At 67.0% G+C, this 54,900-nt stretch carries 58 protein-coding genes, 3 pseudogenes and 1 riboswitch (1 of these 62 only partly in view); of the genes and pseudogenes, 26 read left to right on the top strand and 35 right to left on the bottom strand.

Going from position 1 to position 54,900, the window contains the following annotated elements:
• Positions 1-705: the 3' end of a heavy metal sensor histidine kinase gene (locus HWX55_RS28120; protein WP_175978090.1), read on the top strand. It extends 705 nt beyond the left edge of the window; the window shows 705 of its 1,410 coding nt (coding positions 706-1,410); its start codon lies off the left edge, out of view; the stop codon is at positions 703-705.
• A 23-nt stretch (positions 706-728) separates the two neighbouring features.
• Here HWX55_RS28120 and HWX55_RS28115 read toward each other — a convergent pair whose 3' ends face one another.
• The 4 genes from HWX55_RS28115 to HWX55_RS28100 form a co-directional block, all read right to left on the bottom strand.
• Positions 729-1,937, bottom strand: a complete 1,209-nt coding sequence (locus HWX55_RS28115; protein WP_175978089.1) for an MFS transporter — start codon at positions 1,935-1,937, stop codon at positions 729-731.
• 97 nt (positions 1,938-2,034) lie between these two features.
• The gene (locus HWX55_RS28110) at positions 2,035-2,220 is read right to left on the bottom strand and encodes a DUF1289 domain-containing protein (RefSeq protein WP_175978088.1); all 186 of its coding nucleotides are present in this window, start codon (positions 2,218-2,220) and stop codon (positions 2,035-2,037) included.
• 2 nt (positions 2,221-2,222) lie between these two features.
• Positions 2,223-3,215: a CDF family Co(II)/Ni(II) efflux transporter DmeF gene (gene dmeF / locus HWX55_RS28105; RefSeq protein ID WP_175978087.1), complete on the bottom strand. Its 993-nt coding sequence runs from the start codon at positions 3,213-3,215 to the stop codon at positions 2,223-2,225.
• Between the two features lie 12 nt (positions 3,216-3,227).
• Positions 3,228-3,503, bottom strand: coding sequence for a metal/formaldehyde-sensitive transcriptional repressor (locus HWX55_RS28100; RefSeq protein WP_175978086.1), 276 nt, complete (start codon positions 3,501-3,503; stop codon positions 3,228-3,230).
• A gap of 115 nt (positions 3,504-3,618) precedes the next feature.
• A riboswitch (yybP-ykoY riboswitch) is annotated at positions 3,619-3,787 on the top strand.
• A gap of 69 nt (positions 3,788-3,856) precedes the next feature.
• On the opposite strand from HWX55_RS28100, the gene HWX55_RS28095 reads away from it, so the two are divergent.
• Positions 3,857-4,867 carry a sodium:calcium antiporter gene (locus tag HWX55_RS28095; RefSeq protein ID WP_175978085.1) on the top strand — a complete coding sequence of 337 codons (1,011 nt, stop codon included), beginning with the start codon at positions 3,857-3,859 and terminating at the stop codon, positions 4,865-4,867.
• 92 nt (positions 4,868-4,959) lie between these two features.
• Here HWX55_RS28095 and HWX55_RS28090 read toward each other — a convergent pair whose 3' ends face one another.
• The 6 genes from HWX55_RS28090 to gstA form a co-directional block, all read right to left on the bottom strand.
• The gene (locus HWX55_RS28090) at positions 4,960-5,328 is read right to left on the bottom strand and encodes a copper-binding protein (protein WP_175978084.1); all 369 of its coding nucleotides are present in this window, start codon (positions 5,326-5,328) and stop codon (positions 4,960-4,962) included.
• Entirely contained in the window at positions 5,325-8,531 is a 3,207-nt protein-coding gene (locus HWX55_RS28085; protein ID WP_175978083.1) for an efflux RND transporter permease subunit, read from the bottom strand. The genes HWX55_RS28090 and HWX55_RS28085 overlap by 4 nt, the downstream gene beginning before the upstream one ends.
• Positions 8,528-10,063 carry an efflux RND transporter periplasmic adaptor subunit gene (locus HWX55_RS28080; protein ID WP_175978082.1) on the bottom strand — a complete coding sequence of 512 codons (1,536 nt, stop codon included), beginning with the start codon at positions 10,061-10,063 and terminating at the stop codon, positions 8,528-8,530. The genes HWX55_RS28085 and HWX55_RS28080 overlap by 4 nt, the downstream gene beginning before the upstream one ends.
• A gap of 11 nt (positions 10,064-10,074) precedes the next feature.
• A complete protein-coding gene (locus tag HWX55_RS28075; protein ID WP_175978081.1) occupies positions 10,075-11,367 on the bottom strand; it encodes a TolC family protein in 1,293 nt (430 codons plus the stop codon).
• Positions 11,368-11,458: 91 nt separating this feature from the next.
• A complete protein-coding gene (locus HWX55_RS28070) occupies positions 11,459-11,845 on the bottom strand; it encodes a hypothetical protein (protein WP_175978080.1) in 387 nt (128 codons plus the stop codon).
• 96 nt (positions 11,846-11,941) lie between these two features.
• Positions 11,942-12,574 (bottom strand): glutathione transferase GstA, encoded by a 633-nt coding sequence (gene gstA / locus HWX55_RS28065; protein ID WP_175978079.1) that lies wholly within the window; start codon positions 12,572-12,574, stop codon positions 11,942-11,944.
• Positions 12,575-12,710: 136 nt separating this feature from the next.
• Between gstA and HWX55_RS28060 the strand changes: the two genes are divergently transcribed.
• From HWX55_RS28060 to HWX55_RS28035, 6 genes are all read left to right on the top strand, one after another.
• Complete coding sequence (locus tag HWX55_RS28060; protein WP_175978078.1) at positions 12,711-13,091, top strand: helix-turn-helix domain-containing protein; 381 nt, start codon at positions 12,711-12,713, stop codon at positions 13,089-13,091.
• 17 nt (positions 13,092-13,108) lie between these two features.
• Positions 13,109-13,483 (top strand): hypothetical protein, encoded by a 375-nt coding sequence (locus HWX55_RS28055; protein WP_175978077.1) that lies wholly within the window; start codon positions 13,109-13,111, stop codon positions 13,481-13,483.
• Between the two features lie 40 nt (positions 13,484-13,523).
• On the top strand, positions 13,524-14,387 hold the full coding sequence (locus HWX55_RS28050; RefSeq protein WP_175978076.1) for an SH3 domain-containing protein: 864 nt from the start codon (positions 13,524-13,526) through the stop codon (positions 14,385-14,387).
• Positions 14,388-14,570: 183 nt separating this feature from the next.
• Complete coding sequence (locus HWX55_RS28045; RefSeq protein WP_175978075.1) at positions 14,571-15,968, top strand: MFS transporter; 1,398 nt, start codon at positions 14,571-14,573, stop codon at positions 15,966-15,968.
• A 553-nt stretch (positions 15,969-16,521) separates the two neighbouring features.
• Positions 16,522-17,406, top strand: coding sequence for a helix-turn-helix transcriptional regulator (locus tag HWX55_RS28040; RefSeq protein WP_175978074.1), 885 nt, complete (start codon positions 16,522-16,524; stop codon positions 17,404-17,406).
• Between the two features lie 100 nt (positions 17,407-17,506).
• A complete protein-coding gene (locus tag HWX55_RS28035; protein ID WP_175978073.1) occupies positions 17,507-18,097 on the top strand; it encodes a GNAT family N-acetyltransferase in 591 nt (196 codons plus the stop codon).
• Between the two features lie 41 nt (positions 18,098-18,138).
• Here the strand turns inward: HWX55_RS28035 and tam are convergent, their stop codons facing one another.
• Positions 18,139-18,924 carry a trans-aconitate 2-methyltransferase gene (tam, locus tag HWX55_RS28030; protein WP_175978072.1) on the bottom strand — a complete coding sequence of 262 codons (786 nt, stop codon included), beginning with the start codon at positions 18,922-18,924 and terminating at the stop codon, positions 18,139-18,141.
• A 139-nt stretch (positions 18,925-19,063) separates the two neighbouring features.
• Between tam and HWX55_RS28025 the strand changes: the two genes are divergently transcribed.
• Complete coding sequence (locus HWX55_RS28025; RefSeq protein WP_175978071.1) at positions 19,064-19,960, top strand: LysR family transcriptional regulator; 897 nt, start codon at positions 19,064-19,066, stop codon at positions 19,958-19,960.
• A 71-nt stretch (positions 19,961-20,031) separates the two neighbouring features.
• On the opposite strand, the gene HWX55_RS28020 is transcribed toward HWX55_RS28025, so the two are convergent.
• The 4 genes from HWX55_RS28020 to HWX55_RS28005 all read right to left on the bottom strand — a co-directional run bounded on the left by HWX55_RS28020 (position 20,032) and on the right by HWX55_RS28005 (position 22,423).
• Complete coding sequence (locus HWX55_RS28020) at positions 20,032-20,466, bottom strand: GNAT family N-acetyltransferase (RefSeq protein WP_089435884.1); 435 nt, start codon at positions 20,464-20,466, stop codon at positions 20,032-20,034.
• A 238-nt stretch (positions 20,467-20,704) separates the two neighbouring features.
• A complete protein-coding gene (locus HWX55_RS28015) occupies positions 20,705-20,908 on the bottom strand; it encodes a hypothetical protein (protein WP_175978070.1) in 204 nt (67 codons plus the stop codon).
• 33 nt (positions 20,909-20,941) lie between these two features.
• A complete protein-coding gene (locus tag HWX55_RS28010) occupies positions 20,942-22,261 on the bottom strand; it encodes a DUF3422 domain-containing protein (protein WP_175978069.1) in 1,320 nt (439 codons plus the stop codon).
• Between the two features lie 21 nt (positions 22,262-22,282).
• Positions 22,283-22,423 (bottom strand): hypothetical protein, encoded by a 141-nt coding sequence (locus tag HWX55_RS28005; protein WP_175978068.1) that lies wholly within the window; start codon positions 22,421-22,423, stop codon positions 22,283-22,285.
• Here HWX55_RS28005 and HWX55_RS28000 point away from each other — a divergent pair.
• Complete coding sequence (locus HWX55_RS28000; RefSeq protein WP_027782171.1) at positions 22,422-23,297, top strand: LysR family transcriptional regulator; 876 nt, start codon at positions 22,422-22,424, stop codon at positions 23,295-23,297. The two genes, HWX55_RS28005 and HWX55_RS28000, sit on opposite strands and share 2 nt — an antisense overlap.
• 27 nt (positions 23,298-23,324) lie before the next feature.
• Here HWX55_RS28000 and HWX55_RS27995 read toward each other — a convergent pair whose 3' ends face one another.
• On the bottom strand, positions 23,325-23,891 hold the full coding sequence (locus HWX55_RS27995; protein ID WP_175978067.1) for a hypothetical protein: 567 nt from the start codon (positions 23,889-23,891) through the stop codon (positions 23,325-23,327).
• Between the two features lie 701 nt (positions 23,892-24,592).
• Here HWX55_RS27995 and blaOXA point away from each other — a divergent pair.
• Positions 24,593-25,399 (top strand): OXA-1043 family class D beta-lactamase, encoded by an 807-nt coding sequence (gene blaOXA / locus HWX55_RS27990; protein WP_175978066.1) that lies wholly within the window; start codon positions 24,593-24,595, stop codon positions 25,397-25,399.
• The gene (locus tag HWX55_RS27985) at positions 25,396-26,535 is read left to right on the top strand and encodes an acyltransferase (RefSeq protein WP_175978065.1); all 1,140 of its coding nucleotides are present in this window, start codon (positions 25,396-25,398) and stop codon (positions 26,533-26,535) included. The genes blaOXA and HWX55_RS27985 overlap by 4 nt, the downstream gene beginning before the upstream one ends.
• Positions 26,536-26,576: 41 nt before the next feature.
• On the opposite strand, the gene HWX55_RS27980 is transcribed toward HWX55_RS27985, so the two are convergent.
• Positions 26,577-27,164 carry a methyltransferase domain-containing protein gene (locus HWX55_RS27980; RefSeq protein ID WP_175978064.1) on the bottom strand — a complete coding sequence of 196 codons (588 nt, stop codon included), beginning with the start codon at positions 27,162-27,164 and terminating at the stop codon, positions 26,577-26,579.
• 477 nt (positions 27,165-27,641) lie between these two features.
• On the bottom strand, positions 27,642-29,363 hold the full coding sequence (poxB, locus tag HWX55_RS27975; protein WP_175978063.1) for a ubiquinone-dependent pyruvate dehydrogenase: 1,722 nt from the start codon (positions 29,361-29,363) through the stop codon (positions 27,642-27,644).
• Between the two features lie 358 nt (positions 29,364-29,721).
• Between poxB and HWX55_RS27970 the strand changes: the two are divergent.
• Positions 29,722-29,883 (top strand): annotated as a pseudogene (locus tag HWX55_RS27970) (aminocyclopropane-1-carboxylate deaminase/D-cysteine desulfhydrase family protein); the annotation flags it as partial.
• A gap of 37 nt (positions 29,884-29,920) precedes the next feature.
• Here the strand turns inward: HWX55_RS27970 and HWX55_RS27965 are convergent.
• The 4 genes and pseudogenes from HWX55_RS27965 to HWX55_RS27950 all read right to left on the bottom strand — a co-directional run.
• Positions 29,921-30,507: pseudogene (locus HWX55_RS27965) on the bottom strand (hybrid sensor histidine kinase/response regulator); the annotation flags it as partial.
• 186 nt (positions 30,508-30,693) lie between these two features.
• On the bottom strand, positions 30,694-31,707 hold the full coding sequence (locus HWX55_RS27960; protein WP_175978062.1) for a hypothetical protein: 1,014 nt from the start codon (positions 31,705-31,707) through the stop codon (positions 30,694-30,696).
• A 129-nt stretch (positions 31,708-31,836) separates the two neighbouring features.
• Positions 31,837-32,664, bottom strand: a complete 828-nt coding sequence (locus tag HWX55_RS27955; RefSeq protein WP_050016075.1) for a hypothetical protein — start codon at positions 32,662-32,664, stop codon at positions 31,837-31,839.
• A 121-nt stretch (positions 32,665-32,785) separates the two neighbouring features.
• Entirely contained in the window at positions 32,786-33,373 is a 588-nt protein-coding gene (locus tag HWX55_RS27950; protein WP_175978061.1) for an SEL1-like repeat protein, read from the bottom strand.
• A 357-nt stretch (positions 33,374-33,730) separates the two neighbouring features.
• On the opposite strand from HWX55_RS27950, the gene HWX55_RS27945 reads away from it, so the two are divergent.
• From HWX55_RS27945 to atsR, 3 genes are all read left to right on the top strand, one after another.
• Entirely contained in the window at positions 33,731-34,603 is an 873-nt protein-coding gene (locus HWX55_RS27945) for a helix-turn-helix domain-containing protein (protein WP_175978060.1), read from the top strand.
• Positions 34,604-34,672: 69 nt separating this feature from the next.
• The gene (locus HWX55_RS27940) at positions 34,673-35,176 is read left to right on the top strand and encodes a molybdopterin-dependent oxidoreductase (protein WP_175978059.1); all 504 of its coding nucleotides are present in this window, start codon (positions 34,673-34,675) and stop codon (positions 35,174-35,176) included.
• Between the two features lies 1 nt (position 35,177).
• A complete protein-coding gene (gene atsR / locus HWX55_RS27935; protein ID WP_175978058.1) occupies positions 35,178-36,998 on the top strand; it encodes a hybrid sensor histidine kinase/response regulator AtsR in 1,821 nt (606 codons plus the stop codon).
• A gap of 58 nt (positions 36,999-37,056) precedes the next feature.
• Here the strand turns inward: atsR and HWX55_RS27930 are convergent, their stop codons facing one another.
• Together HWX55_RS27930 and HWX55_RS27925 are read right to left on the bottom strand one after the other, a co-directional pair.
• Positions 37,057-37,476, bottom strand: coding sequence for a secondary thiamine-phosphate synthase enzyme YjbQ (locus HWX55_RS27930; RefSeq protein WP_175978057.1), 420 nt, complete (start codon positions 37,474-37,476; stop codon positions 37,057-37,059).
• Positions 37,477-37,486: 10 nt separating this feature from the next.
• Positions 37,487-37,813 (bottom strand): thioredoxin family protein, encoded by a 327-nt coding sequence (locus HWX55_RS27925; RefSeq protein ID WP_175978056.1) that lies wholly within the window; start codon positions 37,811-37,813, stop codon positions 37,487-37,489.
• Between the two features lie 235 nt (positions 37,814-38,048).
• Here HWX55_RS27925 and HWX55_RS27920 point away from each other — a divergent pair, with 235 nt between their 5' ends.
• From HWX55_RS27920 to HWX55_RS27905, 4 genes are all read left to right on the top strand, one after another.
• Complete coding sequence (locus HWX55_RS27920; protein ID WP_175978055.1) at positions 38,049-38,753, top strand: flavin reductase family protein; 705 nt, start codon at positions 38,049-38,051, stop codon at positions 38,751-38,753.
• 263 nt (positions 38,754-39,016) lie between these two features.
• Positions 39,017-39,349 carry a DUF2322 family protein gene (locus tag HWX55_RS27915; RefSeq protein ID WP_175978054.1) on the top strand — a complete coding sequence of 111 codons (333 nt, stop codon included), beginning with the start codon at positions 39,017-39,019 and terminating at the stop codon, positions 39,347-39,349.
• Between the two features lie 110 nt (positions 39,350-39,459).
• Positions 39,460-40,329 (top strand): PASTA domain-containing protein, encoded by an 870-nt coding sequence (locus HWX55_RS27910; RefSeq protein WP_175978053.1) that lies wholly within the window; start codon positions 39,460-39,462, stop codon positions 40,327-40,329.
• A gap of 142 nt (positions 40,330-40,471) precedes the next feature.
• Complete coding sequence (locus HWX55_RS27905) at positions 40,472-41,104, top strand: LysE family translocator (protein WP_175978052.1); 633 nt, start codon at positions 40,472-40,474, stop codon at positions 41,102-41,104.
• A gap of 33 nt (positions 41,105-41,137) precedes the next feature.
• On the opposite strand, the gene HWX55_RS27900 is transcribed toward HWX55_RS27905, so the two are convergent.
• The 3 genes from HWX55_RS27900 to HWX55_RS27890 form a co-directional block, all read right to left on the bottom strand.
• On the bottom strand, positions 41,138-41,812 hold the full coding sequence (locus HWX55_RS27900; protein WP_175978051.1) for a YebB family permuted papain-like enzyme: 675 nt from the start codon (positions 41,810-41,812) through the stop codon (positions 41,138-41,140).
• A 147-nt stretch (positions 41,813-41,959) separates the two neighbouring features.
• Positions 41,960-42,529 (bottom strand): hypothetical protein, encoded by a 570-nt coding sequence (locus HWX55_RS27895; protein WP_175978050.1) that lies wholly within the window; start codon positions 42,527-42,529, stop codon positions 41,960-41,962.
• A gap of 226 nt (positions 42,530-42,755) precedes the next feature.
• Positions 42,756-43,214: an Lrp/AsnC family transcriptional regulator gene (locus HWX55_RS27890; RefSeq protein WP_175978049.1), complete on the bottom strand. Its 459-nt coding sequence runs from the start codon at positions 43,212-43,214 to the stop codon at positions 42,756-42,758.
• A gap of 125 nt (positions 43,215-43,339) precedes the next feature.
• On the opposite strand from HWX55_RS27890, the gene HWX55_RS27885 reads away from it, so the two are divergent.
• From HWX55_RS27885 to surE, 3 genes are all read left to right on the top strand, one after another.
• Positions 43,340-44,074 carry an AzlC family ABC transporter permease gene (locus HWX55_RS27885; RefSeq protein ID WP_089468945.1) on the top strand — a complete coding sequence of 245 codons (735 nt, stop codon included), beginning with the start codon at positions 43,340-43,342 and terminating at the stop codon, positions 44,072-44,074.
• Positions 44,067-44,375, top strand: coding sequence for an AzlD family protein (locus tag HWX55_RS27880; RefSeq protein WP_050017889.1), 309 nt, complete (start codon positions 44,067-44,069; stop codon positions 44,373-44,375). The genes HWX55_RS27885 and HWX55_RS27880 overlap by 8 nt, the downstream gene beginning before the upstream one ends.
• Before the next feature lie 190 nt (positions 44,376-44,565).
• On the top strand, positions 44,566-45,345 hold the full coding sequence (gene surE, locus HWX55_RS27875) for a 5'/3'-nucleotidase SurE (RefSeq protein ID WP_175978048.1): 780 nt from the start codon (positions 44,566-44,568) through the stop codon (positions 45,343-45,345).
• A 69-nt stretch (positions 45,346-45,414) separates the two neighbouring features.
• Here surE and HWX55_RS27870 read toward each other — a convergent pair whose 3' ends face one another.
• The 6 genes from HWX55_RS27870 to HWX55_RS27845 form a co-directional block, all read right to left on the bottom strand.
• Positions 45,415-46,236: an SDR family oxidoreductase gene (locus tag HWX55_RS27870; protein ID WP_175978047.1), complete on the bottom strand. Its 822-nt coding sequence runs from the start codon at positions 46,234-46,236 to the stop codon at positions 45,415-45,417.
• 64 nt (positions 46,237-46,300) lie between these two features.
• Positions 46,301-46,798 (bottom strand): hypothetical protein, encoded by a 498-nt coding sequence (locus HWX55_RS27865; RefSeq protein WP_244140653.1) that lies wholly within the window; start codon positions 46,796-46,798, stop codon positions 46,301-46,303.
• Between the two features lie 112 nt (positions 46,799-46,910).
• Positions 46,911-47,378, bottom strand: a complete 468-nt coding sequence (locus tag HWX55_RS27860) for a cupin domain-containing protein (protein ID WP_175978046.1) — start codon at positions 47,376-47,378, stop codon at positions 46,911-46,913.
• A 190-nt stretch (positions 47,379-47,568) separates the two neighbouring features.
• Positions 47,569-48,921: a pyridoxal-dependent decarboxylase gene (locus HWX55_RS27855; protein WP_175978045.1), complete on the bottom strand. Its 1,353-nt coding sequence runs from the start codon at positions 48,919-48,921 to the stop codon at positions 47,569-47,571.
• Positions 48,922-48,940: 19 nt separating this feature from the next.
• The gene (locus HWX55_RS27850) at positions 48,941-49,240 is read right to left on the bottom strand and encodes a helix-turn-helix domain-containing protein (RefSeq protein ID WP_175978044.1); all 300 of its coding nucleotides are present in this window, start codon (positions 49,238-49,240) and stop codon (positions 48,941-48,943) included.
• Positions 49,241-49,417: 177 nt separating this feature from the next.
• Positions 49,418-50,299, bottom strand: a complete 882-nt coding sequence (locus tag HWX55_RS27845) for a LysR family transcriptional regulator (RefSeq protein ID WP_175978043.1) — start codon at positions 50,297-50,299, stop codon at positions 49,418-49,420.
• A 127-nt stretch (positions 50,300-50,426) separates the two neighbouring features.
• On the opposite strand from HWX55_RS27845, the gene HWX55_RS27840 reads away from it, so the two are divergent.
• Entirely contained in the window at positions 50,427-51,464 is a 1,038-nt protein-coding gene (locus tag HWX55_RS27840; protein ID WP_175978042.1) for an aldo/keto reductase, read from the top strand.
• Positions 51,465-51,482: 18 nt separating this feature from the next.
• On the opposite strand, the gene HWX55_RS27835 is transcribed toward HWX55_RS27840, so the two are convergent.
• Positions 51,483-52,481: an ATP-binding cassette domain-containing protein gene (locus HWX55_RS27835; RefSeq protein WP_244140652.1), complete on the bottom strand. Its 999-nt coding sequence runs from the start codon at positions 52,479-52,481 to the stop codon at positions 51,483-51,485.
• On the opposite strand from HWX55_RS27835, the gene istA reads away from it, so the two are divergent.
• Together istA and istB are read left to right on the top strand one after the other, a co-directional pair.
• Positions 52,428-53,954 (top strand): IS21 family transposase, encoded by a 1,527-nt coding sequence (gene istA / locus HWX55_RS27830; protein WP_175978041.1) that lies wholly within the window; start codon positions 52,428-52,430, stop codon positions 53,952-53,954. The two genes, HWX55_RS27835 and istA, sit on opposite strands and share 54 nt — an antisense overlap.
• A complete protein-coding gene (gene istB, locus HWX55_RS27825) occupies positions 53,944-54,720 on the top strand; it encodes an IS21-like element helper ATPase IstB (protein WP_121306549.1) in 777 nt (258 codons plus the stop codon). Before istA ends, istB begins: the two co-directional genes overlap by 11 nt.
• Positions 54,721-54,794: 74 nt before the next feature.
• Here istB and HWX55_RS27820 read toward each other — a convergent pair.
• Positions 54,795-54,900: pseudogene (locus HWX55_RS27820) on the bottom strand (IS481 family transposase); the annotation flags it as partial.

Genomic DNA, 54,900 nt, shown 5'->3' with positions numbered 1-54,900 from the left:
CGGATGCTCGACCGCCTCGAACGCGCGTTCGTGCGGCTGTCGCAGTTCTCGTCGGATCTCGCGCACGACATGCGCACGCCGCTCGCGAACGTGATCAGCTCGTCGCAGATCACGCTGTCGCGCGCACGCACGGCCGACGAATACGAAGCGCTGATCGAATCGAACATCGAGGAATGCGAACGGCTGCAACGGATGATCGAGAACATGCTGTTTCTCGCACGCACCGACAATGCGCGGCAGCACCTGAAGGCCGCCGAACTCGACGCGGGCAGCGAATTGCGCCGGCTCGCGTCGTATTTCCAGGCGCTGGCCGACGAAGCCGGCGTGCGCATCGACGTGCAGGGCGACGCGCCGGTCGTCGCGGACGCGACGCTGTTCCGGCGCGCGGTGAGCAATCTCGCGTCGAATGCGCTCGAACACGCTGAAGCCGCGTCGACGATCGAGCTGGCCGTGTCGACCCAACGCGGTTACGCGGTCGTCGAAGTCACGAATCGCGGCGTCGCGATTCCGCCTGAACAGGTCGAGCGGATCTTCGAGCGCTTCTACCGGATCGATTCGTCGCGGCACGGCGCGGCGCGCAACGCGGGGCTCGGGCTCGCGATCGTGAAGTCGATCATGGAGCTGCATCGCGGCAAGGTGGAAGTCGCGAGCCGCGACGGGCGCACGACGTTCGCGCTCTACTTTCCGCGCGACACCGATAGTTAGACGACGCGCCGCCGCGTTCGGCGCTAGCGATCCCGCGCGGCGGCGAACGACGTGCGAACGCACACGAGCAGCACGATGGTCGCCGCGCTGAAGATAGCCCCCGCGTAGAACGTGGCCGCGGCGCCCGCCCGATCCCACAGCACGCCTGCGACGACGCTCGAGACGAGCGTCACGATGCTGCTGATCAGATTGAACACGCCGAACGCCGTGCCTCGCAATTCGGCCGGCGCGGCCTGCGCGACCATCGTCGCGAGCAGCCCTTGCGTCATCCCCATATGGAGCCCCCACAGCGCGACGCCGACGAGCACGGCCGGCCAGTGCGCGCCGTGCGCCAGCACGATGTCGGCGGCGATCAGCAGCACGAGCCCGATCACCATCAGTTTCGTGTGGCTCGTCGTATCGGCGAGCTTGCCGAACGGGTAAGCGGACAATGCATACACGACGTTCATCGCGACCATCACGAGCGGCACGAGCGCGACGGGCACGCCGCTGCCCATCGCGCGCAGCACCAGGAACGCCTCGCTGAAACGCGCGAGCGCGAACACGCCGCCGACGGCGACGACCCACCAGTAGCGGACGCCGAGTTGCGCGACGACCGCGCGGCGGATCGGGTTCACGCGCTTCTCGCCCGGCGCACGCGCCGGCTCGTCGATGCCGAACGCGAGCAGCGCCACGGCCAGCACGCCGGGAATCACGGCCAGCCAGAACGCGAGGCGGAAATCGTCGCGCCACACCAGCATGATGACGACAGCCAGCAGCGGCCCGAGGAACGCGCCCACCGTGTCGAGCGACTGGCGCAACCCGTACGCGGCGCCGCGCAGGTGAACCGGCGTGACGTCGGCGACGAGCGCATCGCGCGGCGCGCCGCGAATCCCCTTGCCGATGCGGTCGACGATCCGCGCGGTCACCACGACGCCGATCGTCGGCGCGATCGCGAACAACGGCTTGCTGAGCGCGCCGAGCGCGTAGCCGGCGACCGCGAGCCATTTGCGATTGCGCAGGTAGTCGCTCAGCGTGCCGGAAAACACCTTGACGACCGGCGACGTCGCCTCCGCGATCCCTTCGATCACGCCGATCGTCGTCGCGCTCGCGCCAAGGCCCGCCATCAGGAACATCGGCAACAGGCTGTGGATGATTTCGGACGACACGTCCATCAGCAGGCTGACGCAGCCGAGCACCCACACGCTGCGCGGAATCTGCCGAAGAATGCCGGTCGGTGCGTCGGTCTGCATGGATCGCTCCCGGTTCAGGCATCGTGATGCCGAATGCCTGTGATGCTACCGCATGCTCGCAACCCTGATCGCAGACCGAGGCGCGCGTGCGCGCTTGCTATTGCGCCGCGTCGCGCCGCAGCTTCGCCTGCCGCCGCGTACGATCGTTCAGTATCTGGTGTCGGCGATGATCGGTCAGCTTCTTCCAGTCGCGCGCCTCGTCGCGCGTGCGCAGGCAGCCGACACAAAAGCCCGTGCGGCCGTCGAACGCGCACAGGTCGATACACGGCGATTTCGCGGCCACGATCAGGCTGCCTTCGCACGCGTCATCACTTCGACGGTCACGTGCGACATGCCGTCGAAGCGCGCGAGCAGCGCATGGTAGAAACGCGCGTCGCGCGCGGCGTCGCCCGATTCGACCGACACGATCGCGCTCATGTGCCCGGGGCCCACGCGCCATACATGGAGGTCGTTGACCTTGTCGCCGAGCGCCTCGATCGCGCGGCGCACGTTGTCCGTCAGCCTGCGGTCGACGTTGACGTCGAGCAGGATCCCGCCCGTATCGCGCATCAGCCCGTACGCCCAGTTGGCGATCACCAGCGCGCCGACGATGCCCGCGAGCGGATCCATCCAGACCCAGCCGAACGCGCGCGCGAGCAGCAGGCCGACGATCGCCAGCACCGACACGGCCGCATCGGCGATCACGTGAACGTAGGCCGACCGGATGTTGTGGTCGCGATGCGCGGCCGAGTGCGAACCGTGATCATCGTGTGTGTCGTCGTGGTCATGATCGTGGTCGTGCGGATGATGATGATCATGACCATGCCCGTGATGGTGATCGCCGCTCAGCAGCCACACGCTCGCGAGGTTCACGGCGAGTCCCAGCACGGCGATCGGAATCGCTTCGTCGAAGTGGATCGGCACCGGCGCCAGCAGGCGCGCGATCGCCTCATAGCCGACCAGCAATGCAATCATCGCCAGCACAATCGCGCTCGTGAAGCCGGCCAGGTCGCCGAGCTTCCCGGTGCCGAACACGAAGCGCGGATCGTCGGCGTGCCGGCGCGCATAGGTATAGGCCAGCGCCGCGATCAGCAGCGCGCCCGCGTGCGTCGACATGTGCAGCCCGTCGGCGACCAGCGCCAGCGAGCCGAACAGCGTGCCGCCGACGATCTCGGCGATCATCATCGCCGTGCACAGGCCGATGACCATCCACGTCTTACGCTCGTTGCGCGCATGTGCGGCGCCCAGAAACGCGTGGCTGTGCGCGCCGCCGGCCGACGTGCGGTTGAATTCGTTCATGTTGCGATCCGGTTACTTGAAATAGCTGTGCACGACGTCGATGAGCTGCTCGGTCGCGCTGCCTTCGTGTGCGTCGGACGTATCCGCATCGACGAGATGCGACCGGATGTGGTCTTCCAGCACGACGGCCAGCAAGCCGTTCATCGCGCCGCGGCAGCTCGTGATCCGTTGCAGCACGTCGTTGCAGCCGCGCTCTTCCTCCAGCGCGCGCTCGATCGCTTCGACCTGCCCCTTGATACGGCGCACGCGGTTCAGCAGCTTCTGTTTCTCGCGAACGGTATGACTCATCGGCGGCTCCTGGATAGGGTAGGGGAGTATATCTCCGAAAGATTTCCCCTATAGGGTAGAGGGGTATATTTTTCGAGACGAAGGCTTGTCGAACGAAAACCGCTCGGCTAGACTGCTTTCCGTCTTTGGGGAGTAGCCTGCTTTCCGTCCCCCGGAAAGCGAACGCGTCAACACACTCGGCCCGCGGCCGTGGCGCGTTCGGCCTGATCGGCTTGGCGAGACCATCGGCACATCGCGTCGTTCCTGGTCGGACGCCGGCGGATGTGTCATGGTTCGTCAGCGTCCGACCACGGAGTCCCCATGTTCCTTCCCGCTCGTCTACCTCACGCCACCGCTGCCCGCGGAGGTGCCGCATGACCTTCATGTTCGTCGAACTGGCGTTCATGCTGATCGTCATCCTCATCGCCGCCGAAGTCTTCACCAATGCGCTCGAACATCTCGGCGAACGCCTGAAGATTTCCGAAGGCGTGACCGGCTCGCTGTTCGCGGCCGTCGGCACCGCGCTGCCCGAAACGATGGTGCCGCTGCTCGCGCTGGCCGGCGGCACGTCGAACCAGGCCGTGAACGAGGAGATCGGTGTCGGCGCGATTCTCGGCGCGCCGCTGATGCTCGCGACGCTCACCACGCTCCTGATGGCGCTCGCCGTGATCCGCTCGCGCGGGCTGCGCGGCACGATCGCGCCCGAACGCACGGGCTTCGTGCGCGACATGAACACCTTCCTCGCCGCATTCTCGCTGGCGACCGTCGCGATGTTCGTCCCGCATCACAACTGGGCCGTGCGCGCGCTGCTCGCCGCGATGCTGGTCGGCCTCTACGTGGTGTACGTCGTGCTGACGTTCCGCGCGTCGACTGGGCTCGTCGACGCCGGTCACGGCACCGAGGCGCCGCACGCAATGTTCCTGTCGCACGTCGGCCTGCCGACCAACCTGTCGACGATCTTGCTGCAACTGCTGATCGGCGTCGCGCTGCTGGTCGGCGGCGCGAAGGGCTTCATTCATGGTGTGGAAGGCGTGTCGCACGCGCTCGGCGTGTCGGCGCTGCTGCTGTCGCTGATCATCGTGCCGATCGCGACGGAACTGCCGGAGAAGGTCAACAGCGTGCTGTGGATTCGCCGCGGGAAGGACACGCTCGCGTTCGGCAACATCACCGGCGCGATGGTGTTCCAGGGCACGCTGCTGCCGGCGATCGGCATCATGCTGACGCCGTGGGAGCCGCGCCCCGAAGTGCTGACCGGCGTGATCGTCACGCTCGCGGCGGCGGCCTGGCTGCGCGTCAATGCGCGCACGCGCGGGCTCGCGATCTGGGCGTTGCTCGCGAATGGCGCGGGTTATGCGGGGTATCTGGTGGTGACGCTGACGCGCTGAGCGCCGGTCGGGCGCGCCGGCCGACGAACACGTCGGCGCGGCGCGTTTCATGGCACCCGACGCGGGCGACGGCAACGCCCGCATCCGGACGATCAGGAATCCTTGACGAGTTTGACGATCGTCAACGTGCCGTCGACCTTCTCGATCCGCACCCTCACCTTATCGCCCGCATGCGCTTGCGCGAGCATCGCCGCATCCTTCGCCTTGAACGCCATCGTCATCGGCGGCATCCCGACGTTCTCCAGCGCGCCGTGCTTCAGCGTGATCTTGCCGCTCGCGGCATCGACCTTCTTCACCTCGGCGTCGGTCAGCGCGGCGTTCGATTCCGCCGCACCGTCCGACGACATCTTCATGCCGGACATGTCCATGCCCGACATCTCGCCGGCGGCGAACGCCGGTACCGCGAACGCACTCAGCGCGACGACAGCGGTGGCAGTAGCGATCAATTGATTCATCTTCATCGTGATTCTCCGGTTGGGATGGATGGCACGTTCGTGCCGGAAGAAACTGCATCGGAATGCCGCGCGCGGCCCGCGCTTCGCGCACGACGGCGCTGAAGCAGAAGCCACGCGGCGGGAATGACGAACATCGACAAGAGCGGCGCCGTGACCATGCCGCCGACCATCGGCGCGGCGATGCGCTGCATGACTTCGGAGCCGGCGCCATGGCCGATCATGATCGGCACGAGCCCGGCGAGCACGACGGCGACCGTCATCGCCTTCGGCCGCACGCGCAACACCGCGCCTTCGCGAATCGCGTCGAGCAGCAACGCATCGGTCAGCGGTTCGCCGGCATCGAGCCGGCGCTGCAGCGCGCCCTTCAGGTACAGCAGCATCACGACGCCGAATTCGGCGGCCACGCCGGCCAGTGCGATGAAACCGACCGACGTCGCGACGGACACCGCATGGCCGAGCGCCCACACGAGCCAGAACCCGCCGACCAGCGCGAACGGCACCGTCGACATCAGCAGCAACGCGTCGGCCGCCGAATCGAACGTGACGAACAACAGCACGAAGATCACGACGAGCGTGACGGGCACGACGGTGTGCAGCGTCGCCGCCGCGCGTTCGAGGTACTCGAACTGACCCGACCACGCGATCGAATAGCCGGGCGGCAACGCGACCTGTTGCGCGACGGTCTTCTGCATCGCACGGACGGCCGTGCTCAGGTCGGCACCGCGGAGATCGACGTACACGTAGCCGGACAGCCGTGCGTTCTCGCTGCGGATCATCGGCGGCCCGTCGGCGATCGCGACGTGCGCGACGTCGCCGAGGCGGATCTGCGCGCCGCGCGCGGTGACGATCGGCAGTTGCCGCAGGTTCTCGAGCGAATCGCGGATCTCGCGCGGATAGCGGATGTTGATCGGGAAGCGCTCGCGCCCGGCGATCACTTCGCCGACGTCCTCGCCGCCGATCGCCGACGACACGACCGACTGGATATCGGCCACCGACAGCCCGTAACGCGCGGCGGCGAGCCGGTCGATGTCGACGTCGATGTAGCGGCCGCCGTTCAGCCGTTCCGCGAGCGCGGACGTCACGCCCGGCACGCGCTTCACGGCTGCCTCGACCTGTGTCGCGATCCCATCGATCCCCGCCAGGTCCGGCCCGGAAATCTTCACGCCGACCGGCGTCTTGATCCCGGTGGACAGCATGTCGAGCCGGTTGCGGATCGGCGGCACCCATACGTTCGACAAGCCCGGCACCTTCACCGTCCGGTCGAGTTCGTCGACGAGCTTTTCCGGCGTCATGCCCGGCCGCCACGCGCTGCGCGGCTTGAAGCGGATCGTCGTCTCGAACATCTCGAGCGGCGCCGGGTCGGTCGCCGTATCGGCGCGGCCCGACTTGCCGAACACCGTGTCGACCTCGGGCACGGTCTTGATCAGCCGGTCGGTCTGCTGCAGCAGCTCGCTCGCCTTGTCCGCCGAGATGCCCGGCAGCGCGGTCGGCATGTACAGCAAATCGCCTTCGTCGAGCGGCGGCATGAATTCGCCGCCGAGCCGCGACAACGGCACGGCCGTCAGCACGAGCGCGACGACCGCGACGCCGATCGCGGCCCACGGGCGCCGCAGCGTCGCTTCGAGCAGCGGCCGGTACAGACCGATCAGCACGCGGTTGAGCGGGTTCGCGTGCTCGTGCGGAATGCGACCGCGCACCAGATAGCCCATCAGCACCGGCACCAGCGTCACCGACAGCCCGGCGGCGGCCGCGATCGTATAGGTCTTCGTGAACGCGAGCGGCGCGAACAGCTTGCCCTCCTGCCCTTCCAGCGAAAACACCGGAACGAACGACAGCGTGATGATCAGCAGCGAGAAGAACAGTGCCGGCCCGACCTCCGCGGCCGACGCCGCGACGAGTTCCCAACGGCGCGCAGTGGTGATCGGCTCGCCGGGATGCGCGCGGTCGTATGCTTCCAGATGCTTGTGCGCGTTCTCGATCATCACGATCGCCGCGTCGATCATCGCGCCGATCGCGATCGCGATCCCGCCGAGCGACATCAGGTTCGCATTCACGCCCTGGTAGCGCATCACGATGAACGCGGCCAGCACGCCGAGCGGCAGCGACAGGATCGCGACCAGCGCGCTGCGCAGATGAAACAGGAACACCGCGCAGACGATGCCGACGATGACGAATTCCTCGATCAGCTTGTCCGTCAGGTTGTCGACCGCGCGCGCGATCAGTTGCGAACGGTCGTAGGTCGTGACGATCTCGACGCCCGGCGGCAGCGAACGCTTCAGGTCGGCGAGCTTCGCCTTCACCGCGTCGATCGTCGTCAGCGCGTTCTTGCCCGAGCGCATCACGACGACGCCGCCCGTCACCTCGCCCTGCCCGTTCAGTTCCGCGATGCCGCGCCGCATCGCCGGGCCGACCTGGATGCGCGCGACGTCGCCGAGCAGGACGGGCGTGCCGGTGTCGTCGGTGCGCAGCACGACGCGACGGAAATCGTCGAGCGTGCGCAGGTAGCCGGACGACCGCACCATGTACTCCGACTCGGCCAGCTCGACGACCGAGCCGCCGGACGCCTGGTTGGCCTTGCCCAGCGCCTCCGCGACCGCCGCCTGCGTGATGCCGTACGCGCGCAGCTTGTCCGGATCGAGCACGACCTGGTACTGGCGCACCATGCCGCCGATGCTCGCCACTTCCGATACGTCCGGCACGGCCTTCAGCTCGAACTTCAGGAACCAGTCGTTGAGCACGCGCAGTTGGCCGAGGTCGTGCTGACCAGTGCGATCGACGAGCGCGTACTCGTACACCCAGCCGACACCGGTCGCATCCGGCCCGAGCGACACGGTCGCGCCCGCCGGCAGGCGGCTCTGCACCTGGCTCAGGTATTCGAGCACGCGCGAACGCGCCCAGTACGGATCGGTGCGGTCGTCGAACAGCACGTAGACGAACGCATCGCCGAACGACGAGTACGCGCGCACGGTTTTCGCGCCCGGCACGCCGAGCAGCGTCGTCGTCAGCGGATAGGTCACCTGATCCTCGACGACCTGCGGCGCCTTGCCCGGATACGACGCCTTCACGATCACCTGCGTGTCCGACAGGTCGGGTAATGCGTCGAGCGGCGTCTGTCGCAGCGAATGCACGCCCCATGCCGCGAGCAGCACGGTGGCCAGCAGCACCAGAAACCGGTGATGGACGGACCAGTGAATGATGCGCGCGATCATCGCTCGCCTCCCTGCGGCTCGACCTTCGTCAGCCGATAGCCGTCGTCGGTCTGCGTGAACGCGAAGCGCACGGTCTGGCCCGGCTTCACGTCCGGAAACGCGTGCGCCGACGGCTTGCCGAACGCCATCGTCATCGCGCCCCAGCCAAGCGCCGGCACCGGTTGATGCGAGAACGTGATGTCGTCGGCCGTGACCTTCTCCACCTTGCCGGTGGTTTCGTAGACCGGCGCGGTTGCCGTCGCGGATGAGGCGGCCGCGCTTGTGCCTGCCGCCCGCCCCAGCCGCGGCAGCACGCTTTTCAGGCTGGCTTCCGAATCGATCAGGAACTGCCCCGACGCGACGACCGTGTCGCCTTCGTTCAGCCCGCCGAGCACTTCCGTGTCGCCGCCGACGTCGTTGCCGACCGTCACCGACACCGGCTGCAGCCGGCCGTCGCCGTGCTTCGCGATGACGATCGTGCGCCGGCCGGTCGCGATCACCGCCTCGGACGGCACCAGCAGGCGCAACACCGTCTCCTTCTCGGCGATCCGCACGCGCATCAGCATGCCGGGCGTGAGCTTCAGCGACGCGTTGTCGATCTCCACACGCGCCTGCAACGTACGGCTGCCCGTGCTGATGCCGGGCAGCACCTCGCGGATGCGTCCGCTGAAATGCCGGGCCGGATCGCCCGCGAACGTCGCATCGACCGACATCCCCGGCTGCACGTTCAACGCGAGCGCTTCCGGCACCTCGACGATCAGCCACAGCGTCGACAGCCCGGCGATCTTCGCGAGTGTCTGACCGGGCGCGACCATCGCGCCGTCGCGCACGTTCAGCTCGCTGACGACGCCGGTTTCCGGCGCGCTCAGCACGACGTGCGTCTGCGCGCGGCCGGTGCGGTCGAGGGCCGCGATCATCGCGTCCGGGATCGACAGCGCGCGCATCCGTGCGCGCGCCGCATCGAGCAGGCTGCCGTCCATCCCGCCGCGCTTCAGCACGAGATACTCCTCCTGCGGCGCGAGCCAGTCGGGCACGAACAGCGATGCGACCGGCGCGCCCTTCGCGATACGCTGCATCGGCGCACGCGCATACAGACGATCGATGTAGCCCGTGACGCGCGACTGCACGACCGCCGCGCGCGCTTCGTCGAACTGCGTGGTGCCTACCGCGTCGAAGCCGGCCGCCGTCTGCTGCCGGCGCACGGTCGCATAGCGGATGCCGAGGTTCTGCTGCAGGCCCGGATCGATCCGGATGCCCGCCGCGGCACCGCCTTCATCCGCATAGACGGGCTGCAACTGCATGTCCATGAACGGCGATTTGCCCGGTTTGTCGAAGTGCTGGTTCGGCACCATCGGGTCGTGCCAGTACAGCACCTTGCGTGCGGCCTGCTGAGCAGGCACACCCGACGGTACGCCCGACGGCGCGGCGGCGGGCACGGCGACCGTCGCCGCGCCGCGCGTCGCATGGCGAACGCCCGCGAAATAGCCGGCGCCGGCGAGCGCCGCGCCGGCGAACGCGATCAGCGCCGCACGCATCAGTGATTGCCTTGTCATGAGCGTCTCCTTCACTGCGCGGCGGCCGTCGCCGACGGCACGACCTGATATTCGAGTTGCGCCCAGGTCTGCGAGACCTCGCGCCTGAGATCGAGCACCTGCAACTGCGCGTCGAGTTGTGCACGCCGCGCGGCGAACGTGTCGGCGAGCGAACCCGTGCCGGCCCGGTACGCGGCCGTCGCGAGCTGCACGCGCTGCTCGGCGGCCGGCAACAGCGCGGCGCCCAGGTTCGCGATACGTTCGCGGCCGCTCGCCAGCGTGTCGGATTGCGTGCGGATGTCGGCCTGTACCTGCCGCAGCGTGTCCTCGTACATCAGGCGCGCCTTCGTCGCGAGCGCGGCCTTTTCGGCGACGTCGCGGTTCTGGCGATTCTTGCGATCGAGCGGCAGCGGGATCGAGACGCCGACCGACACCATGTTCGAATACGCGCCGCCGCGCTGCTGGTACGCGATTTCCCACGTCCAGTTGGGGCTGCGCTCGCTGTTCGCGACCGCGGCGTCGGCTTCGGCCACCGCGATATCGTTCGCGGCGGCGACGAGCGCCGGCTGCGACAGGCGCAGCTCGTCCGGCGGCAATGACGAGACGAAGGATTCGGGCGCGGGCGGCGTACCCGCCACGTCCGTCACGGGCGCCGCCGTCCATCGGCCCAACGCGACAAGTGCGGTGCGATACGCCTGCTGCGCCTTGAGCACCTGGTCCTGCGCCTGCGCGAGCATCGCGCGGGCCTGCACGACGTCGCCCGCGCTCGCCTTCGCGCCGCGATACGACGCCTGCGTCGCGTCGAGTTCATGGTTCATGTGACCGAGCAGCGCCTGCTGAAGCGCGAGCGCCTGCTTCGCATAGACGGCATCGAGCCACGCCGTCGCGGTCTGCCGGCGCACGGCCGCCAGTTGCACGAGATAGCCGGCGCGCTCGCGGCCGACCTGTTCGTCGGCCAGCGCGGTACGCAGCCGCCGCTTGTCGCCGGACACCCATTCCTGCTCGATGCCGATGCGGCGCATCGTCATGAAGTCCTGGCCGACGGTGAAGCGCTGCCCGCCGTTGACCGGCAGGTTGTCGATGCCGGCCTTGAGCATCGGGTCCGGCAACTGGCCGGCCTTGATGGCCGCTTCGGAACGCGCGAGCACGGAAGCCTGCGCGGCCTGCATCGACGCGGAACGATCGGTGGCGGACTGCAGCGCGGCGTCCAGCGTCAGCGGCGCCTGCTGCGCGTGAACGGCGCCCGCCATCAGCAGCGCGGCCCACGGTACGGGCGCGCGCCGACGTGCACGCGGCATGCGCGGCATGCGGAAAGCGAATGACATGGTGTAACCCCAAATCGGAACCCAAAGGGATTCCACGTCCTGCGCACAGGACGAACCTCACCGCGTACGCGGCGAACCGGTCAAATCGGGATCAGCTGATGCGTGGCGGGCGCCACAACCCGTTCGGGTCGCGAGCCGGGACGGACTGCGTGTAGTGGAAGACGATCGTGCTGGCGAATGCAGCGGGACGGCTGACGTCGGCGCGGGCGGCCGGGTGGTAGAGACTGCCGAACTGGCATTGGGCCGTCACCTTGCAGGCCGTGCCCTTGACTTTGGCCTTCGCGTGATCGGCGGAGGACGGCTGCATCGAATCGCAGCCGCTCATGTCGGCGGACATGGCCATGTTCATGCCCGTGTCCACCTCCATCGACATCCCGTGCTGCATCGGACATTCACCGGTCAAGCCGCTGGCTGCCAGCCCAGTGATGGGCAGCACCGCGCACAGCAGCAGCAGGATGAAGGTCCGAAGCAGTTTCATGGCGGCGATTATAGCGCGGGCTGGTGCGGCATGGCGCTGCGTCGCGACGGCGAAACGACGCGCATGCCGCGCCGCGGCCGCCACGGCCGCCGCGCGTCATTGCAGCAGGTTGTCCGCCGCCAGCACGGCCTGCACCGCTGGCCGCGCGCGCACCCGCTCGTACCACGTACGCAGATGCGCATGCCGGCTCAGGTCGATTTCCGCGTTGTACACCGAGCGCATCCAGTCGGCCTTGCCCCAGCCGGTCAGCGCAAACAGGTACGCATCGGCGACGGTGAACGTGTCGCCGGTAACGAACGTCCTGCCGTCGAGCTGGCGGTCGATCCACGCGAAGCGGCCGTCGAGCTTCTGCCGCACGGGCTCGACGTACTTCCCCGCCTGCACCGCATACAACAGCGGGATGAAGCCCTTGTGGATCTCGGTGCCGAGAAAGTTCAGCCATTCCATCAGCCGGTAGCGCGCGAGCGTGCCGTAAGCGGCTGCAAGCGCGGCCTCCGGGCGCTGGTCCGCGAGATACTGCGCGATCACCGGCCCTTCGCGCAGCATCGTGCCGTCGTCGAGTTCGAGCAGCGGCACGTAGCCGAGTTCGGTCACGTCGTAGTAATCGCGGCCGCCGTCGACGACATGCTTGCGCGCGTCGACCTTGACGATCTCCGCGTCGATGTCGCCTTCGCGCAGTACGATGCAGATCGCCTGCGAACAGCTGCCGGGAGCGTGATAGAGCTTCATGCGTGTCCTTCGTGGGTTGTCCAGGTATCGATTCGCCGCGACGCGGGCGCTAATATCTCGCATCGGCGCGACGCTGAGAAGACGGCAGCCGTTTGTGCCGTAGTCACAAAAAATTTACCGACCAGGATTCGGGACGATGAAAACGAGTGCGACAGGATGTTCCGTTGAAGAAGCGATGCGCCTGCTCGGCGGCCGCTGGCGGCTGCTGCTGGTGTCGTATCTGCTCGACGGGCCGCGCCGCTTCAGCGACCTGCGGCGCGACATGCCGGGCATCTCGCAGCGCATGCTGACGCTCGACCTGCGCGCGCTGGAAGACGCGGGGCTCGTGCGGCGCACCGTCTATCCGGAAGTACCGGTGCGTGTCGAGTACGATCTCACCGCGGACGGCGACCGGCTGCGGCCGGTGGTCGACGTGATGCGCGAATTCGGGCTGTGGCTGAAGGCGCGCGATGGGCAGGCCGATGCGATGTCCGACGCCGCGTCTGAGACCGAAACGACGATGCACGCTCACAAATAACCCCTTCAGCAGGAACTATGCGCATGGAACTTCATGCTACCGTCGGCGCGGCCACGTCCGACCTCGACGACGACGAAAGCTTCGCCAACATCTACTGTCACGATGCGGAGCAGGACTATTGCTTCGTGCTGTCGCGCTTTCCGGACGACACGCTGATCGAAGTGATGGTGCGCGACCAGCTCAACGTACGCGTCAAGGATCTGTCGGTGCGGCTGACCGACGATACGATCGACGTCGAGATCGAGCCCGGCGTCGCCACGCGTCTAGACGGCCAGACGCGTTACGTGATCCATCTCGCGCCCGGTCAGTACGATCCGGTCACGCTGCGCGCCGCGCTGAAGGAGATCTTCGTCGGCAAGAACGGCTATCGCGACGACAGCACGCACGGCTGACCGGTCGCTTGCACACGCTCCTTCGCCACGACAATCGCTCATGACACGCTTCCCGCGATTCCACCCGCCTCCCTGTGTCGCCGCGCTGCTGGTCGTCACGTGTGCGTCGATCGCACCCGCCGCGCATGCCGCCCAGCCGCTGTTGGAGTTCAAGGTCGACGACACCGTCACGGCACGCGTCGAACGCGCCGATAGCGCGCACGTCACGGTCCGCTTCCTGCCGAGCGGAACAACCCAGACGCTGGACGTCACTGCTGCCGACGAGGAAGGCCATTATCACCTCGCGACCGGCGACTACAACTTCGACGGCCACCGCGATCTCGCGATGCGCGCACTGCTCGGCATGGTCAACGAGACCTATGGCATCTACCTGTACGACGCCGCGCGCCAGCGGTTCGAACCGCTGAAGATGCCGGCGGGCAACGGGCCGCACGGTAGTTGCGACGACCTGGTCAACGTCGAAGCGAAGCCGAAGGCGCGCACGCTGTACAGTTCGTGCCGCGGCGGCCCGATCTGGTACACCGATGCGTACCGCTTCGACGGCAACGGCAAGATGTATCTGTATCAAACCAGCGAAGCGATCCCCGACGACCTGCGCGAACTGCTCGACGGCGAATCGGGCCTGTCCTCGATGCTGCTCACCTACGACGAGCGCGGCAAGCGCGTGTCGCGCCGCCCGCAGGATCACGATGGCGGCACCGTCACGTTCAAGGTGCGGTCGGCCCGCCTGCCGCTGCACGACGCGATGACCGACGCACCGACGCGCCGCTACGTCGTCGCGGGCGACACGGTGGAGTTGATCGACGCGAGTGACGATTTCCGGTGGTTGAAGGTGCGATATCGCAACCCGCAAGCCGGCGCCGTGCAGGGCTGGGTCAGCGCGAAGGAGGCGATGGGAAACTGATGCACGATGCCGTGCCTTCACCGTCCCTTCCCATATATTGAGCGCCCGACGTCCCATTAATAGGGATGCCTGTCCAGATGTTGACGCACGCCGCGCCACGGCTCTAACGTTCGCCCCAACGCCATTCGATTCGGCCGCCTCGTTCGCGAGCGCCGGCCGGCGCATAGAACACAGGAGACGACCGTGGCCCAATCCACGTCACGCACCCATGCCACCCCGCCGGAGCGGCCCTCCGCGCACACCGGCGCCTCATCCGAATCCACTTCCCGCGCGACTGCAACCGCAGCCGCGGCCCCAGCCACGCCACCAAGCCGCAAGCGGCTGCTGATCCTTGCGCTGCTGTTCGTCACCGTCGTGATCAACTATCTCGACCGCAGCAACCTGTCGATCGCGGCGCCCGCGCTGTTCAAGGAACTGCACATCGATCCGGTCCGCGCGGGCCTCGTGTTCTCCGCGTTCGGCTGGACCTATGCGCTGATGCAGATTCCGGGCGGCTGGCTCGTCGACAAAGTGTCGCCGCGCGTGCTGTATGCGGGTGCGCTCGCGCTGTGGTCGGCCGCGACGCTGCTGCTCGGTTTCGCCGGCTCGTTCGTCGGGCTGATCGTGCTGCGCCTGGCAGTCGGCGCGCTGGAAGCCCCGGCCTACCCGATCAACAATCGCGTGGTGACGACATGGTTCCCGACCCGCGAACGCGCGAGCGCGATCGGCGGCTACACGTCGGGCCAGTTCGTCGGCCTCGCGTTCCTCACGCCGGTGCTCGCGTGGCTGCAGGCGCGTCTCGGCTGGCACATGGTGTTCGTCGCGACCGGCCTCGCCGGCATCGCATGGGCCGCGATCTGGTATGCGGTATATCGCGAGCCGCGCGCGTTGCGCGGCGTCAACGCGGCCGAAATCGCGCTGATCCGCGACGGCGGCGGGCTCGTCGATCTCGAGGACCGCATCGCGGCGCGCACCGAACGCGCACCGTCGACGTGGTGCGACCTCGGCGTCGTGCTCGGCCGGCGCAAGCTGTGGGGCATCTACCTCGGCCAGTTCGCGCTGAACTCGACGCTGTGGTTCTTCCTCACGTGGTTCCCGACCTACCTCGTCAAGTATCGCGGGATGGACTTCATCAAGTCGGGCTTCCTCGCGTCGCTGCCGTTCCTCGCCGCGTTCGTCGGCGTGCTCTGCTCGGGCGTGCTGTCGGACTGGCTGATGCGGCGCGGCGCCGCGCAAGGCTTCGCGCGCAAGCTGCCGATCATTTCGGGGCTGCTGATCTCGACCTGCATCATCGGCGCGAACTACGTGAGCTCCACCGGCTGGGTGATCGCGTTCATGACGATCGCGTTCTTCGGCAACGGCTTCGCGTCGATCACGTGGTCGCTCGTGTCGGGGCTCGCGCCCGCGCGACTCATCGGCCTCACGGGCGGCGTGTTCAACCTGGTCGGCAACCTGTCCGCGATCGCGACGCCGATCGTGATCGGGCTGCTCGTCGACGGCGCGGACTTCTCGCTCGCGATCACCTACATCGCCGCGATGGCGCTCGCGGGCAGCCTGTTGTACGGGCTGCTCGTCGGCAAGGTGGAGCGTATCGACGCGTAGGCACCCCAGGGCGGCACACTTGCGCCGCCCTGCTTGACCGCTGCCCCGTATGGCGTCACAACCGCCGACACCCGTCACGTGCAAGATCGTGAGGATGGCCGGCTGCGTAGTCGAGCGCACCTGTATCGGTATCGACGCCGACGGCGCCCTGGTCAGCGCCTCGCCGCCGGTGCGGTCGACTCCGGAAACGCTCGCGAGCCGCCCTTGCCTTCCCGACAGCCATCGATTCAGTTGCCGCGCTTGCCTTCGGTCGCGCGCCAATCGCTTCCGCCCCTCCGCAGTCGAGCGCCTTCGATTCGCCTCGACGTGCGCCCCGCGGCAGGATGCCCCTGATCAGATTGGTCATCGGAATCGCTTGTCGGTCGATTGAAAAAGGCGGTGACTCGTTTACACTGCCCCGGTATGCCCTCTTCGGGATGACACGCGACGTTTTACGGGGCGAACGGATCGGCAAGCCGCCTGCCCGTATTCCGTCCCGATCGCGAGCCGAACCCATGCTTTTTTCATATCGACGGAACGCGCGTCATGGGCGGAACAGGCCCTTGGGAACCGCATGCTGCTCAACGTGAACGCCATCCACCGCGACGACGATCGCGTCAACCTATCGTTCAAGGCATTGGGCGAGCTGATCGAGACGGTCGGCACGCCGCACTTCGTGCCGCGCCTCACGCAACTGCTGAACGACGTCGTGCCGCTCGACGTCGCACACGTCGAACGTTCTCGCGTCGATGGCACGATGCCCACCGGCTACCGTTGCGAATGGATCGGCAGCAGCGGCATCGGCGCCGCGTCCACCGACATCTCCGACGTGATGACGCTCTACTACGAGCGCTTTCTCGACAGCGACCCGCTGTTCGCGGGGCTGCGCGGCAAGACCGGCACGATGCTCGTCGTGCGCGACATCGCCGCGATCCCGCCAGGCGAATTCCGCCAGCGGCTGTTCGACGACGTGCATATCGGGCATGAATGCGTGCTCGCACGCGGCACCCGTTATTCGCAGCATTCGATCGCCCTGGAGCGCGGCCGCGACCGGCCGCCGTTCACGCTCGCCGAGATGAACCGCTTCCGCAGCATCAGCGACATGCTGTTTCCGCTGCTCGAACTGCATGCGTCGACCACCGCCGCGCGGCGCATCGCGCACGCAACGCCGGACCTCCATCCGCTCGCGCAATTCGATGCGCGTCTCGCGGCCGACGGCGTGAAGCTGTCGAAGCGCGAATACGAAACCTGCAAGCATCTGCTCTCCGGCAAGACCGTGCCGGAAACCGCCGACATCCTGGGCGTGCGCGTCGCGTCGGCCGAGTCGTACGTGAAGCGCGCATTCGCGAAGCTCGGCGTGCGCACGAAGCGCGAACTCGCCGCGTGGGGTTCGGCCACCACCGTGTTCCCCGCCGCCGGATCGCACGACGGCGGCGCGCCGCCGGCCGTCTCGCGCTGACCTGAGTCGCTGCATCTGCGTCCCGGTGCTGTGAACGAAGCAACGACGATCGCATCACGCACACCACCACGCCATCCCGCCGAAGACAGGACACCGACCTATGGACCGAGCCGAACACATCAGCATCGAACCCACGCTCGCGCTTGCCGCCGCCGAGCTGAACGAATGCGATTTCTCGTTCGACATCGCGTGGGAATTGAATGCGCCGTATCAGGACTTGCTCGATCTTCGCGCGCTGCCGACGCGGCGCAAGGACTACGGCTTCGATCCGGCCGGCTGGGCGAATGAAGCGTCGGGCCGAACGGCGCTGTTTCGCGCGACGGCCGGCGAGCGGCTCGCCGGGTTCGTCGCGATCGAGGAAAGCTGGAACGGCATGGCCGAGATCGCGGAGCTGGCCGTCGATCGCCACTGCCGGCGCCAGGGCATCGGGCAGCTCCTGCTGGCGGCCGCGGAAGCGTGGGCGCGCAACCACGGGTTCCGCTTCATGCGGCTCGAAACGCAGGCGAACAATGTCGCGGCCTGCTCGACGTACGCGCGAGCGGGCTTCACACTCGGGGGCCACGACCGCTTCCTGTATGCCAGTGGCGAGAACGCCGGGGAAGTCGCACTGTTCTGGTACAAGGACCTACGCGACGGTCAGACCGCGCAAAGCCGCACGATCGATCCAGCATCGGTGCAGCCGGTGCGCTGACGCACTGCGATCCGTCGCGTCAATGCCGTGTCGATGCCGCGTTACTTGCGCGTCGCCACGATGAACAGGCGCGGAAACGGCAGCAGCACCGTGCCGTCGTCCTGCACCGGATAACCGTTCGGCCCGGCCAGCGCGTCGCGATAGCGCGCGACGAACACGCGCTGTTCGGTGTCGTCGAGCGCCGCGAGGAACGGCCGCAGCGCGCTGCCCTTGAACCATTCGACGACTGCATCCGCGCCGCTGCGCAGCGGGTGGTAATAGGTCGTGCGCCACACGTCCACGCGCGAACACAGCGGTGCGAGCAGCGCATGGTAATAACGCGCATCGAACCGCTCGGTGCGCGCCGCGCCTTTCAGCTTGTCGGCCCACGGGCCGGCCGCGGCGACTTCGCGCATCAGCCGGTGCGCCGGTTCATCGAGATTGTCGGGCATCTGCACCGCGAGATGGCCGCCCGGCGCGAGGCGGCCGACGAGCCTGGGGAACAGCGTGTCGTGCGCAGGCACCCATTGCAGCACCGCATTCGACAGGATCAGGTCATAGCCGCCCGGGTCGTTCCAGGTCGTGACGTCGGCAAGGTCAAAACGCAGCGCCGGCAGGCGCTTGCGCGCGGCCGCGACCATGTCCGCCGACGCATCGATCCCGTGGATCGTCGCGTCCGGTGCGCGGGCGATCAACGCTTCCGTCGAATTGCCCGGCCCGCAGCCGATATCGATCGCGGTGCGGATTGGCGTGTTAGGCACGGCGGCCAACAGGTCGCGCACCGGGCGCGTGCGTTCATCCTCGAACTGCAGGTACTGGGTTGCATATTGATCGAGCGGGGTCGTCACGATAGATCTCCTTGTCGGCATGAGCGGCTGCCGCGCTTCCGCGCAAGGGAATGCCGCAGGCCGTCGATGCAGCGCATTCTGCGACTGCGCCCGACCTCCAGTAAAATGAATTTAATATCGTGATTGATTCAAATTTCTGATGAAGATCGATACGCTCGGCGTCCAGGCTTTCGTCGCGATCGCCGACGGCGGCAGCTTCAGGCAGGCAGCCGATACGCTGCACGTCACGCAAACGGCGATCACGCAGCGGCTGCGCAAGCTCGAAGCGTATCTCGGCGTCGCGCTGGTCGAACGCACGACGCGCCGCACCACGCTGACCGAGATCGGTCGGCGTTTCCTGCCGCAGGCGCGCCGGCTGCTGAACGAACTGTCCGATGCGCTGACCGAAATCCGCGAGACGGGCCTGAGCCAGCGCGGCGACGTCACGATCGCGTGCGTGCCGACGGTCGGCGTGCAGTATCTGCCGCGCATCCTGCGCGCGTTCTCCGGGCACCGGCCGCACGATCGCGTGAAGATTCTCGATCACGCGTCGGCGTCGGTGCTGCAGGCCGTGCTGCGGCGCGAAGCGGAATTCGGCATCAGCATCGCCGGCGACCAGCATCCGGAACTCGTCAGCGTGCCGCTCACGCACGATCCTTACGTGCTCGTATGCCGCGACGATCATCCGCTCGCGAAGCGGCGGCGCATCCGCTGGGCGGCGCTGCAGCCGCATCCGCTGATCTTCGCCGGCGAAGTGAGCGGCAATCGCGGGCTGCTCGAAGGCGCGCTGAAGACGAGCGGTGTGTCGCTGCATTCGTTCTACGAGGTGCAGCGCAGTTCGACGGCGCTCGGGCTCGTCGCCGAAGGGCTCGGCGCGGCCGTCGTGCCGAAGCTCGCGATCCAGAAGAACGCGTATCCGATGATCCGCACGATCGAGCTCGTCGAGCCGTCGGTGTCGCGCACGCTCGTGCTCGTCATGCGCCGGAACGCGCAACTGTCGCCCGCGGCGCGGGCGCTGTACGACATGATCGTCGAGCGGGCGACGCCCGGGCGGTGAGCGGTGAGCGATGCGGGGCTAACGGGGCCTCATGAGATAGCAGGAAGCGGCCCGTTGCCACACCTCCCCGCTCAAAGCACTTTCACCATGAACACGCGCGCCGCGCCTTCCGGCTCGCACGGCACTTCGCCGAACGTCTCGTAACCGTGCTTCCGGTAGAAATCGGGCGCCTGGAACGAGATCGTGTACAGCACCGCACGCGCGCAACCGCGCCGCTTCGCTTCCGCTTCGGCCTCGCGCAGCAACCGGCTGCCGAAGCCGCCGCCGCGCAGCGATTCGGGCAGATAGAACAGATCGATGAAGAACAGGCCGAGCGACGTGCGGCCGGTGAGGCCGCCCAATACCTCGCCGGTCGCGGGATCGGTCACGTAGACGTCGAGCGCGGCCGTGTCGGCGCGCCCCGTCATCGCATGATTGAATTCGCCGAGCTTGCGGCTGATGAAGTCTCGGGCGGCCGGCTGCTCGGTGTCGGTCAGTTGAAGGGTGACGTCGGGATGGGCTGTCATCAAGGCGAACGCGTACGTGAAAAGACCGCCGGGCGTGCGGCGCCCGCGGCGGGGGCTGCACGACTATAGCGCGTCAGGCCACAACGATCGCGGCGAACGGATCGCGCCACTTCGCGTTCGGTTCCTTCCCGTGTCGGTACACGTCGATCGCGCGTCCCGCGCGGGCGCCCGGCGTTTCAGTCGAACGAAACGCCGGCGTGACGTGGAAACGACGCGAATAATGCGAACGACACGCGCGTCAGTTGTACCCGAGAATCGCCACCGCCGCGACGTCCGGCCGATCGATCGTATTGCCGACGAGCGACGTCATCGGTTCCTGCAGCACGGCCTGATACGAGGTCACGCGCGCTTCTTCCGGCGCACTCGCGTCATCCGCGGCCGGTTCGTCGAACGCGGCATCGAAACCGCTATAAAAACCTGCTTGCTTCTGCGAAAAAGTCATCTCCACTCCTTTGCCTTATATGTCGTTGATGTTCTAGCCAGCCTGCTTCAACGCCGCCGCAGGCACCGGCGCGCCGTCATGCGCGGCCTCGGACCGCGCAAGCTGCGCACGCGTTCGCCGGGTGATGTGAATCACCGCGAACACGACCGGCGCGATCAGCAGCCCTTCCGCCAGTTCGGGATCGACCGGCAGGTTCATCACGTGCAGCGCCTTGAACGCCGCCGTCGCGAGCGACAGCACGTAGTACGAAATAGCGGCCACCGACAGCCCTTCGACCGCGTGCTGCAAATGAAGCTGGTTGCGTGCGGTGCGCTCCATGCCGGCCAAGAGCCGCGTGACGTCCTTTTCCTGCGCGAGATTCACACGGGTGCGCAGCAGGTCGACCGCACGCGCGATCCGCGCGGCGATCTGCTCGTGACGCGCCCACACGCTGCGGCAGGTTTCCATCGCTGGCGCGAAACGCCGCTCCATGAATTCGGCGATCGTCGGCATCCCTTCGATACGCTCCTCGCGCAACTCGTGGATACGCGCCAGCACGAGCTTTTCGTACGCGCGCGACGCGCTGAAGCGCGCGCCCGATCCCGACAACGATTCGACCCGCACCGCGAGATGCGTGAGTTTGACGAGCAACGCCGTGTCGTCGCCATCGGCGCCGCTCGCGTCCATCCGCTGCATCAATGCATGCAGCGCCGCGTGGATCTCGTCGAGCTCGCGGCTCATCCGGCGCGCGACGGGCAGCGCAAGCAGCGCCATCATCCGGTACGTTTCGATTTCGTACAGGCGCTGCAACAGCCGGCCGCCCTGCTCCTCGCGGAAATCGTCGTCGACGACGAGAAAACGCATGAAGCCGTCGTCGCGCACGTGCCAGTCGCAGAACACCTTGCCGCCGCCGAGCACGCGGCTGCCGACGAGCGCGGGCCCGTCGATCCAGCGCCGCAGGTCGCCGCATACGCGCCGCGCGGCGTCGCCCGACAGTAGCTCCATCCGCACCGCGACGAAGCGGATGCCGGCCAGCCGCGCGAACCACGCGGCCGGAATGCCGTCGATCGCGAGATCGTCGAAATAGCCGGTGTCGCGACGCGGCGCGACGAACGTGAAGGTCGAGAATTCGGTGTGGCGCTCCCACTTCAGGTGCCAGCCGCACGGCGACTGCACCGCGTAGTGCGTCGCGCCTTCGTGCGGCGCGTCGATGCCGGTATCGCGACACAGAGCATGCAGCAGCGTTTCGTGGATGTCGGGCTGGCCGTCCGCATAGATCGCGTAATGCGTGAGCGACACGGCTTCGGCGAGCCGCAGGAACGGCCGCGCATGCAACTCCGCGGCCAGTGCGGCGCGCAACGGATGGTCCATCACCGATTCACCACGCTTCCCTGTTCAGTCCCGCACGCCGGATCGACCGGCCAACCGCCGCGCCGCCCCCGGGCGAAACGCCAGCGTGATCGCACTATGGCAGACACACAGCAACAATAAAAACGCATAATGCTGATCGTTACGTTCAGTTTTGCTGATAGCCATGAAGATGCTCGATCACGACGTGCTGGCCACCGTCGTCGCCGTCGCGGAAACCGGCAACATGACCCGCGCGGCCGAGGCCGTGAACCGCTCGCAGTCGGCCGTGAGCATGCAGATCAAGAGCCTGGAAGACGCGATCGGTCGGCCCCTGTTCGTGCGCAAGCCGCGCAGCATCGTGCTGACACGCGAGGGCGAGGTGTTGCTGGGGTTCGCCAGGCGAATGCTGGCGCTGCGTGACGAGGCATGGGCGGCCGTGGTGCGGCCGGAAGTGACCGGCAAGGTCGTGATCGGCGTGCCGGACGACTATGCGTCGTCGCTGCTGCCGTCGGTGCTGAAGAAATTCTCGGCGACCTACCCGAAGGTCGAGATCCAGGTGATGGGGCTGCCGAGCAGCGCGCTCGCGCCGCTGATCAAGGAGGGCACCGTCGATCTCGTCTGCGGGACCCGCATCAAGGGGCTCACCGGCGATTTCATCCGCCACGAGCCGATGGCGTGGGCCGCGATGACGAACGGGCCGCGCGTGTGGGAGGAACGGCCGCTGCCGATCGCGGTGTTCATGCCGGGCAGCGTCGCGCGCGAAAACGCGATCCGCAGCCTCGAACGCGCGAAAGTGCCGTACCGCACGTCGTATGAAAGCCCGAGCCTGCTCGGGCTGCTCAGCATGGTCGAAGCCGGCCTCGCGGTCGCGCCGCTCGCCCGCTGCGCGATTCCCGCGCAACTGTCGATGCTCGGCCGCTCGCACGGGCTGCCCGACCTGCCGCCGCTCGAGCTGATCCTCGCGCGCAGCACGAAGTCGAAACGGCCGCCGTGCGACTTCCTCGCGGAACAGTTGATGGAAGACCTGCAGCGGCAAACCGGGCAGACCGGCGACGCGTGAGCCCGTCGGCGCACGCGCGCCGCCGCGTCACCGATGGCCGCTCGTGCCATGTCCTGCCGCGAGCAACGCCGCGTTGACGATGGCCGCCACCGTGTCGACGAGCGCTTCCAGCGTGTCGCCGTGCACGTGGCGCCCCGCGGGCGGAACGTGCTCGCTGCGCCGGCCGCCCCACTGCGAGCCGGCGGTGACCGACAGCGTCGCGCTGAACCGGTGGCCGTGCCGCCGGCCGAAGATGCCGATGCGCCGCTCGGCCACGTAGGCCTGTTCAGGTAGAAACAATCGGATCTCGACCACCGCTTGATGGGGGTCGGCCGCACGCGCGTCCGCATCGAACGCCGGTGCATAGGTCTTGACGATGCGGAACGTCACGTGGGAATCCCACGCGGCAAGCGGCCCGCCGGCGGCATCGACGCGTTCGGCGTCGACCGACCACTGATGGCGATCGGGCACGCGAATCGCCTGGCGCAACAGCACGTCCGCCGCGCGAACCGTCACCGTCAACTGCCTGGCAAGCTGCCTGCCCGACGGCAACGCCGCGGTATGCGCGCGACGGGCAGCCGGGCGGGCACTACGCACTTCTTCCGTAAGGTACATGGGCCCTCCCTGTTCAGGGGTAGCGCCGCGTTCGACGCAGCGCACAAACGGCCGTCGTCGCCAGCCGGCGGACAGCACGGCGGCCGGTGAGTCGTCGGCGGATTAGCCGAGCAATAGCCGTTCCCGGTTCAGTGCGCGGGGGATCGGCACGCCGTTGCCGGATGCGCCGACGCGCAACCGGCAGCCGGCGCCATCGAACCCGAGAAAGGAATGAATGATGGCATGGCGCGGACAGAGGCCGTCTCGGCTGTTCGACACGTGTCCAGCTTAGAAGAGACCGTATCAACACCGTGCAAAAAAACGGGTCGGTCATGCAAAAAACGGCATTTATGTGCAGGGATCGCGCCCCGCACGTCGCGCTTGCGCCGTCGGGCAATCCCTTCGACGCCGATCAGCCGTTTGGTGGACTCGGCCCGCCGGGTTCGCGGCGATATGCTGGGTGCTTTCCACTCGTCGCCTGCCGCCATGACCGTCCAGCGATGAGCGTGTGATCGAGATGCGCGGCGTGAACCGGTGAAAGTCGCCCGCGCCCCCGTCAACCATGACAGGTCGACACCAGGCGATCCGTCGATACACTGTGAGCCACCCCGACGGCGGCGATCTCCGTCGTCATCGATGCCGGCCCTCGCTTCGAGTGCGCACGAGCCTCGCGCTTCCCGTCCATCCCGCCCACCTTCCGCATGCTTTCCAAGGAGCCGCACTTGAAACACTGGCGCGACACGCTGTTCGTCTTCGCCGGCCTGCTGGCCGCCGCGTCTTCTCACGCCCATCCCGTCTGCACCGTCGTCGCCGACGCCGCCACCGGCAAGGTGCTCGTGCAGCAGGGCGACTGCGCGACCCGCGTGACGCCGGCATCGACGTTCAAGGTCGCCATCAGCCTGATGGGCTTCGACGCCGGCGTGCTGAAGGACGCGCACACGCCCACGCTCGACTTCCACGCCGGCTACCCCGACTGGGGCGGCGCGCCGTGGCGCGAACCGACCGACCCGGCGCGCTGGATGAAGCTGTCGATCTTCTGGTATTCGGAGCAGGTCACGCAGGCGCTCGGGCAAGCACGCTTCCAGCAGTACGCGAGCGCGTTCGGCTACGGCAACGCCGACGTCACCAGCAACGAAGGAGAACTCCCCGGCATGATGGGCGCATGGGTCAATTCGTCGCTACGGATCTCGCCGCTCGAACAGGTCGCGTTCATGCGCAAGATCGCGCAGCGGACGCTGCCCGTCAGCGCACACGCGTACGACATGACCGCGCGCATCACGCTGATCGACGCGCAACCGGGCGGCTGGACGGTGCACGGCAAGACCGGCACCGGCTCGCCGGGCTCCAAGTACGACGCTGCGCACGCGTACGGCTGGTTCGTCGGCTGGGCAACGAAGGGGCCGCGCACGCTGGTATTCGCGAACCTGATCCAGGACGACGAGCGGCAGACGCCCAATGCCGGCCTGCGCTCGCGCGACACGTTCCTCGCGGCGCTGCCGGCGCTCGCCGACCCGGCCCGGCCCGAATGAGCGCCGGCCGCCGCAACGCCCGCATCGACCTGCTGCGCGGCGTGTCGATCCTGCTCGTCCTGCTCCATCACTTCAACATCGCGTATCCGTTGCGCGACACCGCGCTCGCGCGCGTGCTCGGCTGGGACACGATCCATGCGATCGTGCGCAACGGCAACTACGGCGTGACGATGTTCTTCGCGATCTCGGGCTACCTGATCACGTCGAATGCGCGCCGCCGCTGGGGCAGCCTCGGTGCGCTCGACGTGCGTGCGTTCTACGTGTCGCGCATCGCACGCATCGTCCCGTGCCTGCTTCTGCTGCTCGCGCTCGTCAACGGTCTCGCGGCGGCCGGCGTGCCGATCTTCACGAACCACGCGCCGCAGGGCATCGCCGTATCGTACTGGCTCGTGAATCTCGCGTCGCTCACGTTCTGGATGAACGTGTTGATCGGCGCATACGGATGGGTCAACTACGCGCTCGGCGTGTTGTGGTCGCTGTCGGTCGAAGAGGTGTTCTACCTGTCGTTTCCGCTGCTGTGCATCGCGCTGCGTCGCGACACGCGGCTGTTCGCGTTCTGGCTGCTGATTGCCGCGATCGGTCCCGTGTATCGCTACACGCATCCCGGCGACGAAGGCGGCTTCCTGTACGCGTACTTCGCGTGCTTCGACGGCATCGCGATCGGCTGCTGCACGGCGCTGCTCGCCGAACGCACGCGGTGGCAGGTACTCGCGGCCGCGCCCGTGCAGTGGCTCGTCGTAGCACTAATGACCGCGCTCTATCTCGCGTGGCCGATCGCCGAAAGCCACGTGCCCGGCGTATCGGCGATGGCGCTCGGCATGGCCGTGTTGCTGATCGGCGCGCATGCGGAACGCACACCCGCCCACGGCCGCCTGCTCGCGCCGCTGCGCTGGAGCGGCCGTCTCAGCTACGAGCTGTATCTGTTTCATCTGATCGTGCTCGGCGCGCTGCGCACGTTCTGGCCGCCGTCTGCCACGCATGGCAACGACAAGCTCGCGCTGCTGGTCGCGTATCTGGCGCTGTCGGCAGCATCGAGCGCGGTCATCGCACGCGGCTATGCGACGCCGCTCGACCGCTTCATCAAGCGCGTTGCGTCGCGGCCCGCAGTGCAGGTGACGGACAGCGCGCGCGTCTAGCGTCTCCGGGTGGCGGCGAGCAAAGCAGAAACCGGCCGCGGTCAGCCGGCGTATGCGGCGGCGCAACGCACGGTCACGATCCGCGCGGGCGGCAGGTTGGCCCAGACGATCCGGCTGTCGCACGCGACGAATGCCGAATCGCCCAGCGGGTGACGTCCGGGCGTGCGCAAATCGTAGGTAAATTGAATCATCACGCCGGCGGACGACAGCACGCGATGACATTGATCGACGATTGCCGTCACGTCCTCGCGCGGCAGCGTGCGTAGCGGCAAACACGACACGATCGCGTCGACCGTGGCGCCCGGCGGCAACAGCCGCTCGAGCTGCCGCGCGTCGCCCGATACGATCGAGATACCGGGAAAGCGTCGCCGCAGATGCCGCACGAACGCCGGCGAGCGTTCGACCACGACGAGACGCTGCGGCGCAACGCCGCGTTCGAGCAGCGCCGCGGTGATCGCGCCAGTACCGCCGCCGAGTTCGACGACGAGCCCGTCGCCGTCCGGCACCGTGTCGGCCATCTCGCGCGCCAGATGCCGCGAACTCGGGCACAACGCGCCCACCGCGGCCGGCCGGCCGACCCACTCGCGCACGAACAGTGCCGAGACACGCCACGCGTTCGGCCACGTCATCGGCGGGCCTCGAATGCTTGCGCGGTCAGCGGCGGTATGCCGACGACTGCGCGGAACAGGGCTACGGCGATACGGGCAAGATTCATGCGCATCCTCCTGGGCGAATCGGTCCGTCGCTGGACACGCGACGGTCAATCGATTCTAGGAAACGCAAACTTAAGGTGACGTGAAGATTGACCCTGATTTGCCTGACCAATTCGTGCCGGATCAGCGATCGACGCGGGGCTGGAAGTGCTGGGATAGCGCTTGTCAACGATCCGGGCCTGCTGCAGCGCCGTCTTGCTCGCCGCGAAATCGTCGCCTGTCAGTGCCGAGCGGCAGAAATGGGGTCGGGACTTGGGCGCGCGATATCTCCCTGCCGCGAACCCTCATCTGCCCGCCGCCTCAAGGTCGTTAGCCAAAGCCGTGCGCGAGCGGGCAGCACGGCCCGGGCTATGAGCCGCGCGCCGTGCTCGCCACACGGCGCGCGACCCATCTTCACCGCAAGTTGGTTCTGGCCAATTCGACGATCTCGTCGCCACGCCCGCTGAGGATTGCGCGCAGCATGAACAGGCTGAAGCCCTTCGCATGCGCGAGCTCGATCTTCGGCGGCATCGCGAGTTCGTACTTCGATGTGACGACGTCGACCACCGCCGGCCCGTCATGCTCGAACGCCGTGCGCAACGCCTGCTCGACGTTCTCCGAATGCTCGACGCGCACGCTGAAGATACCGGCGCCCTTCGCGATCGCCGCGAAGTCGGTCGGGCTCAGGTCGACGTTCGTGTCGAGATAGCCGGCCGCCTTCAGCTCCATCGACACGAAGCCGAGCAGGCTGTTGTTGAACACGACGACCTTGATCGGCAGCTTGAGTTGGCGCGCGGTCAGCAGATCGCCGAGCAGCATCGACAGCCCCCCGTCGCCCGACAGCGACACGACCTGCCGCCCCGGATGCGCGCCCTGCGCGCCGAGCGCCTGCGGCATCGCGTTCGCCATCGATCCGTGGTTGAACGAGCCGTGCAGTTGCCGCTTGCCGTTCATCGTCAGGTAACGCGCGGCCCAGAGCGTCGGCGTGCCGACGTCGGCCGTGAAGATCGCGTCCTCGGCCGCGACTTCGTCGACGATCCTCGTCAGGTACTGCGGATGGATCGCGCGGCCCGGCGGCTCGGCCACCGCGAGATCGTCGAGCCCCTTGCGCGCGGCCGCGTAGTGCGTCAGCGCATTCTCGAGGAAGCGTCGCTGCGTCTTGCGCGTGAGCCGCGGCAGTAGCGCCGCGATCGTTTCCTTCACCGTGCCGACGAGCCCGAGCGCGAGCGGGGCGCGATGACCGAGCTGCGAGCCTTTCCAGTCGATCTGCGCGATCTTCGCGTTCGTCGGATAGAACGGCCGGTACGGGAAATCCGTGCCGAGCATCAGCAGCGTGTCGCACGATTCCATCGCGTGATAGCCGGAACTGAAACCGATCAGCCCAGTCATCCCGACGTCGAACGGGTTGTCCCATTCGACGAACTGCTTGCCGCGCAGCGCATGCACGACCGGTGCGCCGAGCGTGTCGGCCAGCGCGACGACTTCGTCGTGCGCACCCTGCGTGCCGCTGCCGCACAGCAGCGTGACCGCGTCGGATTCGTTGAGCAGCGCCGCGAGCCGGTCGAGATCGGCGTCGGCCGGCAGGATCGACGGCGGTGCCGATTCGCTCCACGCCGGCGCTTCGTCGGGGCCGTCGCCGAGCGCGATGTCGCCCGGCAGCACAATCACCGCGACGCCGCGCTCCTCGATCGCGGTACGCATCGCACGCGCCAGCACGCGCGGAAACTGCGACGCGTTCGTCACGAGCTCGGCGAAGTGGCTGCACTCGCGGAACAGCTCCTGCGGATGGGTTTCCTGGAAGTAGCCGAGGCCGATCTCGGTCGACGGAATGTGCGCGGCGATCGCGAGCACCGGCTGGTGATTGCGGTGGCAGTCGTACAGTCCGTTGATCAGGTGCAGGTTGCCGGGGCCGCAACTGCCCGCGCACACCGCGAACCGCCCGGTCGACGCGGCATCGGCGCCGGCCGCGAATGCCGCGCTTTCCTCGTGCCGCGTATGCATCCAGCGGATCGAGCCGATCTGGCCCAAGCTGAACGACAGGCCGTTCAGGCTGTCGCCCGTCACGCCCCAGATGCGCTCGACGCCCGCTGCCGCCAGCGTCTTCGCCAGATATTCCGCCATCGTCTGTCTTGCCATGCTGTCCTCGCTCGTTGGTCGGTCGTCACACGATTGATCGGGCTCCGGCGCCTGCTGCCTTCGCCGATGACGGGACGAGCATACGCGATCGCGTCGAACGGTGTCGTGACGATGCAATCGGTTTGCGCGACAACGCGGCCCTGCCCGTCCGCGCAGGCGGGGCGCCCTTTCCCAGAGGACGGACGAGCGTCGCCGCTACCCAGGCACCCGTGCGCGCAGGCTAATGCGGGCTCGGCCAGCCACCGATGCGCCGGGATCGACGGCGAGCGCCCGACCGGCTGCCCGCGGCGCCAGCACTACACCGACAGCGCATGCGTCGACAGGATCTCCTTGGCGATTCGGCTGTACGCGCGGCTGGGAAGGCATGCTGATCGATCCCCTGTACGAATGGAAATCGATTCACGGGATGATCGACAAGATGCGGCTCGGGGAATTCGAGCCGGGGTCGAGGATGTTGTACGCCGACCTTGGCGGGCCGCCAGCGCAGAGCGCTTACTCGGAGATCCTCCGCAACGGGTGAGACGGGCTGCAAGCGGATGGCACGCAGGGGCGCCGCTCGCGACATCGAGCTTCAGCAAGCGCTCGGTCAGCTCGCTCGTGTGCATGCGGCTGGGATCAATCGCAATGAGGCGGTTATCGGCGGACGTGATGAAGAACGCGCCGGCCGGTGCGCGCTTCGGCCGCGAGACGGATACGCACCTACCCCGTGACAGGGTTCAGGTAGGGTGGCAGCCAATGGACGTTCGGTCGCGCGTCGTTCGGCGGCGGACCGTCGAAATCGACGCGCAGAGCCGCGAGGACATGCGCACGCGCATCGGACGTCGCGAGTGCCGGATTGTCGCGCGACTGGTGCGGCACGAAGCCGAACGTTCCGGCACGCGTGCTGTAGTGTGGTAGCCCTCGAGCATGTGCCCGCGATTGATCGAACTCGCCGCGCTCTGCGGTCTGCCCCCGGCACACCGACCACGAGCGACGGATAGGGCGTGATCGCGAGCTGCTGGCCATTGGCGAAGAACGTGTTAGCGATGCCGGCCGGTGCCGCGTGGCCTTAGACGATCGACGTGATCATGAGCCTGCTGGCGATCAGGATCGTGACGACGATGCCTCCCCCGAACGTCGGCGAATGGGCAGAAGTATGCTGCATGGTATGGCTCGGCGTGACGCCCCCGGAAGGCGGACATGCGGCAGCGGCGGGCGGCCGCACAAATGAACTACCGCCGGCAAGCCGGCGGCAAAGGCGCATCCACGGTAGACACAGCGCGCCCGAAGCACTCGATACGACGCGTTCGGCACGAAGCTCGTCTCGTGCCGCCGCGCCGGACACGCTCGCTCAGTTTTGCGTGAGCGGATTCAGCGCCGTGCACAGGAAGCCGGTGCAGTTCTTCGGCGTGAAATAAAACGACGCCATCACCGGCGGCACGGTGGTGCCGAGCGCGATGTCGCTCAGATATGCGGCACTCTGCGCGCCGAACGTGTTCGCCTGCTGCACGAAGCTCGCGCCGGTCGACTGGATCGCGGCCGACTGGTACGTGAAGGTCGGCGATTGCGTCTGGTCCTTCACGTAGATCCACGAGATCGCCGTGCCGAATGCCATCCCGCCCTTCGCGCGATAGCCCTTCGCCCCTTCGCTGTTGGCCTGCGCGATGAAGTCGCCGACGGTCGACGTCGGCGCCAGCGCGTCGTAGGTATAGGTCGCGTTCGATGCGTTGTTCTTCATGTACACGTTCGCCTGCACGGTGCCCACCACCATCGGGCCGAGGAACCAGTAGCCCGACTGGCCCTGGCCGTTCGCCTGCGTGAGGAAAGCGTTGACATCGGCCGGCAGGCCGGTCGTCGTATACGTGTAGGTGGCGGATGAACCACCGTCCTTGCGATAGAGATCGCCGTACGTAAGTGGTCCTTCGTAGCGGTAGCCGCTCGCTCCTTGCGCGTTGGCCGCAACGACGAAGGACGTCATGTCGGCCGGCGCTGTTTGCAACTGGTACGTGTAGGTCTGCGCGGTGCCGTCGTTTACGAAGATCGACTGCGTGCCGCCATTCGTCGCGTTATAGAAGTAGTCGCCCAGATAGCGGTAACCCTTCGCGCCTTCGTTGTTGACCAACGTCAGGAAGCTCGCCCGGTCAGCCGCAACGGGCTGCGCTTCGTAGCGCCACGTCAGCGTGCTGCCACCCGAACCACCATTGCCGCCGCTTCCCGTACCGCCGGAACCCGTTCCGCCCGTCCCACCGCTGCCGCCGTTGTTGCTCGTGCCCGATCCGCCTGACGAAGCGGGCGAGGAACTGTCGTCGCCGCCGCAAGCGGTCAGCGCCAGACAAGTCAATGCAATCAGTGCAACGGCTTTCATCGGGATCACCTTTCAAATGAGCGGGACGAACGAAGCCCGTGCGCGCGAATCACGCCGCGCGCACCGACCATCACGAATCAAGAATCAGAAATCGGGAGTCGGCCGGCGGCCTCTGCCGGCCCGGCGACGTCAATTGACCTGCAGCTGCCCACCGCGGCCCAGTCCGCCCTTGACGTCCTGCGCCTTGTAGCTACGCAGCGCGACGACCATCTTGTTGTACGCATCGATGAACGCCACCACCGTCGCCTTGCCTTCCGGCGTCGACGAGAAGCCCGCCAGCGCGCCGCCTACCCCGCCGCCGAAGCCGCCCAGCGCCGCACCGTAGTTGGTCGCCGTCGAGCTGCCTTCCGACGCCGCGATCTGCACCGCCGAGCGCACGTCGAACAGCGTCAGCGTCACCACCGACGCCTTCGTCTGCAGGTGGCCCGCCACCGCCGCCACCGCGCTGTTGCCGATCAGCCCGCCGATCATGCTGCCAATCCCGCCGATCGGCGAATCGTTGATCACGATCTGCGGTTCCATGTAGTAGTCGGCCGCGACACGCTGGCCCTTCTGCTGCTTCGAGCCCGCGCGGTACTCGCCCGAGTTGCGCTGCAACTGCGTGATGCGCGACAGGCGCGCGTCGCTCTTCTGGTTGCCGATCGACGTGATCACGAAGCAGTTCGACTGCTGCACCGCCAGCCGCAGCAGCGGATCGATGCTCGTCACCTTGGTCGCGCTGCCGAACTGGCCCCACCAGTCGGCGTTGCGGCCGTCGTCGACCGCGATCGTGCCGAGCGGCGACGGGCAGCGCTGCAGTTGCGAATCGGCGCCGGCGCTCGCGCCGCCGGCCGCCGCGCCCGTCACGCCGGCGTTCTGCCCGCCGGGCGTCACCACGCCGCCGCAACCCGCGACGGACGCGCCAAGCGCTGCAACCAGCGCGCCTTGAGTGAGACGTTGGGAAAGGTTGGTCTTCATGTCGTTATCGATCGATTAGCGTCGTTGTTCGGCTTATGTGTTCGTGCGAACTTCGATAAGCCCCCCGGCGTGGCGCGCGATGGTGGTCTCCCCGCGGCTGCCCCCGTTGCTTCAGGCCCGGTCAGTAGTACCAGTACGTCTGCTGCCAGACGCCGTAGTACGGATAGCCCGAGTACCAGTAGCCGTAATAAACGTCACGCCACTGCGTGCGCCATTTCCAGTCTTCTTCGTCTTCTTTCTTCGCCTTGCGCGCGAGGTCGAGCAGCTTTTTCGATTCCTTGTCGCCGCGGCCAGCCGCGATCGACAGCCACTTCTCCGCTTCGCGCGCATCCGAGCCCATTTCCTCGAGGCCGAACAGGTAGAAACTGCCGAGCGCCTTCTGCGCGTTCAGGTCGCCGCGCTCGGCGGCCTCGCGCATCCACTTGAGGGCCTGGTAGCTGTCCTGGCGCACGCCGTCGCCGCGGAAATAACGCAGGCCGAGGTCGTAGGCGGCCTTCGGCTGGGTCTTCGCGGTTTGCTTGAGCGCGGCGATGCGCGGATCGTCCCGGTCTTCCGAATCGTCCCTTTTTTGATAGGAGACCTGATCTTTAGGGCGATCGGAACAACCTGTGTCGTCGCAGATCCGTACCGTGCTGGCGGTAACCGACGGATCCTGCGCGCACGCGGCCAATAGCAACAGCAGCCCCGGTGCGAGTAAACGGCGATACATTGGGTACTTTCCTCAAGTTTTATCTGCGCCGCAATTCTTCGAGCTTTCCCACCCCGCGAGCGCGTACCCGGTTGCGTGCGGCGCAGCGGATGCAATCCGCCAACGCCGACACGCGCCCAAGGCTCTCTCAGGTTCTCTCTTGGAATCGTTCCGTCACTGCTTCATTGCTGCCGCTTTTCGCTGCCCCGACTGTGCCGGCATCGCGCTCCAAACATGACGCGACAAACAATAGTGACGTGGTGAGCAATAATAATGGAGAAAAATGACATGTCAAGGTCCTACGCGTGTTTAAAGTTTGCGTGGCGCGTCAGCTTTGATATGCTCTCCCTCGCCAAAACCCCTGGAGACCCCATCGAGATGTCCACTACCGAGCAGGCCAACGTCGATCTCATCACCGCCAACAAGGTGCGCGACCTCCTGAACCGGAACGGCATTCCGCCGCGAAGTCACAATACGACGATCGCGAACGTGCTCGGCCTGAGCTTCTCGGTCGTCACGCGCAAGATGAAGGGCCTGATCCCGTGGAACCTGTCGCAGTTGCAGGACATCGCAACGCACTTCGGCGTGCCGCCCGCGATCCTGCTCGACGACAAGGGCACGCAGCCGGCCGCGGCCGAGATGATCGACGCGACGTTCGTGATCGAATCGAAGCGCTTGCGCTGCCGCGCGGCAATCTCGACGAAGGCCACCAGCCAGATCGAAACCGACTTCGTCGCGCTGCAGTGGCAGGGCGAATGGATCGTTACCGAACGCCAGCACGCGCGCGAGGGCCGCACGTATCCGGTCGACGTGATCGAGCTGCGCTCGACGCAGCCGAACGTGTATGCGGCACGGATCGCCGTGGTCGACGATTCGCACGACGTCGCCGAAACAGTCTGTGAATATTTCATCGAAAAAGGCGTGAACGCGATTCCGTACTTCGACGGCGCGAGCTTCCGCAAGGCGCTGGAAGTCGAGGATTTCGACGGCTACATCCTCGACTGGATGCTCGGCGACCAGACGGCCGCCGAACTCGTGCGCGGCATCCGCTCGAGCGAGAACAGCGGCGCGCCGATCTTCCTGCTGACCGGCAAGATCTCGACCGGCGAAGCGAGCGAGGACGAGATCGCGCACATCGTGTCGCACTACAACGCGCGCTGCGAAGAAAAGCCGGTGCGCCTGCCGATCCTGTTCGCGGAAGTCGCCCGCGAGCTGAAGCTCACGCTGCCGGCGGCGACGGCGACGAACTGAAAACCGGGCGCCGTGAACGGAGACCGGAACGACAACCCGCTACACGAACCACCAGAACGAGGAAAAGACATGCGCGTTTCAACCATCTGGACCAAAAGCCTGCTGACTGCCTGCCTGCTCGGGATGGCCGCCGCGACATGGGCCGCTTCGTCGTTCACGTTCACCGTCGACGGCAAGATCAGCAAGAGCAACCAGCAGGGGAAGACGGCGTACGTCTTTTCCGAACAGGCGCTGATGGCGCTGCCGCAACATACGATCGTCACGTCGACGAGCTGGACGCCGAAGACCGCCTTCACCGGCCCGCGCCTGTCCGACGTGCTGAGGACGGTCGGCGCGCACGGCACGCAGATCGAATTCCGCTGCATCGACGAATACACGTTCACGATTCCTGTTTCCGACGCCGCCAAGTACGGCGTGATCCTCGCGCGAACGATGAACGGCAAGGTGCTCGGCAACGACAACTACGGCCCGCTGTGGATCATGTATCCGCGCGACCAGTATCCCGACGAGCTGAAGACGCCGCTCGGCGAAGCCAAGTTCGCGTGGCAGATCATCGGTCTGACCGTGAAGTGACATGACGCGGCGGCGATGGAAAAATAGAAAAATCATCCTGATCCTCGGCTCGCTGTGGATCATGGGATTCGCCGCGTGGGCGTTCCTGCTGTGGGATCTCCTCGCCACCTCGGTCAACGAGGGCGTGCTCGAGGGGCCGCGCGAAGGCGTGTTCTGGACCGCCGCGCAATACCGCAACGTCTACACGCGCTTCGACCGCCAGCTGATTCTCTACGCGACGCGCGAGGACGACGATTTCGATCACGTGCAGATGCAGCTCGACAGCCTGTCGGTGTCGTTCGGGTTCCTGCAGCGGCCGTCCGAAGTGTCCCAATACTGGCTGCGCATCCCGCGCGCGCGCAACGAGATCGACGCGCTCGGCGAATTCATGGCGCGCCTGAAGCGCGACGTGCCGCTGCTGCGCGACTCGCCGAAGCAGGCGCGGCAGGTGATCGATGAAGTCAATGCGTACTGGCCGAAAGTCAACGGCCTCGCGAACTACTTCCGCGCGATCGAAATGGCGCAGCGCGATTTCACGTTCCATCAATTGAAGGAAAAGCAGCGCGCGATCCTGATCCTCGGCATCGTGCTCGGCGTGATCCTGTGCGCGCTATTCCTGCTGCTGTTCTATACGATGCGCACGCGCGACGACCTGCTGGAACGGCAGAACGCGGCGCTCGACGCGGAACGCAAGGCGTCCGACCGCGCGTTCGAGATGATCGAGGCGAAGAACGCGTTCCTCGGGATGGTCAGTCACGAACTGCGTACGCCGCTGCAGGCGATCTGCGGATCGATCGAGATCCTGCTCGCACGCCCGCAGTCCGATGCGAACCTGAAGACGATCCGGCGGCTGCAGAATTCCGCGCTGTCGCTGGAAGCGCTCGTCAAGGACCTCACCGACTACATCAAGCTGCGCTCGACGAAACGCGTCGCCGAACTCGATACAGTCGGCATCGCGCCGCTGCTTGCCGAGGCGCTCGAACCGCTGCGCGAGAAGATCGCGACGAAACGGATCACGGTCACGCAGCGCGTCGAGCCGCCCGGCCTCGCGATCCGCTCCGATCGCAAGCTGCTGCGGCAGGTGCTGTCGAACCTGATCGAGAACTCGGTCAAGTACACGACCGGCGGCTCCATCACGGTGGCGATCACGCTCGCCGATGCGCCGGCCGGCCAGCAGGTGAAGATCGCCGTGCGCGATACCGGCGCCGGCATCGCGAAGCAGCATCTGCCGAAGATCTTCGAGCCGTTCTATCGCGCGAACGACGCGGTCGGACTGCACGTGGACGGGATCGGCATGGGGCTCGCGGTCGTGCGCGAAATCGTGACGACGCTGCGCGGGCATGTGGACGTGCGCAGCGCGGTCGGCGAAGGCAGTGAGTTCGTCGTGACGCTGCCGGTCGAAGTGCCCGCCGTCGATACGGCCGGCACCGCGGCCGGCGACGTGCTTGCGCTGCCGCCCGTGCCGGCGCATCGCGACCGGCGCGCGCTGGTGGTCGACGACAACGACAACGCGCGCGAGACGCTCGGCGCGATGCTGTCGGCGCTCGGCATCGACGCCGATCTGTGCGGCACCGGGCAGGAAGGTGTCGCGCGCTTCGGTACGGGCCGCTATGACCTCGTCGTGCTCGATCTCGAACTGCCGGACCTGAGCGGATTCGACGTGGCGCGGCGCATTCGTGCGGTGGCGGAGCCTGACAACGACGGCCGGCATCCGGCGATTCTCGGCGTCAGTGCGTATGAATCGGCCGCGTTGCGGGAAAACAAGCGGGTGTTCGACGCGTTCCTGCCGAAGCCGGTTCACTTGCGCGAACTCGGCGCGCTCGTCGAAAAGCTGCTCGCCTGAGCCGCGCGCCGGCGCGGCGTCACGCGTTTCCGTCCGCTTGCCTGCCCGCCTGCTTTGCCTACTCGCCGATCAGATGCAGCACGATGTCGCGCCGGTGCGCCGCGCGGCGATGCTCGAACAGATAGATCCCCTGCCACGTGCCGAGCACCATGCGCCCGTGCTCGACCGGAATCGACAACTGCACCTGCGTGAGCGCCGTGCGCAGATGCGCGGGCATGTCGTCGGCGCCTTCGGTGTCGTGCTCGTAGCGCGTGTCGTCCTCGGGCGCGAGCGTCGCGAAATAGCGTTCGATATCGCGCTGCACCGACGAATCCGCGTTCTCCTGGATCAGCAGCGACGCCGACGTGTGGCGGCAGAACACGGTGAGCAGGCCGGTGCGGATCGCCTGCTGGTCGACGAACGCACGCACCTGCTGCGTGACTTCGACGAGGCCGCTGCCGCGCGTATCGACGCCGACGTGCGTGATGGCCTGTTGCATCGTCGTGACCTCAGCCCAGCGCGGCGAAGCCGTCGGCTTCGATCTGCTTCGCGTCGGCGGGGCGCACGACGCGCGCAACTTCGACCCCATCGCGCAGGAATACCAGCGTCGGCCACAGCTTCACGCCGAACGAGCGACCGAGCGGACGGCCGGGGCCGTCCTCGATCTTCAGGTGCCGCACGGCAGGATGCGCGGAGAACGACGCCGTGATCGCGGGTTGCGCGCCTGCGCAGATCCCGCACCAGTTCGCGCCGAATTCGATGACGGTTGCGCCGCCCAGTGCGTCGACTTCCGCGCGGGTCGGCGCGTTGGCGGTGTAGCGTTGCTCGGTGTCCATCAGGCCCTCGTGTGCGTTGGCGGAACGTGACTGCGCGCGCCGGCGTGATGCAGGCGGGCGCGGCCTTCGATTTCTTACTGTAGCGGAAAAGCCCGTGCATTGCCGGCTCGGTCCGGCGCGGCGCGGGCGACGCCTGTGCACGCACGTTTCGTGAATGACACGACAAGATTCGGAGCGCCGCGCCGACGAGACGGGATCAGCATGTGAACCCATCCCGTCAACGAAGAACTCGACCATGAATGCGCCGCATTGCGTCACCGAACCGAACATCCTCTACTTCGGCACGCCCGTCGTGCTGGTCAGCACGCTGAACGAAAACGGTACGGCCAATCTCGCGCCGATCTCGTCGGCCTTCTGGCTCGGCTGGCGCAGCGTGATCGGCATCGCCGCCAGCTCGCAGACCACCCGCAATCTGCTGCGCACCGGCGAATGCGTGCTGAACCTGCCATCGTCGGCGCAGGCGGACGCGGTGGACCGGATCGCGCGCACGACCGGCACGTATCCGGTGCCCGACGGCAAGCGCGCGAAAGGCTACGTATTCGAACCCGACAAGTTCGGCACGGCCGGGTTTACCGAGGCCGCGTCGCAAACGGTCGCGCCGCCGCGCGCGCTTGAATGTCCGGTGCATATGGAGGCGGTCGTCGCGGCCACATACGGAATCGGCGACGACATGCCCGACCTCCGCGGCCGCATTCGCGTGTTCGAGCTGCGCATCCAGCGGGTGCACGTGCACCCCGACCTGCTGATGGAGGGTCATCCGGACCGCATCGATCCGGACAAGTGGTCGCCGCTGATCATGAGCTTCCAGAAGTTCTACGGGCTGGCGCCGCGACAGGTGCATGCGTCGCGGCTCGCCGAGATTCCCGAGCATGCGTATCGCAGCCCCGATATCGAGCGCTCGCGCGACGCGGGCGCGCTGACCGGAAACGGGCGACCGTGACGCCGCACTCGCCGGCACGGCGGCATCGCTGGCGAAGGTGACGCGGATGATCGGCGCGGTATTCGGCGTCGCGATGCCGGACGCGCTGTACGACGCTGCGGCGGCTGTGCGGCCGGGTTGCGGGTCGCGATGCTGACGGGCAGCGCGCTGTGGCTCGCGGATGCGCCGCTCGCGTGGCGCACGGCCGGCGCCCCTAAGCCGATCGGATAAGATACGGCCGGCCACGCACCTTGGCCCATGACCGAACCGACGGAGTGTTTTCAGTGATTCAACCGACCCAAGTATTCAAGGACAACCTCGCGCAACTGCCGGCCATCGACGGCATCGCGCGCATCGATCTCGTCGGCGCGAACGGCGACGTGGTCGCGACCATCGAGAACCAGCCGGGCAAGCAGGGCTCGCTCGCGGTGTACCACTATCTGAAGCAGGCGTTCGGCACGCTCGACGCGAAGGCGGCCGAACACGGCCTGGCGGTGTTCGCCGAACATACGGCCGATGCACGTAATCGTCCGGGCGCGCACCCGAACGTCGATCGTCTGCTGGCGATCGTCGCGGGCGGCGATGCGCTGCGCATCGACGTGGTCGCGAAGGGCTGAGTCGGTGGCGGCACGCGCGCGCGTGCCGCCAGGCGGTGCGCGCGACCGTGACAGACGGGCGAAAAAGCGCGATTGCCGCGCCCGTCCCACTTTCCCCGGAGACAGCCTGCGTGTTTCTTTCCATTGCGTCACCGCTCGCCCGCCCGCTTGCTTCGATTGTTTCGATCGCGGTATTGGCGGGTGCCACGTACGGCGGCACGGCATCGGCCGAGCCGCTGCGCACGGGCTCCGATATCGCCGGGGCGTCGCTCGTGCCGCTCGGCACGCTGCCGCGCTCGCCTGAAGGCGGTTCGCTCGATCCGTTCTGCACGCGATATCGCGCGAAAACGACCACGGCGGCCGGCCGCGAAGTCGCGCAGCGCGACTGGATCGTGACGTCCGAGGCATCGCTCGGGCGCTACACGGTCGTGACCTTCGCGAGCGGATTCAACGCAGGCACGAGCGCGATCTGTTTCGCGCGCAACGGCAATATCGGCGTATTCGACGGCACCACACTCGTCGCACTCGGCTATACGGCGCGCAAGGCGGGCTGGCAGCTCGGCTCGGCCGACCGGCTGGAGAGCGGCGCGCTGCTGATCTGGGGCGGCGACGGCCCGGCGCCGCCCGTCGGCGAACTGCACGAACAAAACGGCGAACTGCGGCTGACCCGCGTCGCCACCGAAAGCACACACTGCAACGGCCACGCGGTCGTGCCGAACGTGTACGGCAAGCCGCTCGACGCGGCACGCAAGATACTGATCGCGCATGGCTGGCAGCCGCTGCGTCCGCGCGAGAAGCCGGACGCGATGGACGGCGCGGCAACGCTCGCGAAGCACGGCATCGTCGAAGCCGAAGCATGTTCGGGCACCGGAGTGGGGTATTGCGCGCTGCGCTATCGGAACGCGGCCGGCGTGCTCGGCGTCACGACGGTGGGCGGAGAGCCGGACCGGCCATCCGCGAATACCGTGATCGACTATCAGGTGGCCTGTCGCAAACAGTGAGTGAGGTGCGGGACGCGCATGCGCGATGCATGCGTCACGCGATCCGTGCCGTGTGGCCATCGTCCGTTCGCTCGATTGACCGGCCTCGCGCGCCCTCCTAAACTGAGTTCCCTTTTACGCCGCACCAGCAAAAGGGACTGCCATGATCGACCTCTCCACGCTCGCGCTGTTCGCCGGCGCGTGTCTCGCACTGACCGTTACGCCCGGCCCCGACATGTTGCTGATCGCGTCCCGCAGCGTGAGCCAGGGGCCGCGCGCCGGCTTCGCGACGCTCGCGGGCATTCAGGCCGGCACCTACTGCCACGCGCTCGCGGCCGCGCTCGGTCTGTCGCAGCTCTTCGTCGCGGTGCCGCTCGCGTACGACGCGGTGCGTTTCGCAGGCGCCGCATATCTGCTGTATCTCGCGTGGAAGACGTTCCGTTCGGATGCGACCGCGCTATCGCCCGTCGCGTCGCAACGTAGGCATTCGACCGCGACGATCTTTCGCCAAGGGCTGACGACGAACCTGCTGAACCCGAAGATGGCATTGTTCGTGCTCGCGCTGTTCCCGCAGTTCGTGCGACCCGAGCACGGTTCGATCGCCGTGCAGATTCTCGTGCTCGCGACGGTGCTGAACCTGATCGGGATCGTCGTGAACGGCGCGGTGATTCTCTCCGCGAGCCGGCTGAGCCAGCGGATCGGCGCGCGCCGCCGGCCGTCGAAGGTGCCGCAGTATCTGCTCGCGTCGGTGTTCGTGGGGCTGGCGGCGCGGCTCGCGGTCGCGGGGCGGAACTAGCCCGTCGAGAATCCGTAGTACCAGGTCCCTTGCTCACGCATCCGCGTTACGCTCGCGCGTATCCGCCACGACACGCAATTGGTCGCTATCGAGCAAGCTCGCCGGCGTCACCGTGCGGCGACGCCACGGAATCCGGCCGAAGTACCAGATCTTCCAGAAACCGAGCGGATGATCGGGATTCCGGCGCAACAGCGTGTCGAAGGTCTCGACGTCGCCGAGCACGATCCGCGTGGCATCGCGCACGATCTCGCGCACGAAACGCGAGCAGAACTGCCGGCGCGACGCGAGATTGAAACCCGTGTCGTACACCACGCCGATCCTGCGCATCGCCGCGTCGACGAGCCGGCGTCGCTGCGCGGCATCGAGCGGCTGCTTCAGCCGCGCGATCACGCATGCGCCGCGATCGGAGCGCGCGAGAAACCGCGACATCGTCGTGACGCGCGACAGCGGAAAAGTGCTCTCCGCGATCAGCACGTCGCCGCCGCGCCCGCCGACGACGATGCCAACGTGATTCGTCCATGAGCGCGTCGCGCTCGCCACTTCGAGAAACGGCCGCACGGTGACGCGGATGAAGACGATGTCGCCGATTTCCGGTTCGACCGGCAACGGCACGGCAAGCGATTCTGGAGAACCGGTGGAAAAGCGGCGCCCGAGGCGTGCGCCGGGCGAGCGGACCAGGGACGGCTGGCGGCGGGTGTCGACGACCATGCGAACCTCGCGTGAGTGGACATGGCGTGAGCATGGCAGCCGCAGCCGCGCACCGCATCCGGTTCATGCGCGAGGGTGCGAATCCGCGCCGCCCGGTGGCGGTTTTCGATACCGGCATGACGCGCGAGGCCCAGCGCGCACAAGCCGTCAGCGCGTCGCACCCAACGCGACGCGCAGCCGCTCCATCAGTTGCGTGTAGTGCCGCAGCACGTCGTCCTTCGGCACGACGTTCGCGGTCGAGAAACGCTCGGACCACACCGGCTTCCATGCGTACGAGCCGTGCACGCTGCGGTCGCCGTCGGGCGCCTGGATCAGCGAGCGGATCCGCGCGTCGCGGCCCGGCCCCGTATGCATCTCGAACAGCGCATGGATGAACGTGTGATACGCGTCGTACACGTCGTCGTCGAACAGGTAGCGGTAGATGTGGAACGTGCGGTCGAGGTCGCGCTTCGCGCGGATCACGTCGTCCGGCGAGATGTCCTTCCAGTAGCCGACCCACGTGTAGAAGCACAGCAGCGCATTGAGCTGCGGCGCGACCGTGTCGTACAGCGCGAGCCGCTTCTCGATCAGCCGCTGGTTGGTCCACTGCACGAGTTCGAGCCGCTTGAGCCGGCGCGCGACGAGCCAGCCGAGACAGGCGACCGACAACGGCGTCAGCACGCCGAGCACGAGCTTGACGATTTCCAGCGAATTCCACGGCGTATCGAATGGCTGCATGTAGGGCTCGACAGGAAGAAACGCATTCGCGTCGACGCACGACCCGGCGCGCCATGCGGCGCCGTTCGGCCGATCGCGTCGGCATTGACCGTTAGTTGCTTGCACATCGACCAGCGTGCGACCGCACCGGCAATACGTGCGATGCGACTCACCCCATCAGTTTATCGGGCGATTGTCACGGCGCAATGACCGCTCGTCGATGCATCGCCGCACGCCCCGCTCTGCGTCAGGTCGGTAGCGCCGACGTGAGCTTGACCTTCTGCATCGGAATGTCGGTCTTCACGCTCAGCACGCCGGGAATGCGCGTCAGGTATTCCATCTGGAAGCGCCGGTAATCGTCGATGTCGGCCGCGACGACGCGCAGCAGGAAATCGCAGTCGCCGGCCATCAGGTGGCATTCGACGACTTCCGGCATGTGCTGGACGGCCTCGGCGAAACGGTTCACCGATTCCGCGTCCTGCCCCTTCAGCCACACGCGCGTGAAGATCGTCAGCCCCTTGCCGACCTTCGCGGGATTCAGCACGGCCACGTATTTCTCGATCACGCCGGCCTCCTCGAGCAACCGCACGCGCCGCAGACACGGCGACGGCGACAGCCCGACCTCCTGCGCGAGCTCCACGTTCTGCATGCGGCCGTCGCGCTGCAGCGCGCTCAGGATCCGGCGGTCGATAGCGTCAAGTTTCATTTGGCATCCGATTCCAAAAAATTCTCGTATCACACGTTCAATGCCAAATTCTGAGAAAAATCTGGCGACAACGCAACCCGATTCGAGTCAAAAAAGCAGACAATTCCTCCCCCGAAGGAGGAGTAATGAGCAGTAGCGTTTCAACGTCGTCCGGGCTTCGCGACAGGCCCGCCTATGTCGCCGAGATGGGTCGCGGTTTGCGCGCGGCGCTGCCCGTCATGCTGGGTTTCGTGCCGTTCGCGCTCGTGCTGGGCGCGCAGGCCGCGCAGAAAGGGCTGAGCCTGTTCGAGGTGCCGATGATGACGGGCCTGAACTTCGGCGGCGGCTCCGAATTCGCGGCGATCCATCTGTGGACGTCGCCGCCGCACATCGCGCTGATCGTCGCGATGTCGTTCCTCGTGAATTCGCGCCACATCCTGATGGGCGCCGCGTTCGAGCCGTATATCCGCCGCCTGCCGCGCCGCCGCGCGTTCGTCGCGCTGTTCTTCATGTGCGACGAGAGCTGGGCGATGTCGCTCGCCGACGCGCGCGAGCGCTCGGCCACGCATATCAGCGTGCCCTATTACGCGGGCATCTGCGTGGGACTCTACCTGACGTGGATCTCGATGACGACGCTCGGCGCGGCGGTCGGCCCGACGATCGGCGACGTCGAACAGTACGGCTTCGACATGGCGTTCACGGCCGTGTTTCTGGTGCTGCTGCGCGGGATGTGGAAAGGCGTGCGTGCGAGCCGCCCGTGGTTCGTGAGCCTCGTCGTCGCGGCGGCCACCCATCTCGCGCTGCCCGGTGCGTGGTATGTCGCGGCCGGCGCCTGCGCGGGGCTCGTCGCCGCGCTGCTGTGGGAGCCACGCGATGCCTGAGCTTCCGGATTTCGGCACCGTCGCGACGATCGTGCTGATGGCGTCGACCACCTACCTGTCGCGCATTCTCGGCTACGTGCTGCTGCGCAACCGCACGCTGAGCCCGCGGATGGCGTCGGTGATGGAGAACGTGCCCGGCTGCGTGCTGATCTCGGTGATCGCGCCGGCGTTCGTGTCGACGCGCCCGGCCGACCTGCTCGCGCTCGCGATCACGCTCGTCGCGGCGACACGCCTGTCGATCCTGCCGACGGTCATCGTCGGCGTCGCGTCGGCCGGCCTGCTGCGCTACCTGCTCGGCTGAACGGGTCCGGACTGCCGCGCCGGCAGGCACATTCCACGACACGACGAACGGGCGCGCGATGCGCCCGTTTTCGCGTCCGCGCCGGCCGGCGCAGCCGGCGCGACACGACGATCCTCGCGCCGGAGTGCTAGCCTTGTGGCTTGCGCCACACCGCACCTCCCTGTCATTGCCCTTCACGAGGATCGTCCCGATGCAAGCAACCCGCCCGCTGTTCGACCGTGTCCTGCTCACCAACGACGACGGATTCGACGCTCCCGGCCTCGACATACTCGAACAGGTCGCCACGCAACTCGCGCGCGAAGTGTGGATCGTGGCTCCAGCCGAGGACCAGAGCGGCACATCGCATTCGCTGAGTCTGCATGAACCGCTGCGCGTGCATCGCAAGGGCGAGTGGCGCTTCGCGGTGCGCGGCACGCCCGGCGATTGCGTCGCGATCGCGGTCAGCCACCTGATGAAGGGCGCGCGGCCCGACGTCGTACTGTCCGGCGTGAATCGCGGCGCGAACCTCGGCACCGAAACGGTGTTTTCCGGCACGGTCGGCGCGGCGATGACGAGCATGCTGGTCGGCGTACCGGCCATCGCGCTGAGCCAGGCCTTCATCGACCGCAACGCGGTGCCGTGGGGCACCGCGCTCGCGCATGCGCCGGACGTGATCCGCCGGCTCGTCGCCGCCGGCTGGGACAGCGACGCGTGCCTCAACGTGAATTTCCCGCCGCGGCCGGCCGACGACGTGCGCGGCCTGAAGGTGACGAACCAGGGTGCCGGCACGCTGCAGGGCGTCGAGATCGTGTCGGGACGCGATCCGCGCGAGATCGACTATCACTGGCTGAAGCTCGCGCGCGCACCGCGCGACGACGACGCGGATTCGGAAACGGTCGCACTCGGCGAAGGGTATATCTCGGTCACGCCGCTCAAGTTCGAGCGCACGCACGATCAGGCGCTCGCGCGGCTGCGGTCGAACCTCGGCTGATCGCGAGCGCTTCGAACGGCGCCGGCGGATGCGCAATACGCAATGCCCGCGCGCCGCCGCGTCACCCCATCACGTCAGATTCAACCCGCCGTCTAGCATCACGATCTCGCCCGTCACGTAATCGGACGCGACGAGCATCGCGACCGTCTGCGCGATGTCGTCCGGCGTCGCCGCGCGACGCATCGGCGCGCGCTCGCGCCAGAGCTGCTGTGCTTCCGTCCAGTCGGCGGTCAGCGGCGTATCGACGAGCCCCGGCGCGACCGCATTGACGCGAATCGCGGGAGCGAGCGTGCGCGCGAGCAGCCGCGTTGTGTGATTGAGCGCGGCCTTCGCCGCCGCATACGGAATCGATGCGCCTTTCGGCCGCACGCCCGCATGCGAGCTGACGTTTACGACGCACCCGGCCCGCCCGTGCGACGCCGCCTCGCGCAGCGCGGCCTCCGCTTCGGCCACCAGCCGGAACGGCGCGATCACGTTGATTTCATGCATCTCGCGCCACACGTCGGGTGTGGCCGCCGCGAGGTCGTCATGCGGAATCATGCGACTGATACCCGCGTTGTTGACGAGCACGTCGAGCCGCCCGTGCACCGCAAGCGCGTCGCGGATCAGCCGCACGCGTTCGGCATCGTCGGCGAGATCGGCCTGCACATACGCGCCGCCGAGTTCGCGCGCCATCGCGCGCCCGGTGTCGGCCGAGCTGCGCGAATGCAGGATCACCGCGTAGCCGTCGGCCGCGAGGCGACGCGCGACGGCCGCCCCGATCCCCGACGTCGAGCCGGTCACGAGCGCGACCGGCCGGTGCACGCGCGACGCGCGCGGCTCGCCGGAGGCTTCGGTTTCAGATGTGGTTTCGGCAATCGGTGCAGACATCGGCGGGAGCGGCGCGTCCATGGCTTGGGACCCTCTTGGTGGCGTTCCCGCATCATAAGCGCGACGGGGTCGCGGAAAAGCGAATTCATCCTTTGGATCGCTGCCAACGATGCATCAGCCAGAACACAAAGCCCGCCGCGGCCCCCAGGCCCAGGAACGCCAGTAACCCCAAAACGAGCGACAAGCCGCCCTTGAAAACGTCGTCGTCCCAGCTGGACGTGTAAATGAAATAAGTGGCAATCCACGTCAGCAACCCCGTGATGCTGCCGCACAGGCACGACGAAATCACGGAAACGCGCCAGTATTTCGTGACCAGCAGATATTGCGGAATGGCGAACGCTGCCGTACCGAGGTATGCGATTGGAACGGAATATTTGAGCGACCCGGGATCGTCGGCCAAATACGACCACACCAGGCCGGGCACGAGCGCCGCGAGCGCGAAAGCAAGAAAAGGTATCTGACGCATCGATGCAGGCAGCCGCCGGCTGCAGTCATTCCATTGAAACCAGGCGCGTTCGGCGCACGAATCGCGAATCTGGCGTGGCTGCGCTTGCAATCCTCGCTGCTTCGCGATGTCGCTCAAGTCGCCCGAAACGGGACGTCATCGTGTAGTTGACGTGCACGCACCATCCCGCGACCGTCCAGCACGCCCATTGAACGAACAGCCCACCTCGTAGATGACGTGCAATCGACCGTCACGGCTGTTTCGGCAGCTCGACATACTCTTCGAGCTCGCCCGCGATATAAAGCCGCTTGCCGATTCGCGGATATTCACACACGTCGTGTTCGAGCCGCTGCCCGCCGACGAGCAACTCGAGCGGCGCCTCGCCGGTGTTCTGCACCGTATGCGCTTCGCCGCCGCGCGGAAAGCCGATGAAATCGCCGGGCCCGATTTCACTGGCGTGCTCGCCGATCGTCACCGCGCCAGTGCCGGACAGCACGTATACGAACTCTTCTTCGTACAGATGACGGTGATATTCGGCCGATTCGTGGCCAGGCATCAGCGTGAGCAGGTGAACGCCGAATTGCGTCAGGCCGGTCAGGTCGCTGAGCTGCCGCTTGAGACGCACGGCATTGGGATTGAGCGAATGCACCGCGCGCGTGGGTTCCATCTTCGCGATATCGGCGGCCTTCAGCAATTCCCGGGGAAAGGGAGTCGACATGGGGAGCTCGCAAGCGTGAATGCTTCGGTTGGACGCGGTGCCGGCGCGGCCCGCGCAGAACCGCTATTGTCCGATATTTTCACGCTCGCAGAGGTGTCGCAAGCCCCGCCGGTTGCGCTGCATTTCATCGAAGGCCATACAGTTGCGCACGCAACCATTCAGACGGAGAACGGAGAACGACGCATGACACTCAACCCACGTGCACGCCGCGCAGCTTCGTCAGCAATGCGACGAGACGATCGATGTGCGCATCCTCGGTGCGCCACGACGACACGCTGATCCGGAACGCCGGCCGCCCCTGCCACACGGTCGCGCCGAACCACACGTCGCCCGACGCCTGCGCGGCTTCGAGAATCGCCGCCGTTTCCTCATCGGTGCCCGCGCGTACGAGCACCTGGTTCAGCACGACGCGGTTCAGCACGTCGTAGCCGGCGGCCCGCAGGCCGTTCGCGACCCGCGCCGCCTGCGCGCAATGCCCCTCGATCATCGTCGCGACGCCGGCGCGGCCGAGCGAGCGCAGCGCGGCCCATACGGGAATGCCGCGCGCGCGTCGCGAGAATTCGAGGTTCAGGTTCTTCTGCGCATCCTGCGCACCGCTCAGGTACACGGCGTCGCTGTTCATCGCGGTGGCGAGCGCGGCCGCGTCGCGGCAGATCACCATCGCGCCGTCGTACGGCGTGTTGAGCCATTTGTGACCGTCGGTCGTCCAGCTGTCCGCGCCGTCGATGCCGTCCGTCAGCGCGCGCTTCGACGATGCCCGCGCCCACAGGCCGAACGCGCCGTCCACGTGCACCCACGCGCCGGCCGCCTTCGCGGGCGGAATCAATGCCGCGAACGGATCGAATTCGCCGGTGTTCACTTCGCCGGCCTGTACGCAGAAGATCGTCATGTCGTCGAGCGGCGGCAACTGCGCCGGGTCGATCCGGCCGTGCGCGTCCACCGGCGCGACGACGATGCGCTTCATCCCGAAGCCGAGCACGCGCAGCGCCTTCTTCACCGTGATGTGCGCAAGCGCGGAAATCACGACTTTCACCTCGGGCGCGCCGATCAGGCCGTCTTCATCGATATCCCAGCCCTTGCGTGCGAGCAACGCGCGTCGCGCGGCCACCAGTGCGACGAGCGTGCAGGCCGTCGCGCTCGTGCCGAAGCCGACCGCGCTGCCCTCGGGCAATCCGAGCGCCTCGACGACCCAGCGCGCGGCCTGGCGCTCGAGTGTCGCGGCCACCGGTGAATTCGCGTACGACGACGCGCACTGGTCCCACGCGAGCATCAGCCGCTCGGCCGCCGCCGCAGCCGGCAGCGTCGCGCCGATCACGAAGCCGAAGTAGTTCGGGCCGTTCGATGCGACCGTCGCGGGCGTGCCGTGCTTGTCGAGCAGACGCAACACGTCGTCGGCCGGGCGGCCCGTATCGGGCAATGCTTCGTCGAACGCGGCAAGGCCGGCCAATGCTGCCGCATCGGGAAACGCGCGCCGCTCGTTCGTTGCGGCCAAATACGCGTGCGCGCGCCGGTCGGCGTCGGCCAGCAGGGCGAGTTCGTCCATGTCGGTGCCTCGGTCAGGATCAGAGTTGTGAGAGATCGCGGCCGAGCTGCTGCAGCGCGCCGTCGATCCGCTTGTAGTACGTGAACTTGCCGACGCGGGTCGCCTGCACGAGCCCGGCGTCCGCGAGGATGCGCATGTGGCGCGTGGTCGTGGCCGGCGCGATGCCGAGTTTTTCGGTGATGTACGTGCAGCACACGCCGAGTTTGTCGAAGTCGCCGTGCGGTTGCGGCGGGAAATGCTTGCGGGGCTGCTTCAGCCAGCGCAGCACGGCCAGACGGCTTTCGTTGGCCAAGGCGCTGATGCGGGTGACGTCGTCCATGGGGTTCGGCTTCGTTTAACGTTTTGAATATTAGCTAAATGACGAAATGTGGGCAATGGGCTCGAACAGCGGTTTCAGCCTGCGATGCCGCGCGCCCGCAAGCACCGTCGCGCATTCGACGCGATCGCGGCGAGATCGCCGTCGCAACGTCTCGCAGGCCGCGCGGGGAACGCGCTGTTACGCGAGCGCCTCCGCCAGCCTGTCGATCAACGCGCGCACGCGCCGCGGCTGCGCGACGCTACCCGGATAGACGATCTGCAAATCCACATCACCCGGCGAGAACGCGCCGAGCACCTCGACGAGCGCGCCCGACGCCAGATCCCGTTCGACGTCGACCAGCGATTTCAGCGCGACGCCGTGCCCCGCGACGCACCATGCGCGCACTAGCGCGCCGTCGTTGGCGACGCGCCGGCCGCGCACCACCACGCGCTTCAGTGCGCCATCGATGCTGAACGGCCATTCGGCATACAGCTCCTGGCCGAAGCGCATCACGATGCAGTCGTGCGCGGCGAGTTCGTCCGGGTGAGTCGGCGTGCCGTGTGCGGCGAGATACGCGGGCGCCGCGCACACCACGCGCCGCGCACGGCCGAGCAAACGGCTGCGCAACGAACTATCCGCCAGCGTGCCGCGACGGATCGCGAAATCGAGCCCCTGCCCGACGAGGTCGACATACCCGTCACCGAGATGCAGGTCGACCGTCACGCCCGGATGCTCGGCCAGGAACGCATCGAGGACCGGCACGACGCGCTCGCGCCCGAGATCGGCCGGCGCACTCAGCCGCACGGGCCCCGACAGCGTCTGCACGCCCAGCCGCACACGGCTTTCGAGTTCGTCGGCCTCGGCCAGCAGGCGGCGCGCGCCGTCCACCAGCATGCGCCCCTCGTCGGTCAGGCTGATCGCGCGCGTCGTGCGCGTGAGCAGCGCCGCGCCGTAGTGACGCTCGAGCGCCGTCAGCCGCTCGGACACCGTGGCCGGCGAAAGGCCGACCTCGCGGCCCGCCGCGGCCAGCCCGCCCTTCTCCACGATGCGCAGGAACAGCGCGAGGTTGTCGAGCAGCATTGTTCGCTCCTTCCGAAGAATATTTTCGCCATCTTCGGGATTATCCGGGCAAGGCGCAAACGGTACAGTGGTCGCCTGACGATCGACGCGCGGCCGCGCCGCGCCCATACGACGAAAGGAAATGCACATGGAATACCGTACGCTCGGCCGCTCCGGCCTCAAGGTCCCCGTCCTGAGCTTCGGCGCCGGCACCTTCGGCGGCACCGGGCCACTGTTCGGCGCATGGGGCCATACCGGCGTCGACGAAGCGCGCCGCCTGATCGACATCTGTCTCGAAGCCGGCGTCAACCTGTTCGACACGGCCGACGTGTATTCCGACGGCGCGTCCGAGCGCGTGCTCGGCGCCGCGCTCAAGGGGCGCCGCGACCAGGTGTTGATCTCCACCAAGACAGGCCTGCCGACCGGCGACGGCCCGAACGACGCGGGCACGTCGCGCACACGGCTGGTGCGTGCCGTCGACGACGCGCTGCGCCGCCTCGACACCGACTACATCGACCTGCTGCAACTGCACGCGTTCGATGCGGGCACGCCGGTCGAGGAAGTGATGTCGACGCTCGACGATCTCGTGCGCGCGGGCAAGCTGCGCTACATTGGCGTGTCGAACTTCGCCGGCTGGCAAATCATGAAGTCGCTCGCGGCGGCCGACCGGCACGGCTGGTCGCGCTACGTGGCGAACCAGGTGTACTACTCGCTCGTCGGCCGCGACTATGAATGGGATCTGATGCCGCTCGGCGCCGACCAGGGCCTCGGCGCGCTCGTGTGGAGCCCGCTCGGCTGGGGCCGGCTCACGGGCAAGATCCGGCGCAATGCGCCGCTGCCCGAAGGCAGCCGCCTGCATGAAACGGCCAGCTACGGGCCGCCGGTCGACGACGAACGCCTGTACGACGTGGTCGATGCGCTCGACGCGATCGCGGAGGAAACCGGCAAGACGGTGCCGCAGATCGCGCTGAACTGGCTGCTGCAGCGGCCCACCGTGTCGTCGGTGATCGTCGGCGCGCGCAACGAGGAACAGTTGCGGCAGAACCTCGGTGCGGTCGGCTGGGCGCTGACGGATGCGCAGGTCGCGAAGCTCGACGCCGTGAGCGCGGTGGAAGCGCCGTATCCGTACTTCCCGTATCGCCGGCAGGCGGCGTTCGCGCGGCTCAACCCGCCGATGCGCGGGTAAGCCGCCCAGGTACCGGCATCAGGCCGGCAGGCGTGCCTGGCCGAGCCGCACGACCTTGTCGGTCGGCCCGATGACCGAGCGCCGGTGCGTGATCGCGATCACCGTGACGTCGCGGGCCAGCAGCCGCACGTGCCCCATGATGTCGCGCTCGGTGGCTTCGTCGAGCGCGGAACTCGCCTCGTCGAGAAACAGCACGGTCGGATTGCCGTACAGCGCGCGGGCGATCGCGATACGCTGACGCTCGCCGCCAGACAGTTTCAGTCCGCGCTCGCCGACCGTCGTGCGGAACCCGTCCGGCAAGCCGTCGATGAACGGCAGGATCGTGGCCTTCGCGGCCGCGTCGCGCAGGCGCTGCGCATCGCGCGGGCGGCCGAGCAGGATGTTGTCCTCCAGGCTTTCGTTCAGCAGCACGACGTCCTGCGGCACGACGGCCACCGCGCCGTACCAGTCGGCGCGGTCGATCGTCGCGAGATCGATGCCGTCGATCAGAATGCGTCCGTCGGTCGGCTCGATCGATTTCAGCACGAGCTTGAAGACGGTCGACTTCCCCGCGCCGGTTTCGCCGACGATGAACGTGATGCCGCCGCGCTCGGCCACGAAGTCGATGTCACGCACGCCGCGTCCGTTGCCGTACGCATAGCCGACGCGCTCGAACACGATGCGCCCTTCGCGCGGCACGAACGCCGACGCGTGCGACACCTGCCGCTCCTCGGGCGCCGTCCACAGCGCAGTGAACGGCACGAGCGCCGCGCGCGAGCGCACACTCTCGTCGATCGAGCGCGCGAGCATGTCGAACGGCAGGTTCAGTTGCAGCAGCAGCGTGTTGAACAGCACGAGGTCGCCGAGCGACAGCGCGCCGGCTGTTGATTTGCACGGAATCCTGACCCACCCTACGCAGTAATTTGCATCGAATATTGACCCACGTAGAACACTGACCTGCTCGGCAACGGGCAGGGGAACGGAGTGATCGACGTGGCTATATTGAGCATCATCCGACGCTGGCACTTTCGCGATCATGTCTCGTTGCGCGAGATTGCCAAACGGCTTGGCGTGTCCAGAAACACGGTCAGGCGCTACATACGGGCTGGCACCGTCCTGCCGGCCTATCCCGAGCGCCACACCCCGAGCAAGCTCGACGGGTTCGCAGCGAAGCTCGCAGGCTGGCTCAAGACTGAAGCTGGCCGGCCTCGCAAACAGCGAAGAACCCTGAAGCAGATTCACGCGGATCTCTGTGCGCTGGGCTTTACCGGCTCCTATGATCGCGTTGCGGCGTTTGCCCGACGCTGGCGACAGGAACAGCACGAGCAGGCAAGGACGACCGGGCGCGGGACATTCGTTCCCCTCCGGTTTGCCGCTGGCGAAGCGTTCCAGTTCGACTGGAGCGAGGACTGGGCCGTCATCAATGGCGAGCGCACCAAGCTGCAGGTCGCGCAGCTCAAGCTCAGTCACAGCCGGGCGTTCTTCCTGCGTGCCTACCTTCTGCAGACCCACGAGATGCTATTCGACGCGCATCATCACGCGTTCGTGGCCTGGGGCGGCATTCCGCGGCGCGGCATCTACGACAACATGAAGACCGCCGTCGACAGGGTGCGCCCCGGCAAGGTCCGCGAGGTCAATGCGCGGTTCAGCGCAATGGTGAGCCACTACCTGTTTGACGCCGAGTTCTGCAACGTCGCCTCCGGCTGGGAGAAGGGGCAGATCGAGAAGAACGTCCAGGACAGCCGCCACCGGCTCTGGCAGAAGGCCCCGGCGTTCGGTTCGCTCGCCGCGCTCAACGACTGGCTGGCCGATCAGTGCGTGCTGCTGTGGCAACAGACACGGCACCCGGAGCAGGACACAACAATATGGGATGCGTGGTCGGCCGAGCGGCCGCACCTGATGCCGGTCGGCCAGCCGTTCGACGGCTTTGTCGAACACACCAAACGTGTCTCACCAACCTGCCTCGTGAACTTCGAGCGCAACCGGTATAGCGTGCCCGCGTCGTTCGCCAACCGGCCCATCAGCCTGCGTGTCTACGCCGCAAAGCTCGTCTTTGCCGCCGAAGGTCAGGTGATTGCCGAGCACGAGCGGCGTATCAACCGCAGCCATGACCACGGCGAGACCATCTACGACTGGCGTCACTATCTGGCAGTCCTGCAGCGCAAACCGGGAGCGCTTCGCAATGGCGCGCCATTCGCCGGGTTTCCAGATGGCTTCCGCAAGCTGCAGGGCGTGCTGCTGAAGCGCCCCGGCGGCGACCGGGAGATGGTCGAGATTCTGGCGCTGGTCCTGCTGCACGACGAACAGATGGTGCTCACTGCCGTCGAGCTGGCGTTCGAGGCCGGCGCACCGAACAAGCAGACAGTGCTGAACATCCTGAGCCGGCTGCTCGACAGCCCGCCTGTGCCGCCGCTGCAGACGCCACAGGCCTTTGCACTAACGGTTGAGCCACAGGCCAACGTGGGCCGCTACGACCGTCTAAGGGACCGGGAGGACAACCATGCAGCCTGACGTCATGATGCAGATGCTCAAGTCACTCAAGCTGCACGGGATGGCCCAGGCGCTAGGCGAACTCGCGGCGCAGGACTCGCCGGCCTACAAGTCAGCTTCGCTGGTGCTTGCCGGGTTGCTCAAGGCAGAAATCGCAGAGCGCGAAGTGCGCTCACTCGCGTACCAGATGAAGGCGGCACGCTTCCCGGCGTATCGCGACATCGGCGGCTTCGACTTCAGTTGCAGCGACGCCAACGAAGCGCTGGTGCGCCAGTTGTACGAGTGTGAGTTCATCGACTCGGCGCACAACATCGTTCTGGTGGGTGGACCTGGCACTGGAAAGACCCATCTGGCAACCGCAATCGGGGTGCAGGCACTTGAGCATCATCGCCGCCGCGTGCGCTTCTTCTCCACTATCGAACTGGTCAACGCACTCGAGCAGGAGAAGCTCGTGGGCAAGCCTGGACAGCTCGCAACGCGACTCGTGTACGCGGATCTTGTGGTGCTGGACGAACTCGGCTATCTGCCATTCAGCCAGACTGGCGGGGCTCTGCTGTTCCACCTGCTCAGCAAGCTCTACGAACGGACCAGCATCATCATTACGACCAATCTGAGCTTCGCCGAATGGGCCAGTGTGTTTGGCGATGCAAAGATGACGACGGCGCTGCTCGACCGGCTCACGCACCACTGTCACATTGTAGAAACAGGCAACGATAGCTATCGTTTCAGAAACAGCACGACACAGCCAAAAAAGGAGAGAAAGAAGACCCAGATACCCACCGAATAACCCGCAAAGCTGGTCCAAGGGGTGGGTCAGAATTCAATGCAAATCGTGGGTCAGGATTCCATGCAAATCAACAGCTAGCTGTGAAGCGTCAAGAGGTTGTTTCTCGACGCAGGAAGTCTCGCCATCGGCGCAATGCCGCCGATGGCGCTATGAGCTCGATGCCAGTTGTAGTGATGCTGC

The sequence above is a fragment of the Burkholderia sp. BCC1047 genome, assembly GCF_902833155.1.
GTDB classification, from domain to species: domain Bacteria; phylum Pseudomonadota; class Gammaproteobacteria; order Burkholderiales; family Burkholderiaceae; genus Burkholderia; species Burkholderia sola.
The sequence above is the reverse complement of the archived record's forward strand: the minus strand, read 5'-3'. Positions and strand labels throughout refer to the sequence as shown.

Bases quoted from the DNA above. Each gene is read 5' to 3' on its own strand.
- HWX55_RS27960 (WP_175978062.1), bottom strand. From the start codon at position 31,707: ATGAAAGCCGTTGCACTGATTGCATTGACTTGTCTGGCGCTGACCGCT.
- HWX55_RS28070 (WP_175978080.1), bottom strand. From the start codon at position 11,845: ATGAAACTGCTTCGGACCTTCATCCTGCTGCTGCTGTGCGCGGTGCTG.
- dmeF (WP_175978087.1), bottom strand. From the start codon at position 3,215: ATGAACGAATTCAACCGCACGTCGGCCGGCGGCGCGCACAGCCACGCG.
- HWX55_RS27985 (WP_175978065.1), top strand. From the start codon at position 25,396: ATGAGCGCCGGCCGCCGCAACGCCCGCATCGACCTGCTGCGCGGCGTG.
- HWX55_RS28080 (WP_175978082.1), bottom strand. From the start codon at position 10,063: ATGACAAGGCAATCACTGATGCGTGCGGCGCTGATCGCGTTCGCCGGC.
- istB (WP_121306549.1), top strand. From the start codon at position 53,944: ATGCAGCCTGACGTCATGATGCAGATGCTCAAGTCACTCAAGCTGCAC.
- HWX55_RS27870 (WP_175978047.1), bottom strand. From the start codon at position 46,236: ATGGACGCGCCGCTCCCGCCGATGTCTGCACCGATTGCCGAAACCACA.
- surE (WP_175978048.1), top strand. From the start codon at position 44,566: ATGCAAGCAACCCGCCCGCTGTTCGACCGTGTCCTGCTCACCAACGAC.
- HWX55_RS28050 (WP_175978076.1), top strand. From the start codon at position 13,524: ATGACACGCTTCCCGCGATTCCACCCGCCTCCCTGTGTCGCCGCGCTG.
- HWX55_RS28085 (WP_175978083.1), bottom strand. From the start codon at position 8,531: ATGATCGCGCGCATCATTCACTGGTCCGTCCATCACCGGTTTCTGGTG.
- HWX55_RS27905 (WP_175978052.1), top strand. From the start codon at position 40,472: ATGATCGACCTCTCCACGCTCGCGCTGTTCGCCGGCGCGTGTCTCGCA.
- HWX55_RS27900 (WP_175978051.1), bottom strand. From the start codon at position 41,812: ATGGTCGTCGACACCCGCCGCCAGCCGTCCCTGGTCCGCTCGCCCGGC.
- HWX55_RS27920 (WP_175978055.1), top strand. From the start codon at position 38,049: ATGAATGCGCCGCATTGCGTCACCGAACCGAACATCCTCTACTTCGGC.
- HWX55_RS27955 (WP_050016075.1), bottom strand. From the start codon at position 32,664: ATGAAGACCAACCTTTCCCAACGTCTCACTCAAGGCGCGCTGGTTGCA.
- HWX55_RS28095 (WP_175978085.1), top strand. From the start codon at position 3,857: ATGACCTTCATGTTCGTCGAACTGGCGTTCATGCTGATCGTCATCCTC.
- HWX55_RS27835 (WP_244140652.1), bottom strand. From the start codon at position 52,481: ATGATCGCGAAAGTGCCAGCGTCGGATGATGCTCAATATAGCCACGTC.
- HWX55_RS27885 (WP_089468945.1), top strand. From the start codon at position 43,340: ATGAGCAGTAGCGTTTCAACGTCGTCCGGGCTTCGCGACAGGCCCGCC.
- poxB (WP_175978063.1), bottom strand. From the start codon at position 29,363: ATGGCAAGACAGACGATGGCGGAATATCTGGCGAAGACGCTGGCGGCA.
- HWX55_RS27950 (WP_175978061.1), bottom strand. From the start codon at position 33,373: ATGTATCGCCGTTTACTCGCACCGGGGCTGCTGTTGCTATTGGCCGCG.
- HWX55_RS28005 (WP_175978068.1), bottom strand. From the start codon at position 22,423: ATGGCTATCAGCAAAACTGAACGTAACGATCAGCATTATGCGTTTTTA.
- HWX55_RS27995 (WP_175978067.1), bottom strand. From the start codon at position 23,891: ATGTACCTTACGGAAGAAGTGCGTAGTGCCCGCCCGGCTGCCCGTCGC.
- HWX55_RS28015 (WP_175978070.1), bottom strand. From the start codon at position 20,908: ATGACTTTTTCGCAGAAGCAAGCAGGTTTTTATAGCGGTTTCGATGCC.
- HWX55_RS28020 (WP_089435884.1), bottom strand. From the start codon at position 20,466: ATGACAGCCCATCCCGACGTCACCCTTCAACTGACCGACACCGAGCAG.
- HWX55_RS28055 (WP_175978077.1), top strand. From the start codon at position 13,109: ATGCGCATGGAACTTCATGCTACCGTCGGCGCGGCCACGTCCGACCTC.
- atsR (WP_175978058.1), top strand. From the start codon at position 35,178: ATGACGCGGCGGCGATGGAAAAATAGAAAAATCATCCTGATCCTCGGC.
- HWX55_RS28060 (WP_175978078.1), top strand. From the start codon at position 12,711: ATGAAAACGAGTGCGACAGGATGTTCCGTTGAAGAAGCGATGCGCCTG.
- HWX55_RS27890 (WP_175978049.1), bottom strand. From the start codon at position 43,214: ATGAAACTTGACGCTATCGACCGCCGGATCCTGAGCGCGCTGCAGCGC.
- HWX55_RS28100 (WP_175978086.1), bottom strand. From the start codon at position 3,503: ATGAGTCATACCGTTCGCGAGAAACAGAAGCTGCTGAACCGCGTGCGC.
- HWX55_RS27930 (WP_175978057.1), bottom strand. From the start codon at position 37,476: ATGCAACAGGCCATCACGCACGTCGGCGTCGATACGCGCGGCAGCGGC.
- gstA (WP_175978079.1), bottom strand. From the start codon at position 12,574: ATGAAGCTCTATCACGCTCCCGGCAGCTGTTCGCAGGCGATCTGCATC.
- HWX55_RS28000 (WP_027782171.1), top strand. From the start codon at position 22,422: ATGAAGATGCTCGATCACGACGTGCTGGCCACCGTCGTCGCCGTCGCG.
- HWX55_RS27925 (WP_175978056.1), bottom strand. From the start codon at position 37,813: ATGGACACCGAGCAACGCTACACCGCCAACGCGCCGACCCGCGCGGAA.
- HWX55_RS27980 (WP_175978064.1), bottom strand. From the start codon at position 27,164: ATGACGTGGCCGAACGCGTGGCGTGTCTCGGCACTGTTCGTGCGCGAG.
- HWX55_RS27850 (WP_175978044.1), bottom strand. From the start codon at position 49,240: ATGGACGACGTCACCCGCATCAGCGCCTTGGCCAACGAAAGCCGTCTG.
- HWX55_RS27855 (WP_175978045.1), bottom strand. From the start codon at position 48,921: ATGGACGAACTCGCCCTGCTGGCCGACGCCGACCGGCGCGCGCACGCG.
- HWX55_RS27845 (WP_175978043.1), bottom strand. From the start codon at position 50,299: ATGCTGCTCGACAACCTCGCGCTGTTCCTGCGCATCGTGGAGAAGGGC.
- HWX55_RS27860 (WP_175978046.1), bottom strand. From the start codon at position 47,378: ATGTCGACTCCCTTTCCCCGGGAATTGCTGAAGGCCGCCGATATCGCG.
- HWX55_RS27880 (WP_050017889.1), top strand. From the start codon at position 44,067: ATGCCTGAGCTTCCGGATTTCGGCACCGTCGCGACGATCGTGCTGATG.
- HWX55_RS28025 (WP_175978071.1), top strand. From the start codon at position 19,064: ATGAAGATCGATACGCTCGGCGTCCAGGCTTTCGTCGCGATCGCCGAC.
- HWX55_RS28115 (WP_175978089.1), bottom strand. From the start codon at position 1,937: ATGCAGACCGACGCACCGACCGGCATTCTTCGGCAGATTCCGCGCAGC.
- HWX55_RS28035 (WP_175978073.1), top strand. From the start codon at position 17,507: ATGGACCGAGCCGAACACATCAGCATCGAACCCACGCTCGCGCTTGCC.
- HWX55_RS28075 (WP_175978081.1), bottom strand. From the start codon at position 11,367: ATGTCATTCGCTTTCCGCATGCCGCGCATGCCGCGTGCACGTCGGCGC.
- HWX55_RS28040 (WP_175978074.1), top strand. From the start codon at position 16,522: ATGCTGCTCAACGTGAACGCCATCCACCGCGACGACGATCGCGTCAAC.
- HWX55_RS28090 (WP_175978084.1), bottom strand. From the start codon at position 5,328: ATGAAGATGAATCAATTGATCGCTACTGCCACCGCTGTCGTCGCGCTG.
- HWX55_RS27945 (WP_175978060.1), top strand. From the start codon at position 33,731: ATGTCCACTACCGAGCAGGCCAACGTCGATCTCATCACCGCCAACAAG.
- HWX55_RS27895 (WP_175978050.1), bottom strand. From the start codon at position 42,529: ATGCAGCCATTCGATACGCCGTGGAATTCGCTGGAAATCGTCAAGCTC.
- HWX55_RS27940 (WP_175978059.1), top strand. From the start codon at position 34,673: ATGCGCGTTTCAACCATCTGGACCAAAAGCCTGCTGACTGCCTGCCTG.
- HWX55_RS27840 (WP_175978042.1), top strand. From the start codon at position 50,427: ATGGAATACCGTACGCTCGGCCGCTCCGGCCTCAAGGTCCCCGTCCTG.